The sequence below is a fragment of the Methylorubrum sp. Q1 genome (assembly GCF_004683995.1).
GTDB lineage: Bacteria > Pseudomonadota > Alphaproteobacteria > Rhizobiales > Beijerinckiaceae > Methylobacterium.
This window is the reverse complement of the sequence record NZ_SRHQ01000008.1, coordinates 1-57,063: the sequence shown is the minus strand read 5'-3', so window position 1 is coordinate 57,063 and position 57,063 is coordinate 1. Positions and strand designations below refer to the sequence as shown.

Genomic DNA, 57,063 nt, shown 5'->3' with positions numbered 1-57,063 from the left:
CGATTTCATGAGGGCGCTGAAGCGCGACTACCGTAACAATGGGCAGGATCGACGCCGCATCAAATCACAGGCTGCTCTTTCGCTGCCTGGAGTTCATCGGCCGTCGCAAGAAAACGGGATGAAAGGCAGCGTATCGCCTCGACGCGACGGCTGGTTTCTTCATGCTTTCCGTCGTCAAGCGTCGATAGGGCCTCCATGAAAGTGGCGTCAGCTGCTTCGTTATCTAAGCGCTCAGCAAGCCGCCGCAACGATTGAGGACCCGTATAACAGGATTTAGCATCATTTTTTATCGCAAGAACGACATCGGCGACAGCTGGATCAAGTTCCATGTTTCGGTAATGCGAGAAAGCCGATATAATCGATTGGCTCTTTCCGAACCAGTAATACTCTAAGCCAGTTAGTCTGGGGAGTGTCATTGCCTACTCCATGACCTTATAGTTTTTCATTTATGACCTTAGCAGAAAATCAATGGATGTAACTACTGGCCCAGCACATACTGCGCTATTGTTTCGTGCGGAAATTCCGACCGAGGTCTTCTTGGACAGCCGCATCATGATACCAAGCGGAACTGGAAATGTCCGGCCGATGCGATTCGAGCTTGGATCTTTCCTCTGGCCTTCCGCTGATGCAGCGGGAAATCATCTTATTCTGATTTGCCGGCTTAACCATACCGGTGAAGCCTGGGAGGTTGAACAAGTTCATGACCATAGATCGATCCTCAAATTTTATGGTATGGATCTTTCTCAATGCGATACTTGGTAATGAAAATACGGATTTCAAGCTCAAAAAAAATATATTCATCGATATTCATCGGATTTTTTGGCTAGAAGTCTCAAGTTTTCACATCAAACTTGAGGCAGAAAACTTACGTAAAAATCGCTTCATTCTATCGAATTGTATATTTATAGCATTCAACGCGACGAATCGTAGATATTTTGCAGTCAATTTAGCCAATAAATTCAAATATTAATTCCGTGTATAATGAAATTTACGCATCCATCTGACCAACATTGAGGCTTTGCGCAAGTATTTGTCACATATGCATCCCTACTGGCCACCTTCGACGTTAGACCCCGTTTCCTAACGGGCGTCGGAAGGTCGTTTGGGGCGAGCGGCGAGCACCGTCAGCGTTGAGGAAGTATCTGACGCTCGCCCCGGATCGTCGATGTGGACACCCGCCGCCCGTGCCGAGCTTGCGCGCGAGAATCTGCCCTGTGCAAGCAGCCCGACAAACGCGGAGTGGGCGCTCATCGCCCCGCTGCTGCCCACCCCCTCCCGCACCGGTCGTCCCTGGCGCTGGCCGCTTCGGTCGATCGTGGACGGCATCCGTTCCGTCCTGCGCACCGGCTGCGCTTGGCGGCATCTGCCGCTGGATTTCCCGCCCTGGCCCACCGTTCACCGCTGGTTCCTGCGCCTGTCGAGGGCGGCCGTGTTCGAGCGTCTGGCCCATGCCCCGACCCTGGCCGACCGCGAGCGCGCTGGGCGCGAGGCCAGCCCGACCGGCGGCATCCTCGAGGCGCAGGCGGCGCGCTCGGGCGGCGTCGGCGTCAAGGACGAGCGCGGCTACGATCCGGCCCGGCGCGTCGTCGGCCGCAAGCGCCACGCGCTCACCGATACGGACGGCCGTCTGCTCCTCGCGACCCTCTCGACGGCTGGCCGGCACGACAGCCACAGTGGGGTTGCGCTGCTGCGGGCGTCCTGTCGGCTCTGGCCGTTCCTGGCCCACGGCTTTGCCGATCAATCAGGGCGAGCGCGTCGGCGCGGCTACAGCCATCACTGTCGAGATCGTCAGGCCCGACAAAGGCCAAAAGGGCGTCGCCGGGCAGCCCCGCCGCTGGGTGATCGAACCAACCTTCGGCTGGATCGCTCGATGCCGCAGGCTCGCCCGTGACGACGAGGCAACCCCGTCCTCCGCTCTCGCCTTCTTCGTCTTGGCCGCCGCCATGATCCTCGTCAGACGCCTCGCTCAAAACTTATGAAACGGGGGCATGCCAGAACGTCTCCGGCTCGTCGTTGATTTTCTGCGCGGCGCCCCGGGCGCGGACCTTCCGGGGGGCGTCGACAACCCGGATCTTGGTCGATTGCCGGATGACGCCGCGCGGGTGACCTCAGCGAACGCGGCCGGCACATGCCGGGAGGAGTGCCACACGCCCTGCCGGGCGGTGAGGAGGTCGGGGGAGGGGGCGCCGGGTGATGTCGCCCACGAAGGCGTCCTGTGTTGGACGATTTAGTACCCAAATAGGGCACGATCGGTCAATGAATGACCTCTAAGTGCTTGTGACTGTTGAGAAAGGGGAAAAGGCAGGTGGCGGAGACGGAGGGATTTTCCGCCACCGAGCGTCTTTCCATTGATTACAGGGACTTAGCTGAGGGTGCTAAGTCCTTGTAGGGGCGAGTTTTGTGTGGATTGTAGGGGAGGCCCGACACATCGTCGGCGCTGCCTCGTGTCGCCTCGCCCAGTGGTTATGGCTGTCGATTACCGCCTAAGTCGGCCATAGCCGAGGGCGTCCGCAACTCCCACATTCCGATCGATCTCAGAGATAAGAGACCGAACCCGCGACCGTAGTTGGGGCGACAAAAATATAGCAACCTGACATAGCCGATCGCTGAGGAACGCAACTATAGATTTAGGAACACGAAAGCAGTCTCTGCACCTTTGCTGCACGTCACGCAGGTAGGTCCAGTGACGGCCGAGGTATGAACGTGAAAAGTGCCGCTTCGATTTTACAAGTCCGAGGTCTAGCAGACGCTCGTAGACGCGACTGAGGTGAAGTCCCAGCAAGATTGTTCTCCTTGATAAATAATAGCAGGCGGAACGTCACAGCCGCCTATGCACACCAAGGAAGAGCAGCAATGACAACATCAAATAACATTAACGAAGCAAACAGCCTGATGCTACAGCAGTTTGCGCTCCACTATTTACTGTCGGCGGCGGACGAAGCACCATTGTTGGTCGAGGGTGCATCCGTCGAACCGCGGCGCGTATCGAACAGAACCAATGTTCCAGCAGCCTCTGTCTCTATGACCTATATCATTGAGCATCCCGAGCTTGGCTTCGGGTTTCGCTTCCGTGCCGTTTGGTTCGACGGGGCGCTCCTGCCGCCTTCAGCAACACACGTCGTCATTGAGCGCGAGTGGGATAATACCGATAGCCGGACGCCCGCCTCGACCTCAGAGGCGATCAATGACTGGCTTCAGGCTGTCACACCATGACCTTCCAAGGCGTGGCACTCGACAGCAATCCTGTCGATACGATCAACTCGCTCGAAGCGAAAGCTAAGGCTCTCAGATCGAACTGGCTGCCGCCTGATGCTCTGGCTCGCAAGGACGCTTGGAGCGATTTGATCGTGCGTACTGCTCCTACGCACGCGGTTTCACTGGTCTGGAACGCCGACCACGGCCGACTTACTGCCGATCGTGTCCAAGCCGACGTAGCGAAACTGCATTGCAGAGTAGATCGAAGGTTGATTAAGAAATTCAACAAAGTCCGCCCGGAAGACCGCACCGGGTACATAGGTTTTATCGAGCACCCAGATACAAATACCCACGTGCACTTGGCGTGGCGAGTGCCTGAAATTTACCATGGCCGTTTTGATGCGGCTCTAGTTCACTGGTGGGACCGCCTGCATCCGTACGGAAGCGTTGACGTAAAACTGATTTACGATACTCCGGGTTGGGCTCGATATATATCAAAGGACCAGTGGTATTTCGCCGATGCCGGCGAAGCAGAACATTTCTTGGTAGATCGCGCGATCTCCTTATAGCTGAATTGTTGCAAGACCGGTTGAAGCCAGCCGCATCACTGAGGTTGATCCCTTTGATGGTGCTACAGGACCACTGTAGGAGCCTTGTATGCCAGCGTTGAAATCACCGACGTGATCCCAGTTGCTGCTGCCCCTACGAGGCAGAATGGCTTTGGGATCGCAATAGCGAAGCTATGAGTAAATCAACGAAGCTGATTGCTCTGAGAGGTTGAGGCGAGGGAACGAGCCCTACAACCGCTCAGAGCAGGTGGAGGGGCGGAATACGCCCCAACACCTCCCACAACAAGCGCATTGACCAGCGATAACGGTTGATTAACTAGCAATCCGAGATGCGCTTGATGACTAGATCAGATCGACGTATCTTCGAAGTGTAAAGACGGGTCCTCTGCGATCACGGTTACCCTAATGAGCTTACTCATGAAGGCAACCTGTGCACGTGGAGATATACGCATGTCCAACACCCAGCGTTCGGCGAAGCGGTCCGTCAAGCTCAAGGATAAGCAGCACGCCGAGATCATCCCGCTTCCTCAGTCTGCCATCGAGAACGAGACGGGCCAGGGTCAGTTGGAGTTCGTGACCGAGGTCACGAATAGCCAGGACGGAGCGGACAGGCAGTCGGCGCTTCCCCAGTCTGAGGATTTCGTGACCGAGGTCACGAATGGTGCTGACGACGCGAAGAAGGTTGAAGCGTTCAACCGCGCCAAGGATGCCGGCCGGCAACTCAGCGAACTTGATGCGCAGCACAAGCAAGCTGGCATCACGTACCGGCAAACGTCCGAGGCCGCGGGTCGCACGGCCATCTACGAGATGCTGCGGATGGCCGAGTGCTTTCTCGACGATGACGGGAATCCCGATCTCAAGGCCACGATGGCGTACATTGCCAGTCAGTCGCCCGGCTACAAACCGCATGGGGGCGTTGATAACGAATGGCAGCCCCTCGCGCGCTTCTTTCTGCCCAATAAGGCGGGTGGAACGGTGACGAAGCTTGGTTACGTCCTCTCCGCTCTCGCCAAGCGGAAAATCCGTTCGATGGATGTTATGGCGAAGTTCGAGGAGCCGGAAAGGGTGGATAATAACTCGGGGGTGAAAACCGGAATGCGGAAGTACATTCTGTTTTACCATGCCGATGCTGCCAAGAAAGCCGGCTCGAAGCCTAATCCGTTCGAAAAGTGGTCGGAGGAACGTCTCAAGGAAAACGCTATTTTCTTCCTCGAAAAGCTCTACGACAATGGCTTGCTTTCGAATGAAGTCGCCAGCGTCCGCAATCTTCTTTCTGAGAAAGCCAAGGCGTAACAGCACTCAGAGGTCGTCGCGCAAATCACGAATCTTCTGCGCCGACCTCTGCCTTTCGTCACGGATTTTCTTCTGTGTTTTACATCGTTGTTTTGCTCTACGATTGGATTGAGCCGGGGTCATCGGTCCTTCAGGCTTGATGATGCCGGCTCCAGTCGTTCCTTCAACAACGATTATTTCGAAAATCCTCATCCTGTATTTAGTGCTTACACAATCAACGCCCTAAGAGAGAGGTAAGAAGATTTCCCTGACCCACGGTCCGAAAATGACGATCCTTAGTACTGCCGTACTTTCCGCCGTTTGGATCGAAGTAACCTATGCGCCGGAAATGCGGGTCGAGTAGAATTTGTCGTCCGTCGCTTTCCGTCTCGACGTACCCAATGGTGTGATGCAGCGCGTTTTTAAGAGGCTGACGGTGGGACATACGTTGGACCTCAGGCTGCCGCGCCGTGACCGAGGATACGGTACACCTGCATGCGGGAGCAGCCGAGCGCCCGAGCGATAGCGGCAGGCCCCTTCCCAGTTTGGTGCAAGGCAAAGACCTGATCCCGGTCAACTCGGCGCTTCCCGCCCTTGTAGACGCCCTCCAACTTCGCCTTCGCTATCCCCTCTCGTTGGCGCTCTCGAATGAACCGTCGCTCCATCTGAGCGACCATTCCAAGAACCGTCAGCACAATGCGCCCTGGCTCGCCGCGAGTTGAAATGTGAGGGTCAAGGACCGTCAGATACGCACCTCGTTGATCTAGCTCGTGCACGATGTTGAGAACGTCGCGTGTGTCCCGCCCAAGCCGATCGGCACGTAGCACAACAAGTTCGTCACCCTCGCGGATAAAGTCGAGGATTGCTGCCAATTCTGTGCGACCATCCCTACTGACACCAGAGATTTTCTCCGAGCGGATTGGCTGGCATCCTTCGCTCCTGAGGCGGTCAACCTGGACCTCAAGGCTCTGATCTTCGGATGAGCAACGCGCGTAACCGATCCGGGCCATCCGTCACCTCAGGCTCTAAGAACCTTCAAGATAGATGTAACCTTTGGTCTTAGCCATTCTGATGTGACGCAATCCACTGTCACATCGTACCGTCACGCCAGGGCGTACCTCAAAGTGTCGCAGCTTTGCATTGCCCGGCTGTATCCTCAGGCAGCTTGAGAAGATCAAGGCCCTGAGTTCCAGCACTCTGAACCGCCGTGCCTCGTTATATGATTAAACAATATCCGATCAATCGCAGATACGAGCCTCACTTGGTCGTCAAGTCTTTCCCTCACATCTTTTAAGGTAATTCTAGGCGGAGCAGCATGGGCCAGTGCAGTCCTTATATCCTGAAAGGCAACTATCAGCGCTTCAACATCTCGCCGCATGGTTCTCCCCAATCGGGCATCGAAGTCTGGTATCCCAAGCCTGGCGAAAAGACGCCGCATGTTTTTATGTGAGGGATACGCACAGGCTTCGTGTAATCCTCGGCCATCGAAAAAGTCAGGTAAGTTTTGACCACCTTTAAGGAATGACCATAGATCGGCCTCCGCATTAATAGCTTGATGAAGCAACGTCTCCTCTTCCGAATAGGCAAATCTCTTAAAATATGGTGTAAGTCTGCGCCGAGCAAAGGAAGCGCGCACTTCGGCAGGCAGGTGTTCGCCCTTAGAGTGCCTGCGAAGAGCTTGGACCCAACTCTCAATTATCAGCTTCAGGTATGTTTCCAAGGCGGCGCTAGTTTGAAAGATGGCGCACTGAAAAACCATATCTCTGACCTCAGCCAGATTTTGATCTCCTAATTCTTTTGGCAACGAGTTCGCTTTTCGAGATTGCTCACGCAACTCGGCGACCCTTCGCTCGAATTCGACCCTGAAAACGCTACGCCTATACGGCATCCGTGAACTCGTTTAGAAACGAGAGATACATTTCTATACGCGTTTTCACGGATTGTTCATCGCTCGTTGCACGGCCGATGCTATTTTCGAAGCGTTCGGAAGCGAATAATCGAGCAGCCGACCTTTGCAGTCGCTCAGGTTCGAAGTTTCTCTTATGAATTAGTGCGTTGGTCGTCTCGGAGAAAGCGACCATTTGAGCGTCGTATAGAGCCGAGTTGAAACTTGTGTTTGGACGAAGATTTTCGTCATATATGCGAAATGCAAGAGGACCAAGCGCAAAATCGACCAATGATAGCGTCGCGGCGAAGTCGTCCGCCCATTGGTCGATCTGTCGCTCAGGTGTATTCCGGTTGCTGCTTGTAAACTGATCGAGGAAAACAGAGAGAGGCTTCGCATATTCGTCGCGCGCGTAGCGGAATGCAAAGAAGCGCAGAACGAGTTCAGCGCCTCTCATTCGATTGTCACGTTTGATACCCGTCAACCGCTTCCAAGTTTCGTTTCTAGTGAGTTCGTCAAGCTCACGCATTAGAGGGCCGTGGTTGATACCATGCCGAAGCTCTTGAGCATTCAGCTTCACGGAACCCGTGTTCAATCGCTCGAACACATCGAATTTGATCTGCGGATGCGTATCTTTAAGGATTGTGATGCACCGGATAGTGCGGTTCAGAATATGATCCCGAAAGCGCGGGTCCAAGTTGCTCCAGTTTAAGTCATTCAACTCAGGATACGTCGTCAGTCCCTGTAGCTCGTACCCGTCATCCATAAACAGCTTAATACTGAGTAGCCGCTGATTGCCGTCGATCACAATAAGCTTATAATCGTGAGCTTGACTGAAATAAACGACAGGGATTGGGCACTGAATAATGAGTGACTCAATTAGGCGCGACGCTTGCGTCCTATTCCAAACGTAGCCTCTTTGAAATTCTGGAATTTCGATTTTACCGTTCGACATATATCCGTATAAGGACGACACCGTGAGGTCTGAAGTTTCTGTGTGTAGCCTTCTTTGCTCTGGTGGAATATGCCTAAGCTCTAACTCATCGCTTTTCTGCGCACTGGGGAAGAGCCGGTCCGCTAGGGCTTTATGGTTCAGAGACATGCAACCCTCATATCATGAAAACGCACCGATTTGCTCTCTGCGTAATGGGCGATCACTGTTTGTCGGCTGATATCGGTGTTATTGTTCAGTTCGCTGCGAAAACTTTTTATGCTGCAATCCATAGTCAATCTTTTTAACCGCAGCGGCGAGCAGCGATAATGGAATTTTAGAGCCATAGGAGCGTCCAACATTCCTTAAGTTCGAGTGGCCGGTCAGAGCATCATGAACCTCTTCCTCTATTCCCGCTTTCCGGCAGGCGTCCTTGAATGTATGGCGTAAGGAGTGGAAGACCTTCCCCTTGCTAACAATGCCTATGCTGCGAAGATGCCGGCCAAACCACTGTGAGTAAGCTTTTGTGGGCTCGTAGATACCGTCGTGCGGTAGTTTGGGAAAAAGACGGTAGCTGCTTTCTCCGCGTACGTAGTCAAGGAAGCCCAGTGTTATCAAATTTGGATGAATAGGTACAATTCGGCGCGATGAGGCGTTTTTCAAACGTTTTGTGGCCCCGGCGATGTCTGTTTGGTCTGTAATCCGCAGATGTGGTATGACGCCGATATCGATGTCAGACCTCATCAATTGGCCGATTTCATTGAGACGAGCGCCGGTATACAGCCCGATCAAAGGTATCCAGTACTTTTCTGGCTCATGGGGGCCGCAACTTTTTTCAGAAGAAAATAAGGATATCAAATCGTCGTGGTTAAAGGCTTCGCGCAAGCGAATAGTAAGCGGATTAGATTTCGGCTTGATGCCAGTAGTCGGATTACGTTCCAGCAAGTCAGTCGCTACGGCCCAGTTAAAGCACCCGCCGAGCAGATTAAACCATGACCGGATCGCTTGAGGTGTTAGCCTGCTACGCCGCTCATCGATGCATTTTGCCCGTTCAACAATTTCAGGGAAGGTCAGACTGCGCTCTTCACGGCTAAGCCTGGCTGGAACTGTGAAGGCTTTTGTCTGAAGTTCTACCAGCAAATTTTTGTTAATGGAGTTTATTTCAGTCCTACCTCCGTGCAGTTCCTGAATGTACCTTGCAACCATTCTCAGTTTTGATACTGTTTTGATCGGCTTGCGCGTAGCGGCTGCATATCTTTGGACGAGTTCATCAAGCGTAACGAACGGCTGTCCGTTCGGCGCTAACGTTACATTCCCTGCGATCGCGGGTGCTGTCGAGGGCATGTCGCTGAAGTCGTACATTCTCCATCGTTCTTCGGCCTCAAGGACCGACCGGAGTTCGGCTTCGACCATGCGCTCCACTGAGAACAGCGTCGCATGCCAAGCTGGCACGGAAAGCCCAGCATCGCTGAGGATGTCAGACGTTAGAGCTTGAAGCTGTGGGCTGTGAATGAGCCAGGCACGCGGCCTGCCACAAGCGCCAACGAGATCGCATTCGGCCCTGAAGTTTGCGTCGTCGTCCCGCATCGAGGGATCGTTCAGAAGGCGTTGCGCCCGCTCATAACGTTGCCGTGTGCCCGAGTTGGCTACGGCCTCTCTCACGCGTTCGATTTGCAGAGCCAAAGGGAGCTTCGTCGATTCGAGATTTCCGTCCCATCTCGGAACCTCCCAAAGCTCATTGAGCAGAGGACGGGAACGACGAGACGGTGAGGCGTCGATAGCTCCCGGTGAGAGTGCGGCCTTTGCGACTATCGTTTCGAATTCGCAGTGCGCCGCGTTCCAAGGCTCGAAGAGCCTACGTTTATCTGCGGTCCGCAGCGATCTCTCGAAAAAAGTTTGGCCGGTCGTTGCCTGCGCCGCGACAGGGAAGCGTCGAAAATACACCCAGTTCCCGGACCGGTGATTTCGCTTCAGGTGCGGGAACTGCCGCATCGTTGTAGGGCTCGATGTAGGGGCGGATGTGGTATCCTACCCCTTGAGCCGTATAAATTTTTTGAATGCCGAAGCCCATATGGGCGGGTGGCGGAGACGGAGGGATTCGAACCCTCGATACCCTTATTAGGGGTATGCTCATTTAGCAAACGAGTGCCTTCAGCCTCTCGGCCACGTCTCCACTGCGCTTGGCTGTAGAAGCTCCGGCGGGACGGGTCAACCCGGTCGGCGCGGGGTTGTGACACGGCGCTCGTAATGCTTGGCGACGCGCAGGTGGCGCGAGATCGCGTAGTTCATGGCCGTGAGGAAGCCGTAGGCGCCGCGCACGAAGTGGCGTCGGCCGAAATAGGCCTTCAGGAAGTTGCCGGGCAGCTCGACGTAGAGGCGCCAGGCCGGGATCGTGACGCCGCGGGCGTCGAGGTCGTCGGCCTGCTGGTCCGAATAGCGGTTCAGTTTGGCGAGCTGGTCGCCCAGCGAGCGCACCGAGAAATGGTGGATGCGTCCTTTGATCCGCCCGGTGGTGACGCCGGGGCCGAGCACGACCCGGTCGTGGACCGGTGAAGTGGAGTAGGTGCTCAGGTCGCGCCGGTAGAGCCGCACCGGGGTCAGCACGTAGGCCCAGGGGTGGGGGCGTGTCTCGCCCGGGAAAACCTCGGCGATGGCGATGGTCCATGCGGCGTGCGTCGGCGCGCCTTGGGCGAAGACGGCGCGGATCGCCTCGGCGAGGTCGGGCGGCACCACTTCGTCGGCATCGAGGTTGAGCACCCAGTCGTGGCGGCACTGCTCTTCCGCGAAGCGCTTCTGCCGGCCGTAGCCCGGCCAGTCGTTGTGAATCACGCGGGCGCCGAGCGAGGCGGCGAGCGCCTGGGTGCCGTCGGTCGAGCCGGAATCGACCACCACGATGTCGTCGGCCAATGCGCGCACCGCCGCGAGGGTCGCACCGAGGCGGTCGGCCTCGTTCTTGACGATGATGAAGACGGAGATCGGGAGCGGGGCCATGGGTCTCGAAGCGCGCGGGGCCTTCGCTGTACCGGCGCGATTCGGCGCGAACAAGCGCGGCTATGCGACAGCCTCCGCCAGCCGCTTGCGTTGAACCTTGCCGTTGGCGGTGCGGGGCAGCGCCTCGACGAAGCGGACCGCGCGCGGTGCCTTGTAGGCAGCCAGACGTTCGCCGCACCACGCCATCAGTCCCTCCGCGTCGGGCTCGGCGCCGGGGCGCAGAACCACGAAGGCGGCAATGACCCGGAGGTCCACGCGGACGGAAAGCTCCGTCACGCCGACCTCGGCGATGTCGGGATGGCCCGCCAGCACGCCTTCCACCTCGACGGGCGAGACGCGGTAGCCCATGGCGTTCAACAAGTCGTCGTTGCGCCCGTGGAACCAGAGATAGCCGTCGGTGTCGAGGCTCGCGAGGTCGCCGCCGGCAAACCACGCGCCGTGCATCACTGCCGCCTCTTCCTCCGGTCGCTGCCAGTAGCCGAGCATCAGGCCGGGGTCGGAACGGTGGATCGCCAGCAGGCCGGTCTCGCCCGGCGGCAACGGTTCGGGCGGTCCATCGGCGGGCAGGATCGCGACGCGGCGTCCCGGTTGTGGCCGGCCGGGCGAACCGGGGCGAACGGGGATGGTCGGGCCGCTCGACACGTAGGTCGAGATCTCGCTCATGCCGAGCGCCTCGTAGAGCGGCTTGCCCGTGGCCTCCGTCCAGGCGTCGAGGAGGTCGGCCGACAGGGCCTCGCCCGCGGTGACGCCGTGGCGCAGGCGGGACAGGTCATGCTGGGAGAGGTCGGCGTATTTCAGGATCTGGCGGTAGACGCTCGGCACCGCCGCGAAGATCGTCGCGCCCTGCTCGGCGATCAGGCGGGGCCAGATCCCACGGTCGCGTGGGCCGTGATAGAGCACCGTCGTGGCGCCGCAGGCCCAGGGGTCGGTGATGCCGACGCCGAGCGTGTAGGTCCAGTTCATGGTGCCGGCATGCAGCATCACGTCGGCTTCGGTGAGGCCGAGCCAATGCGCGTGCATCGGCCGGCGGCCCCAGATGGCGCGGTGAGCGTGGAGCACGCCCTTGGGACGGCTCGTGGTGCCGGAGGTGTAGACGAGGGTCGCCGGATCGTCGGCGGCGGTATCGGCATAGTCGGCGAGCGGCTCGCCGGCCTTCATCGCCGCGATCGTCTCGGTGTCGAGCCGGAGACAGTCCGCGGCACCGCTGGAATCCGAAAGGCCTTGACCGGTCACCACGGCGGCGACGCCGGCATTCTCCATCAGGAAGGCGGCTTCGTCGGCCGTCAGTTGCGGCGAGGAGGGGAGGGCGACGAGGCCGGCGGCGAGCGCACCGAAATAGACCAGCACGTAGTCGGCCTCGTTGCCCATGCGGATCATCACCCGGTCGCCAGCCTTCAGCCCGAGGCCGAGCAGCCCCGCCGCAATGCCGCGCACCGCCCGGTCGGCTTGCGCATAGGTGAGGCGGCTGACCGTGCCGCCGTCGCCCACCATGACGAGCGCCGTCTTGCTGCCGCGCAGCCGGGCATTCTCCGCGAGGCAAGAGCGGGCCGCGTTGAAGCGGGGCGGCGGCTGGCGGTCGTCGGTGCTCGGCACGGCGGGCGTTTCCCGTTATCTCGGCGTTTGCCCCGGTGTCCGATCCTGATCTCTCACGGTCAAGCGGTGCCTCGACCGTGGAACGCTGCGCGGAGGCGCCCGCATGAAGCCCGCTATCGGCGTTTCGGCCGGATTGGGCCGGAGAGGCCGGCGCTCGCCCCGTCCTTGAGTTCCAGCCAGAGGAAGCGCCCGGGATCGACCGGCCCCGGCAGAGCGAGCCGGCCCGCGGGCACCGGCAGGAAGCCGAAGCGGCGGTAATAGGGTGCGTCGCCGACGAGGACGACGAGGCCGTGTCCGGCGGCGCGGGCGGCATCAAGGCTCGCCTGCATCAGGCTCGTGCCGATGCCGCGATCGGAAAAGCTCGGATCGACGGTGAGCGGCCCGAGCACGAGGAGCGATCCGCCTTGCGCCTCGGCCGGGCCGATCCGCACCGAGCCGACGAGATAGGTGCCGACGAGCGCCGTCAGGCAGAGATCGGGCAGGGGCGCGACGCCCTCGCGCAGGCGGTAGGCGGTGCGGGCGAAGCGGCCGGGGCCGAAGGCGCGGGCATGCAGCCGCTCGATCGCCGCGGCGTCGTCCGGATGCTCGGGGCGGATGACGAGGGGGAGGGCGGTCACGGGCGGCGTCCGGCGGCGAATGCGCGCCGATAGCAGCCGGCTGCGCAGTCGGCAAACAGAGGTGAGCGTCAGGCGCCCCGAGCCGAGAAGTCGATGCGCGGATCGATCCAGGTGTATGTGAGGTCGGAGAGTAGATTCACTGCCAGACCGAGCAGGGAGAAGATGTAGAGCGTGGCGAACACCACCGGATAGTCGCGGCCGACGATGGAGGAGAAGGACAGGAGCCCAAGGCCGTCCAGCGAAAAGATCGTCTCGATCAGCAGCGAGCCGGTGAAGAAAGCGGTGATGAAGGCACCGGGAAAGCCCGCGATGACGATCAGCATCGCGTTGCGGAAGACGTGGCCGTAGAGGACGCGCCGCTCGCTCACGCCTTTCATGCGGGCGGTGACGACGTATTGCTTGCGGATCTCGTCGAGGAACGAGTTCTTGGTCAGCAGGGTCGAGGTGGCGAAGGCGCCGAGAACCAGGGCGGAGAGCGGCAGCACGAGGTGCCACGCATAGTCCAGAGCCTTGCCCCAGAGGCTCAGGGACTCGAAATTCTCGGAGGTGAGGCCGCGCAGCGGGAAGATCTGGAGGAACGAGCCGCCCGCGAACAGGATCACGAGGAGGATGCCGAACAGGAAGCTCGGGATCGCGTAGCCGACGATGACGACCGCCGAGGTCCAGACATCGAAGCGCGAGCCGTCGGCCACCGCCTTGCGGATGCCGAGCGGAATCGAGATCGCGTAGGAGATCAGCGTCATCCACAGACCGAGGGAGATCGAGACCGGGAGCTTCTCCTTGATCAGATCCAGCACCGAGACGTCACGGAAGTAGCTGCGGCCGAAATCGAAACGGAGATAGTCCCAGAGCATCTTACCGAAGCGTTCGTAGGCCGGCTTGTCGAAGCCGAACTGCGCCTCGAGCTTCTTGATGAAGGCCGGGTCGAGCCCCTGCGCGCCGCGGTACTTCGAACTCTCGCCGCCGCTGCGGGCTGCGCCGCCGCCGAGGTCACCCTGGCCGCCGGTGATGCGCGAGAGCGAGCCTTCCTGCTGGCCCTGGAGCTGCGCCAGCACCCGCTCCACCGGGCCGCCGGGGGCGAACTGGATGATGGCGAAGGTGATGAGCATGATCCCGAAGATCGTCGGGATCATCAGCGCGATGCGGCGCAGGATGTAGGCGAGCATGGAAAATCCTCAGCGTCTCTCACGAAACTCCCGCCGCGCTTTCGTCGCCAGGGCGAAAGCCGACGGTGACCGGGCGTTTCGTGAGGCACTCTCAGCCCCGGCCGATCCGGCGCGCCCTGGCCTCGTCGTACCACCACAGGCCCGGCACGCCGAGCCCGTAGGTCGGTAGCTTCGCCGGGCGGCCGAACATGTCCCACAGGGCGAGGCGGTACTCGGGCGAGTACCACATCGGAATCCAGTAGCGCCCTGCCCGCAGCACGCGGTCGAGCGCGCGGCAGGCCACGGTGAGGCTCGCGCGCGAATCCGCGTTGGCGATCCGGTCGAGCAGTGCGTCGATCACCGGATCGGTGATGCCGGCGAGGTTGTTGGAGCCGGGGATCGCCGCCGCGCGCGAGCCGTAGGCCTCGCGCAGCTCCGGTCCCGGCGTCGCGTCGCCCGAGGCCGCGCGAGAGGTGATGTCGAAGTCGAAGTCGCGCACCCGCGCCTGATACTGCGCGGCATCGACCGCGCGCTGGCGTGCCTTGATGCCGATCAGCCCGAGATTGCGGATGAAGGGCTGGACGATCGGCTCCCAGACGGAATCCGAATCGAGGAATTCGAACTCGATCGGCGTGCCGCTCGGCAGCCGCAAGGCGCCGCCCTCGCGGGTGCAGCCCGCCTCCTTCAGCAAGGCCACCGCGCGGGCGAGCAACGCCCGGTCCTGGCCCGAACCGTCCGGAACCGGCGGCGTCCAGGCTTCGCCGAAGACCTCGGCCGGCACCTGCCCGCTGAAGGGTTCGAGCAGGGCCAGCTCCTCCGCGGCGGGCTTGCCCGTCGCCATCAGGTCGGTCTTCTGGAAGAACGAGACCGTGCGCTCGTAGGAGCCGAACATCGCCGTGCGGTTCGTCCAGGGGAAGTCGAAGCACAGGCCGACCGCCTCGCGCACGCGCGGATCCTTGAACACCTCGCGGCGGGTGTTGAAGAACCAGCCCTGGATGTTGGCCGGCGCGGTGTCGGGCAGGGTTTCGCGCTTCACGCGGCCCTCGCGCGCGGCGGGGAAGTCGTAGCCCGTCGCCCAGATCCGCGAGGTGAATTCCTGGCGGTAGGTGTAGGCGCCGCCCTTGAACGCCTCGAACGCGACCTGCCGATCGCGAAAATACTCGTAGCGGAGCTGGTCGAAGTTGTTCTGCCCGACCATCACCGGAAGGTCCGCTGCCCAGTAATCGGTCACCCGCTCCAGCTCGATGAAGCGGCCGATATCGATCCGCCCGACCTGATACGGGCCGGAGCCGAGCAGCGGCTTGAGGGTCTGGGCCTCGAAGTCGCGGCCCTCAAAGAACTTGGCCGAGAAGATCGGCAGCCCGGCGACGATCAGCGGCAGGTCGCGGCTGCGGCTAGGTGCGAAGCGGACGACCAGGGTCTCGTCGCCCTCGGCGATCGCCTCCGCGACATCGCGGATCACCTGCGCGATCGTCGGGTGGCCCTTTTCCTTGAGGATGGTGAGGGAGAAGGCCGCGTCCCGCGCGGTCAGGGGCGAGCCGTCGTGAAAATGCACCTGCGGGCGAAGCGCGAAGCGGTAGGTCAGGCCGTCGGGGCTGATCTCGACCGAGCGGGCGACGAGGCCGTAGAGCGCATCCGGCTCGTCGAGCGCGCGCACCATCAGGCTGTCGAAGGTGAAATTGATTCCGGCCGCGCCGTTGCCGCGGAAGACGTAGGGGTTGAGCGTGTCGAAGGTGTCGAACGCCTGATTGCCGAAGGTCTGGACGAGATGGGTCGCGAAGCGCCCGCCGCGCGGCGCCATCGGGTTCACGTAGTCGAAGTTCGGGAAGTCGGGCGCGTATTTCAGCTCGCCGAAGCTCGAAAGGCCGTGAGTTCCACCGTGAGCCTTGCGGACATCCTCGGCGCGGGTCGGGCGGGGCAGGGCGCCCGCGAGCGCCAGCACTCCCGTGCCGAGGACGACGCTCCGGCGGGTCGCGCCCGCGCTCATCGCGGGGCCCCCGTCTTGGCGGCGAGCGCCTCGTCGTACCACCACGTCGTCGGGAAGCCCGAGGCGCCGTATTTCGGCAGCACCGCCGGGCGGCCGAAGCGGTTCCAGCGCAGCGTCCGCGTCGCGGCAGAGGACCATTGCGGCACGACGAAGTTTTGGGAGAGGAGCGCCCGGTCGAGGGCATGCGTGGCGGCGACCAGCGTCTCGCGATCCTGGGCGAAGATCACCTTCTCGATCAGCGCGTCGATGCCGGCATCCTTGATGCCCGCGATGTTGCGCGAGCCCGGCTTGTCGGCCGCTGCCGAACCCCAGAACTCGCGCTGCTCGTTGCCGGGCGAGAGCGATTCCGGCCAGTTCGAAGTGGTGATGTCGAAATCGAAGCTGCGCAGGCGGTTCTGGTACTGCGCCTGATCGATCACGCGGATCGAGGACTCGATGCCGATGAGCTTGAGCTGCGCGGCGTAGGGCAGGATCACCCGCTCGAACACGTTCTGGAATTCGAGGAACTCGACCGTCAGTGGCTCGCCGGTCGCCTTGGCGACCATCCGGCCGCCCTTCAGCTCGTAGCCGGCCTCGCGCAGCAAGCCCACCGCCTTGCGCAGGTTGGCCCGCGCGGCCTCGGGCGTATCGTTGACGGGGTTGGCGTAGGTCTCGGTGAAGACGCTGCCCGGCAGCTTGTCCCTCACGCTCTCAAGGATCGCCTTCTCCGTCCCGTCGGGCAGGCCGGACGAGGCGAGGTCCGAGCCGTAGAAGTAGGAATCGATCCGGCTGTACAGGCCGTAGAAGAGCTGCCGATTCATCTCCTCGAAGTTCAGGGCGAGGTTGAAGGCGCGGCGCACGCGCTCGTCCTTGAACTTGTCCCGGCGCAGGTTGAACACGAAGGCCTGCATGATGCCGGTGCCGCGGCCGGGGAACTCCTCCTTGATGAGGCGGCCTTCCTTCACGGCGGGGAAGTCGTCGTAGGCCGTCGCCCAGTTGCGCGCGATGTTCTCGCTGCGGAAGTCGTAGAGGTCGCCCTTCAGCGCCTCCAGCAGTACGGAGCCGTCGCGAAAGTACTCAAAGCGGACCGTGCCGAAATTGTTGCGGCCGCGGTTCACCGGCAGATCCTTGCCCCAGTAATCGGCCACGCGCTCGTAGACGGCCGAGCGGCCGGCATCGATCTTGGTCAGCCGATAGGGGCCGGAGCCCAGCGGGATCTCCAGGGTCGTCTCGGTGGCGCTGCGTGGCTTGCCGTTCTTGTCGGTGCCCGTCCACCAGTGCTTGGGCAGCACCTGCATCTGGCCCAGCACCTGGGGGAGTTCGCGGTTGCCGGCCTCGCTGAAGCGGAAGACGATTTCGCGCTCGGCCCCCGGCTCGGCCTTGGCCACCGTGTGGTAGTAGGCGGCGTAGAACGGGCTGTTGGCCTTCAGCGTGTCGAAGGACCAGATCACGTCCTCGACGGTGACCGGCTTGCCGTCGTGCCAGCGTGCGTTCGGCCGCAAGCGATAAGTCACCGACTGGCCGTCCTCCGCGATCCGCACGCCCTCGGCGAGGAGGCCGTAGGAGGAGAACGGCTCGTCGCCGGAATCCTCCATCAGCGTGTCGTAGATCTGGGTGATCCCGCCTTCGAGATCGCCCTTCAGGCCGTTGACGATGAAGTTGAGGTTGTCGAAGCCGCCCTGCGAGCCGAGCCGCACCATGCCGCCGACCGGCGCCTTCGGGTCGGCATAATCGAAATGCTGGAAGTCCGGGCCGTATTTCGGTTCGCCGAGCAGGGTCAGCGCGTGGCGCCAACGACCGGATTCCTTGCCGGGTGCCTCCCGCGCCGAGACCTTCGAGGCGGATTCGGCGGGCTCCTGAGCGGAGGCGGGCCCCCGCAGTCCCAGGAGGACGAGCGCTCCGGCGAGGAAGCTGCGGCGGGCAATTACGGCGTTTTCCGTCACGTTGGCGCGGTCTCCCGATCCCGTGAGAGGTCAGTCGGGCGTCGTTCTAGGACGAGCCTGGGGCCGGCGCCACCCGCCGCGAGCGCGCAGCCGGCGCGGCCACGGGCCCGGACATGAAAAAGGCCGGGCTTGGCGGGCCCGGCCTTCTCGAAAACGGGTCCGCCGCTCCGCCTTACGGCTTGGGAGCGTCGGGGTCGGGCTTGGCCGGCGGCTCGGTGGCCGGCGTGGACTCGGAGCCGGGTTCCGCGTTGGTCGGGATGTCCCCCGAAGGCTTGGCCTCGGGTGCCTGCGTCGGGGCGACCTCGTTGCGCTGAGGCTGGACCTGCGGCGCCGGGACCGGGCGGGCGGTGTCCTTGCCGTCGCCCGATTGCGTGTTGCCCTGTGGCGCGTTGGTCTCGGGCGTCTTGCTCTTGTCGCCCGTCGCACTGTCCACCGGCTTGGTCTCGGCCGGCTTCTCGGCTTCGGCCTTCTTGTCACCCGCCGGCGCCGCTTCAGCCTTCTTCTCGGCGGCCGGCAGCGGTTTCGGGCTGTCGGCGAGCGTGCGCAGATAGGCGATGACGTTGGCGCGGTCCGTCGGCGAGCCGATACCGGCAAACGCCATCTTGGTGCCCTTCACGTAGCCCTTCGGGCTCTCGAGGAAGTGGTCGAGATCCTCGTAGGTCCAGGTGCCGCCCTTCTCCTTGAGCGCGGCGGAGTACTCGAAGCCGGCGGCATGCGCCTTCTCGCGCTCAACGATCTCCCAGAGGTCGGGACCGACCTTGTTGGGGCCGCCCTTCTCGAAGCTGTGGCAGGCCTGGCAGGCTTTGGTGCCGCCCTTGCCCTTCTCGGCATCGGCGCTTGCGAGCCGCACGGCGATGGGCTCGGCCTTCGGCGCTTCCGCTGCGGCGCCGCCGCTCTTCGGCTCCGGCTCGGGCAGGGGATAGCCGGCGCTTCCGGCGGGCTTTGGATGATAGATCAGCTCCGCAACGAAGCCCGACCCGACCGCGAACAGGAGGGCACCCAGGACCGCGCCCGCAACCTTGTTCAGCTCGAAGGAATCCATGCTCGACAGCTCCGGCGCGCGGGATCAGGACCCGGCGGATGAGGGCCCGACGGGCAGACGCCGGACTTTGGAGGATTTCAAGGGTGATTAGCCGCTCGGGCCCGATCTTGACAATGGGCCATGCGCGCTGCGCGCTGTCGCACACCGTTATTCGTCACACGCTTCGAGCGAGCGGGCATCTTCGTTGCAGCTCTGCCGCACCGCGGGGGCGGAACGCCCGGTCATGACAAGCCGGGCCGCCGCTGCTAGAGCGCTCCCGCGCGCCTGAACCCCTTCCGCCGAAGTTCGTCCGACCCGCCCGAGGCCATGTCCGATCCCCTGATCCTGATTCCGGCCCGCCTCGCCGCGACCCGGCTGCCGTCGAAGCCGCTCGCCGACATCGCGGGCGTGCCGATGATCGTGCATGTCTGGCGCCGTGCCGTGGAAGCCGGCATCGGCCCCGTGGTGGTTGCCACCGACACCGACGCGGTCGCCGAGGTGATCGAGGCGCAGGGCGGGCTGGCGGTGATGACCCGGCCCGACCACCCCTCCGGCTCGGATCGTCTCGCGGAGGCGCTGGAGATCGTCGATCCCGACGGCAACCACGACGTCGTCGTCAACGTCCAGGGCGACCTGCCGACCATCGACCCGGCGATCATCGCCACATCCGTGATGCCGCTCGCCGACCCGCGGGTCGACATCGCCACCCTCTGCGCGGTGATCCACCGGCCCGAGGAGAGGGACGACCCCAACGTGGTCAAGATCATCGGCCACACGGTGGGACCCAACCGCCTGCGCGCGCTCGCCTTCACCCGTGCCCGTGCCCCCTGGGGCGATGGACCGCTGTTCCACCATATCGGCCTCTACGCCTATCGCCGGAAGGCGCTCGCGCGCTTCGTCGCGCTGCCGCAGGGCGAGTTGGAGCAACGCGAGAAGCTGGAGCAGTTGCGCGCGCTGGAGGCCGGCATGCGCATCGACGCAATGATCGTCGAAGACCTTCCGCTCGGCGTCGATACCCCCGCCGACCTCGAGCGCGCCCGTACGCTGCTCGCCATCCGCCGCCTGAACTGAGCCTGCTGAAGCACCGATGACCGACCGCACCATTGCCTACCAGGGCGAGCCCGGGGCCAACTCGCACATCATCTGCTCGCAGGCCTATCCCGGCTGGACCGCTCTGCCCTGCGCCACCTTCGAGGACGCCTTCGCCGCGGTGAACGAGGGCAAGGCGAACCTCGCGATGATCCCGATCGAGAATTCGATCGCCGGCCGGGTCGCCGACATCCATCACCTGATTCCGACCTCGCGGCTGCACATCATCGCAGAGCACTTCCTGCCGATCCACTTCCAGCTCATGGCCCTGCCGGGCGTGGGCGCAGAGCGGCTGACGAGCGTACACAGCCACATCCACGCGCTCGGGCAGTGCCGCCGGATCATCCGGCGGCTCGGCCTCAAGGCGGTGGTGGCCGGCGACACGGCGGGCGCGGCCCGCGAGGTGGCGGAAGCGCGCGATCCCAGCCGCGCGGCCCTCGCCCCGGCCATGGCGGCCGAGGTCTACGGCCTCGACATCCTGGAGCGCGACGTCGAGGACGAGGCGCACAACACCACGCGTTTCGTCGTGTTCTCGCCCGAGCCCGCCGAGTGCGAGCCCGGCAACGGCCCGACGGTGACGAGCTTCATCTTCCGGGTCCGCAACATCCCGGCGGCGCTCTACAAGGCGCTCGGCGGGTTCGCGACCAACGGCGTGAACATGTCGAAGCTCGAGAGCTACATGGTCGAGGGCCAGTTCACCGCGACCCAGTTCTACGCCGAGGTCGATGGCCACCCCGAGGATGACGGCTTGCGCCGGGCCCTCGAAGAGCTGCGCTACTTCTCGAAGGAGTTGCGCATCATCGGCACCTATCCGGCCCACCCGTTCCGCGAGACGACGCGGCAAGCGGCGGAATAGCCAAGGCGCACGACGAAAAAGGCCGGTACAGGGGTGCCGGCCTTTTTTCTTCGACGGAAGGAGAAGCGTTACGCCGCGTCGGCGGGCTTGTCCCTGTTGGCCTCGGGCTTCGGGCCGCCCTTGGAGACGCCGACCAGAGCCGGGCGCAGGGTCCGGTCGCCGATGACGTAGCCGGTCTGCACCACCTGGACGACGGTGCCGTTGGGAACCTCGGTGTTGGGCACCTCGAACATCGCCTGGTGGCGGTTCGGGTCGAAGCGCTGGCCCTTGGGATCGACCACCTTCACGCCGTGGCGTTCCAGCGTCTTGGCGAGATCCCGATCCGTCAGGTCGATGCCCTCGATCAGCCCCTTGAAGGGGCCGTCGGCACCCGCGCGCGCCTCCTCCGGCACGCTTTCGAGCGCGCGGCGGATGTTGTCGGCGGTGTTGAGCATGTCGCGGGCGAAATTCGTCACCGCGTAGGTGCGGGCATCCGCGACCTCGCGCTCGGTCCTGCGGCGCAGGTTCTCCATCTCGGCCAGCGTGCGCAGCAGGCGATCCTTGAACTCGTCGCGCTCTGCGATCGCGGCGGCGAGCGCTTCGGCATCCGCGCCCGCATGCGAGGCACCGGATTGCGGCCGAACCTCCGCCTCCGCGCCGTCTTGCCGCTCCTGCTTCTCCATGTCGTCAGCCATCATCGTGCGATCGATCAGGTCTCGAAGTGTTCCGGGATGAGGCTGATATCATTCGGGCAAACCGCGAAATCAAGCGCACTGCGCGACGGATGGGTCAGAGTTCCCGCGGCGGCGGCGAATCGACCAGGGCGTCGAGCCCTTCCGCGCGGAGCGCGGCGACGTCGCTGGCGAACACCTCCATCACCGCGGCGCGGATCAGGGAGAGGCGGTCGGGCTGCATCACGCGGGTGCCGGTGAGGTCGGTCACGTAGAACACGTCCACCGCCCGCTCGCCGAAGGTCGCCACATGCGCCGAGGTGATGTTGAGGCTCAGGCGGTTGAGCCCCGTCGTCAGCTCGTAGAGCAGGCCCGGCCGGTCGAGGCCGGTAATCTCCACCACCGTCTCGCGGCTCGACAGGGCGTTGTCGATCGACACGTCCGGCGGGACGAGGAAGGTCTTGGGCGGCTGCTTCGGGTGCTTGTCGGCCACGAGTTCGGCGATCTTGATCTCGCCCTTCAGCGCCCGCTCGATCGCCGTGGCGATGCGGCCGGCGCGGCGCAGCTCGTCCTCGTCCCGCTCGAAGGCGCGGGAGATGAAGATCGAGTCGAGGGCGAAGCCGTCGGTCGTCGTGAAGATCTGCGCATCGACGATGTTGCCGCCCATGGTCGCGCAGGCGCCCGTGATGATGGCGAGCAGCCGCGGATGATCGGGGGAATAGACCGTCAGCTCGGTCACGCCCCGAACCGGATCGGTCTCGTAGGTCGTGGCGCTGGTGCGGCCCTCCTCCATCACCGTGCGCAGGAAGCGGGCGTTCTTGAAGTGGCGCGTCGAGTCCACCTTGAGCCAGTAGGCTTGGTTGTGGCGCGCGGCATAGGCGTCGAACAGCTCGGAGTTCCAGTCGGAGAGCTGCTCGCGCAGGGCCATCTGGATCAGCCGCACCCGGTCGGTGCGAGCGATCTCCGAGTGGCCGCCGGACAGGACGACTTCGGTCTCGTCGTAGAGGGTACGCAGCAGCGTGCCTTTCCAGGCCGTCCACACGCCGGGGCCGACCGCCTTGATGTCGGCGACGGTGAGGATCGCGAGCAGCTTCAGCCGCTCCAGGCTCTGCACCTCGCTTGCGAACTTCTCGATCGTCCTGCGGTCGGAGAGGTCGCGGCTCTGCGCCGTCATCGACATGAGCAGGTGGTGCTCGACCAGCCACGAGACCGTCTCGGTCTCCGCCTGGCTCAATCCGAAGCGCGGCCCGAGCTTGCGGGCGATGGCCGCGCCGGCGATCGAATGGTCCTCGGGCCGGCCCTTGGCGATGTCGTGGAGCAAGATCGCGACATAGAGGGCGCGGCGGTTGTGGATCGTATCGATGAGCCGCGAGGCGAGCGGATGCTCGTCGCGCACCCGTCCCGAATCGATCGCCGCGAGCACGCCGAGCGAGCGCAGCAGATGCTCGTCCACCGTGTAGTGGTGGTACATGTTGAACTGCATCATCGCGACGATGCGGCCGAATTCCGGGATGAACCGACCGAGGACGCCCGCCTCGTTCATCGATCGCAGGATCGTCTCCGGAGCGTTCTTCGATGTCAGGATGTCGAGGAAGAGCCGGTTGGCCTCCGGGTCGATGCGCACCGCGTGGGTGATGAGCTTGAGCGAGCGGTTGGCCAGCCGCGCCGCGTCCGGATGGATCGGGAGGTTGTGCCGGTCGGCGAGCCAGAACAGACGGATCAGGTTGACCGGATCGCGCTCGAACGTGTCCTCGCCGCGGATGTTGACCCGGCCGTTGTCGATCCAGAAATCCTCCGCCTCGATCGAGGTCGCGCGGAAGCGGTCGCGGAAGCGGCCGATCCAGCGGTCGAGCACCGGCGTGCGCTTGGCGTGACGCGCCTCCAGCTCGGCGCAGACGATGGCGGTGAGGTCGCCGACATCCTTGGCGATGAGGAAATACGCCTTCATGAAGCGCTCGACGCCCGAGAGGCCGCCGCGGGAGCCGAAGCCGAGCCGTTCGGCGATCTTGGGCTGCAGCCCGAACGACAGACGCTCCTCCGGCCGCCCGGTCACGAAGTGGATGTGGCAACGCACCCGCCACAGGAATTCCTCGCAGCGCTCGAACAGACGGTACTCGTCCGGCGTGAACAGCCCGGCATGGACCAGCTCGGCCTGATCCCGCACCCGGTACGTGTACTTCGCGATCCAGAACAGGGTGTTGAGGTCGCGCAGGCCGCCCTTGCCGTCCTTGACGTTGGGCTCGACGAGATAGCGCGAGGCGCCTGCCTTGGCGACGCGGGCGTCGCGCTCGCGCAGCTTGGCGTCCACGAACTCGGAGGCCGACCCGATCACCAGTTCGGTATCGAAGCGGGTGACCATCTCCTCGAACAGCGCGCGCGAGCCGAACAGGAAGCGGGATTCCAGCAGCGCGGTGCGGATCGTCATGTCGGCGCGGCCCTCGCGCAGGCATTCCTCCACGGAGCGCGTCGCATGGCCGACCTTCAGCTTGAGGTCCCACAGCACGTAGAGCATCGCCTCGACGACGCTCTCGGACCATGCGGTCTGCTTGTAGGGCAGCAGGAACAGCAGATCGATGTCCGAGCCCGGCGCCATCGTACCCCGGCCATAGCCGCCGGTGGCGACGATCGCGAGTTGCTCGCCGGTGGACGGGTTGTCGTTGGGATAGAGGCGCCAGACCACGGCGTCGTAGATCGCCCGCACCACCGCGTCGGTGAGGCGGCTCAGACGTTGCGCGCAGGCGAGGCCGTCGCGCTCTCTCAGGAGAAGCCGCTCGGCATCCGCGTGCCCGGTCTCGATCACCTTGCGCAGCTCGGGCACGAGGAGCCCTCGCAGCTTGGTCGGTTCGCGGGCGTCGCGGTCCAGGGAGGCGACGATCTTTTCCAGGACGGGAACGGGGTCGAACATGGCCGTCCCGTTAGCATGTAAAGCCGGCGGCGGCATCGGTCGGTTGCGTGCAACTCAGCCGTTCTGTTTTGCGGATTTTTCGTTTGACGAAACGAACGTGACTGTTCTAGCCATCAGGCGGATCCGGCAACAAGCCGGGCCGACATGGGAGACAGCCGCATGATTCGACGCCGCACCGTCCTCTCCGCATGCGCCGGATTGTTCGGCCTCCTCACGATGGGTTCGAACCTGCGGGCTGCCGAAGTGTCCGAGATCCGGCTCGACTGGGCGACCTACAATCCGGTCAGCCTCGTCCTGAAGGAGAAGGGCTTTCTGGAAGAGGCGCTGAAGGCCCGCGGCATCAAGGTGCGCTGGGTCCAGTCGCTCGGCTCCAACAAGGCGCTGGAATTCCTGAACGGCGGCGCCATCGATTTCGGCTCCTCGGCCGGGGCGGCCGCACTCCTGGCACGCATCAACGGCAACCCGATCAAGGTCGTCTACGCCTATTCCCGGCCGGAATGGACCGCGCTCGTCACCCGCAAGGACACGGGGATTGCAGGGCCCGCCGACCTCAAGGGCAAGCGCATCGCCGTCACCCGCGGCACCGATCCGCACATCTTCCTGATCCGCGCGCTCCAGGGTGCCGGGCTCACCGAGAAGGACGCCCGGCTCGTCCTGCTCCAGCACGCCGACGGCCGCACGGCGCTCGACCGCGGCGACGTCGATGCCTGGGCCGGTCTCGACCCGATGATGGCCGCCGCCGAGATCGAGAGCGGCGACGTGCTGTTCCACCGCGACGCCGCCGCCAACACCTGGGGCGTGCTCGACGTGCGCGAGGATTTCGCCAAGGCGCATCCTGATCTCGTGCGGGTCGTCATCGCCGCCTACGAGCAGGCCCGTGCCTACGCCCTCGCCAACCCGGATGCCTTGAAGAGCGCGCTCGTCTCGGCCACCAAGCTGCCCGAAGCGGTCATCGCCAAGCAGATCGAGCGCACGGATCTGAGCCAGCCGGCCGTCGGTTCGGCCCAGGCCGACAGCATCCGCGCCGCCGGCCTTGCCCTGCAGCAGGCGGGCGTCATCCCCGCCTCCACCGACGTGGCGGCGGCGGTGGACGGTCTGATCGATCCGCAGTTCAACCCGGCCCCGGCCCCGGCCCCGGCCCGCTGAGCCTGCCGATGCCGGACGCCGCGCCCCTCGCCGCCTTTGCTCTCGTCAGCCTCGGGATGGTGCTGACGCCCGGCCCGAACATGGCCTACCTCATCTCGCGCACCGTTGTGCAGGGACGAGCGGCCGGGCTGGTGTCGCTGACGGGTGTCGCGGCGGGCTTCGTCGTCTACCTGCTCTGCGCGGCCTTCGGCATCACCGCCCTCCTCATGGCGGTGCCCTTCGCCTACGATGCCCTGCGCCTGGCCGGCGCGGCCTATCTGTTCTTTCTCGCGTGGCAGGCCGTTCGGCCCGGCGGACGCTCGCCCTTCGACACGCGCCCGCTGCCGCCGGACGGGGCGGGGCGGCTTTTCGCCATGGGCTTTCTGACGAATGTGCTGAACCCCAAGATCGCGGTGATGTACCTGTCGTTGCTGCCGCAATTCATCGATCCGGTAGCGGGTGGGGTGCTGACGCAAACCCTTGCGCTCGGCCTCGTCCAGATCGCCGTGAGTCTCACGGTGAACGCGGCGATCGTCCTGTTCGCCGGGTCCGTCGCTGCGTTCCTGAAGGGGCAGCCCCTCTGGCTCCTCGCGCAACGCTGGTTCATGGGGACGGTGCTGGCGGGGCTCGCGCTGCACGCGGCGACCGATGCGCGGCGCTGAACGGCCGACCCAGCCGAGTATTTTCGAGACCACGATGCAGATCCGGCGCGGCACCCTGGCATGAGCGTCACCACCGTTCTTTCCGACGACACGGAGCCGAAGGCGGTTCCTGCGCGGCGCTCCGCTCTTCTGGGGAGCGGAGCGCGGCTGGCGCTCGGCCTGCTGCTGCCGCTCGTCCTGGCGCTCGGCTGGGAGGCGGCCGTCGCCGCCGGGCTCGCTTCCGGGCGCCTGCTCCCGCCGCCGAGCCGGGTCGGTGCCGCGCTCTGGACGCTCGCCGCCTCGGGCGAACTCTGGACCCATGTCGAGGCGACCCTGATCCGTGTCGGTCTCGGCTTCGCCTTCGGGGCGGGCGCCGGCATCCTCGCGGGCACGCTCACCGCGACGCTGCCGACCTTGCGCTGGCTGGTCGATCCGAGCCTTCAGGCCCTGCGCGCCGTACCCTCGCTCGCCTGGGTGCCGCTGTTCATCCTGTGGTTCGGCATTCTCGAGACGCCGAAGGTCGCCCTGATCGCGGTCGGCGTTTTTTTTCCCGTCTACATCGGTGTGGCCGGCGCCATCGCCTCGGTCGATCGCAAACTGATCGAGGTGGGCCGCATCTTCCGCCTCTCGCGGGTCGCGCTCGCCCGGCGCATCCTCCTGCCGGCCGTGCTGCCGGCGACGTTGACGGCGCTCCGCACCGGGCTCGGCCTCGGCTTCCTGTTCGTGGTCGCCGCCGAACTGATGGGCGCCTCCGAGGGGCTCGGCTACCTGCTTCTCGACGGCCAGCAATTCAGCAAGCCCGACCAGATCCTGGCCGCGATCATCAGCTTCGCCGTGGTCGGCAAGGCCGCCGATGCCGGGCTCGTCGCCCTGACCAGCCCGCTGGTGCGCTGGCAGGATACGGCGCGGGAGACGCTGTGAGGCCGCCATGCTGAGCATTCAGAGCCTGTCCAAGACCTACGCTGACGGCACCCGCGCCCTCGACGGCATCGACCTTCAGATGCCCAAAGCGGAGATCGTCGCGCTGATCGGCGGCTCCGGCTGCGGGAAGACGACGCTGCTGCGCCTCATCGCCGGGCTCGACCGGCCGAGCGCGGGCCACATCGCCCTCGACGGTGAGCCGATCACTGGGCCCCATCCCGGCGTCGGTCTCGTGTTCCAGGAGCCGCGCCTGCTGCCGTGGCTGACGGTCGCTGAGAATGTCGGCTTCGGCATCGAGCATCGGCCGAGGCGCGAGCGGCGGGAGCGCGTCGCCCACGCCCTGGAGCGGGTCGGCCTCGCCGAACAGGCCGGGCGCTGGCCCCGCGAATTGTCGGGCGGGCAGCAGCAGCGCGTCTCGATCGCTCGCGCCTTCGTGGCCAACCCGCGGGTGCTGCTTCTCGACGAGCCGTTCTCGGCGCTCGATGCCTTCACCCGCAAGGATCTTCACCGCCATCTCCTCGCCCTGTGGGAGGAGGTGCGGCCGACGGTGCTGATCGTTACCCACGACGTCGCCGAGGCGGTGGCGCTCGCCGACCGCGCCATCGTCATGCGCCCACGCCCCGGCCGCCTCGACGACACGGTGGCCCTGCCGATGCGCCGGCCGCGCGACCCGGCGTCGCCGACGAGCGAGGCGGCGACCCGCACGATCCTCTCCGCCCTCGATCATTCGCTGCGCCCGCGCGACGCCTCCCGTGCACCGGAACTCGCCGGCGGAAGCTCGTTCTGAGGTGTCGCGGCGGTGCGAAAGCCGCTAAATCCGCGACACCAAGAAAACACGCCACCAAGAAAACAGGAGGAAATCCATGGACGCCGACGCCCTGCGCGCTCTTCAGGCCCCGCTCAAGAACAAGTACCGTGAGACGCCGGATTCCGCCGTCATCACCCTCAAGGCGAAGGGCTCGCTGGACGACACCAGCATCGCCTGCAAGGTCGAGACCGGCCGCGCGCTGGCAGTGGCCGGCCTGCACCCCGCCACCGGCGGTTCGGGCGCCGAACTCTGCTCCGGCGACATGCTGCTCGAAGCGCTCGTCGCCTGCGCGGGCGTGACGGTGAAGGCGGTGGCGACCGCACTCGAAATCCCGCTCAAGGCCGGTACGGTCAGCGCCGAGGGTGACCTCGACTTCCGCGGCACGCTGGGCGTCGACAAGGAAGCGCCGGTGGGCTTCCGCGCGATCCGCCTCAAGTTCGACCTCGACACCGACGCTCCCCAGGAGAAGCTCGACCAGCTCCTGAAGCTGACCGAGCGCTACTGCGTCGTGTTCCAAACCCTCAACCACAAGCCGGAATTGTCGGTGAACGCCTCGCGCTCCTGAGCGGCGAAGCGTATCTGACAGGCGTCATGCGCCTGCTCATCATCGAGGACGACCGCGAGGCCGCCGCCTATCTGGTCAAAGCGTTCCGGGAAGCCGGGCACGCGGTGGACCATGCGGGCGACGGCCTCGACGGCTATGCGCTCGCCCGCGAGGGCGATTACGACGTGCTGATCGTCGATCGCATGTTGCCGAAGCTCGATGGGCTCTCGCTGGTGCGCTCCCTGCGCGAGCAGGAGATCGCCACGCCCGTCCTCATCCTCTCGGCGCTGGGCCAAGTGGACGACCGGGTGAAGGGCCTGCGGGCCGGGGGCGACGACTATCTCCCGAAACCCTACGCCTTCTCCGAGCTTCTGGCCCGCACCGAGGTGCTGGCCCGCCGCCGCACGGCCGCGACCGGCCAGAGCGAGGCCACCGCCTACCGGGTCGGCGACCTCGAACTCGACCGGCTCTCGCATCGGGTGACGCGGGCGGGCCGCGAGATCGTGCTGCAGCCCCGCGAGTTCCGGCTGCTGGAGTACCTCATGCGCCATGCCGGGCAGGTGGTGACGCGGACGATGCTGCTGGAGCATGTCTGGGACTACCATTTCGACCCCCAGACCAACGTCATCGATGTCCACGTCTCGCGCCTGCGCGCCAAGATCGACCGCGGCTTCGAGCATCCGATGATCCACACGGTGCGCGGCGCGGGCTATGTCATCCGGGCGGACGAGCCGCTTCTCCCGTGACGCCGTCCGCCGCATCGCCGCCGCCGGATGGCCTCATCGCGCGCCTCGGGAAGATCTTCCGCACGACGGCGTTCAAGCTGTCGCTCGCCTATCTCGTGCTGTTCGCGGTGTTGGCCTCGCTCGGGCTCGGCTACGTCGCCTGGAACGCGCGGCGGGTGCTCGATGACCAGATCCTCTCGACCATCGATGCCGAGATCAACGGGCTGTCCGAGCAATACACCGCGGGCGGGCTGCGCCGCCTCATCGCCGTGGTGGAACGGCGCGCCAAGGAGCCCGGCGCCTCGCTCTACCTCGTGACCACGCCCGCGGGCGAGCACATCGTTGGCAACGTGAGCCGCCTGCCGGCCGACATCCTCGCCCGGTCCGGCCAGTACGAGAGCTATTACGGGCGCGGCTCCGATGCGGACCCGAGCGAGCATCGCGCGATCATGCGGGTCTTCAACCTCGCCGGAGGCTTCCGCCTCGTCGTCGGCCGCGACACCGAGGAGCGCGACCGCCTACGCGCGGCGATCGGCAACACCTTCGGCTCCTCGCTGGCCCTCGTCGTGCTGCTCGGCGTGCTCGGCGGCTGGTTCGTCGCGAGCCGCGTGCTGAAGCGCGTCGACGACATGACCGAGACGACCCGCACCATCATGGCGGGCGATCTCGACGGGCGCCTGCGGGTCGGCGGCGCCGGGGACGAACTGGACCGCCTCGCCCAGAACCTCAACCTGATGCTGGAGCGCATCGGCGAGCTGATGCGCGGCATGCGGGAAGTCTCCGACAACATCGCCCACGACCTCAAGACGCCGCTGACCCGATTGCGCAACCGCGCCGACGAGGCCCTGCGCACCGCCGAGACGCCGGAGGCCCTGCGCACGGCGATGGAGGGCGTGATCGAGGACAGCGACGGGCTGATCCGGGTGTTCAACGCGCTTCTGACCATCGCCCGCCTGGAGGCCGGCAACGCACCCGAGAGCGTGAGCCGCTTCGATGCCGGGGCGGTCGCGCGGGAGGTGGCCGAACTCTACGAGCCGCTGGCCGAGGACAGGGGCCTGAGCCTGACCGTTGATATCGAGCCGGACCTGATCCTCGACGGCAACCGCGAGTTGGTCGGGCAGGCAATCGCCAACCTCCTCGACAACGCCATCAAGTACGGTGCCCGCTCCGATGCATCCGGCCCGCAGGAGATCACGGTCAGCGCCGTGCGTGCCGACGGCGTCGTCCGACTCCGGGTGGCGGATCGCGGCCCCGGCATCCCGGAAGCTGAGCGCGAGCGGGTGCTCGACCGCTTCGTGCGCCTGGACGCCGCCCGCACACGCCCTGGCTTCGGCCTCGGTCTCAGCCTCGTCGCCGCCGTTGCCCGGCTGCATGGCGGAAGCCTTGAGCTTGCCGACAATGCTCCAGGGCTCGCCGTGACCCTGAGCCTGCCGGCGGGCGCGGCCTGACGTGAACTCAGTTCAGGAAATTGCGGACGCCGTCGGGGTCGGCGAGCGTCGCCTGCGGGCTGCCGGGGAGCGCCAGGACGACCAGCAGCACCGCCAGAGTGATGGTGGCGAGCCCCAGCACTGCACCGACCCGCTGCGGTTCGAACCGGCGGCTCGCGATCAGTGCGCAGCCGAGTGTGAAGACGGCGGCTTCGGCGAAGGGAACGAGGGTGGTGCTGCTCATCGATTCACTTTCGTCCTCGGTCGCCGTGTCGTCCGCCGGAGGTACCGCGAGAGAATGCCGCTCCGGCCCGGCTGGGATCAACTGAAGAAAGCGCGTGCCTGCTCCCCGAGCCCTTCATGACAGGACGGCCGGGCCGCGGAAAAAGTCCCGCGACGCAGGGCGCCGGGGCTGGGGGACGGCGCCGACAAGCTGCCTTCCTTCGCGCGATCGTCAGAGTGGCTTCCAGGGCCATCGCTTCGACCCGTTCGCTCTGACCAGCGAGGCGGCGCCGGCCGATCTGATCGAGCGTGAGATCGCGCAAGGGTTGCTCGTGCCGATCCGGGGCGAATGCCCGCCACCGAGACCGACACGGCCGACGACATCCTCATCGTGTGCCCGACGGGCGCGCCTCGGAGCCGATCGTCCAGGCCTTCGTCGGCTGGATCAGGGCGCAGGTGCGGCGCGACCCGGCCTGACGGGGAGCGGGACGACGCCTCGCGCGGTGGAGGTCGCGAGCTTCGGGTGCTATCTGCCCCGCGCGTGTCGCCCGATGATCCATCCGTTCCGCCCCATCCGCACGGCCTCCCGCGCTTGCCGGTCGCCGCGGCCATGAGCGCGTCCGCCCGCCCGCCGGAAACGGCGCTCTACGCGCCGGTGAAGGGCTTCCTCGAAACCCTCGGCTTTGCCGTGAAGGGCGAGATCGGCGGCTGCGACCTCCTGGGCGTGCGCGAGGGCGAGCCGCCGGTGCTGGTGGTGTGCGAGCTGAAGCAGAGCTTCAACCTGGAACTCGTGCTGCAGGCCGTGGACCGGGCCGGTGCCTGCGACGAGGTGTGGCTGGCGGCGCGCCTGTCGGTGCGCGGCAAGGGGCGGGAGGCCGATGCGCGCTTCCGCAACCTGTGCCGGCGCCTCGGCTTCGGCCTTCTCGGCGTCGGTGCCGACGACGGCGTCCACGTGCTTCTCGGCCCCGGAGCGCCGATGCCCCGGCGTGACCCCAAGCGGCGCTCGCGCCTTCTGGACGAGCATCGCCGCCGACAGGGCGACCCCGTGGCCGGCGGTGGTTCGCGCGCGCCGGTGATGACCGCCTATCGCCAGCAGGCCCTCCTTTGCGCCCGCGCCCTGGCGCCCGGGCCGCTGCGCCCGCGCGACCTGACGAGCGCCGTCCCGACGGCCGCCGCCATCCTCCGCCGCAACGTCTACGGCTGGTTCGAGCGCACCGGCCACGGCGTCTACGCGCTGACGCCGTCCGGGCACGAGGCGATCGAGCGATGGCCGTCGATGCCGCCCTGACCCTCGCCCTCTCGTGCTCGGGGCGTCTCAAGCCAGAACCCGGACGCACGGAACGGAGAGCCTTCGCTTGAACGACCGGATCACCATCGCCGCCCCCGGCGTCTCAAGCGTCATCCCGAGGGGTGCTTGCCGGCTTTCGCAAAGACGATGCTTTAGGCTGCGATCGGGCCGCTCGGGCGGAACTGTCGAGCCTGACCGGTGCGGTCAGTAGAGCGTTAGAGTGCCGCACAAAACTCCCGGCCTCTGACCGTTCTCGTTCTGACGATGACGGCGCGGCGGAAGTTTTGTGAAAGACACTTGCGCCCGTTCGAGCGTCCGCCGCCGCGGGCGTAATCCGAACTTAACATTCATCAACAATGTTGGGTTGTCGATCGTTCGAATTTGTACCGTGGCGCCAAGTCGATGGCAGTGGAAGGGATCCGAACTCAGCCGTCTACATCGGGCTCCGCTCGAAGCTGGCTGCCGCCCGTCGCCCTCTTGCTGGCGAGCCTGATCGGCTCCGCGTGGCTCGGAGCGCCGATGGCGGAGCCGGGCCGGCCGGTCGCCGCCCTGTTTCCGCCTTGGTGGGATCCGAGCCGCAGCCTCGGCGCCGCGGTGGCGGCGGGTGGCGCCGTGCTGGGCCTCGGTCGCCTGCCGGGACTCGTCGTCACCCGGTCCTCCGCGCCGGGCTTCGCCGAGCGCCTGCGGGCGGCCGGGGCCCTCATCCTGTTCGACCCGCGAGGCTTCGGCCTCTGCACCCATCCCGAAACGCCGCGCTTCCAAGAACCAACACCCAGAGATCCACGACCATGACCGAATCCCGCCCGCGTGATCTCGACAGCCTGCGCCGCGCCGCGAGCCGCGGCCTCGTCGCCCTGCTCTGGCTGCACGTGCCGTTTAACGTCGCCGTGGCCGCCGCCCTCGGAAACCCGATCGCGGCCCAGGGGCTGATGGCGTTCGGCCTTGCTGCGGCGGCGACCGCTACATGGCGGTTGAACGGCAACGGGCTCGCCACGCGTCTCACCGTGTCGGTGGCGATGGTCGGCATGGTGGCGCTGTTGCTCGGTGCGGCGGCGGGCCATTCCTGGCAGCTCGACCTTCATATGTACTTCTTCGCCGTCCTGGCGGTGCTGTCGGCCTATTGCGACTGGCGCGTGCTGCTCACCGCGGCCGGGGCAACGGCCTTGCATCATCTCGGACTGAATCTCCTCCTACCGGCGGCGGTCTATCCGGGCGGTGCCGATTTCGGCCGGGTGGTGCTCCACGCGGTGATCGTCGTGCTCGAGACCGCCGTCCTCGTCTGGCTCAGCGTGCAACTCGCATCCCTGTTCTCGGTCTCGGCGCGCTCGCTCGCCGCCGCCGACGCCGCACGTGCCGCCGAGACGGAAGCCCATAACCGCCAGGGCGTGGCCGAAGCGGAGGCCCGCGCCGAGCGCCGCCGCACGGCCGGCGAACTGGCAGAGCGTTTCGAGAGCAGCGTGAACCGCCTCGTCCGGGAAGCGGCCGAATCCGCCAACCGGGTGCGGCACGCTTCGCAGGATCTTTCGGCCGCGGCGGGCGATGCCGCCCGCCGCACGACGGATTTGTCCACCGCCTCGCAGGAGACCGCTGCCGACGTGCAGGGCGTCGCGGCTGCAGCCGGTGCGCTTTCGGCCACCGTGCGCGAGATCGGGAGCCACATGACGCACGCTGCCGAGGTGGCAGGCCGGGCGACACGGGAAGCGGGACAGACCGACGAGACCGTGCGTGCGTTGGCCGAGGCGGCGCAGCGCATCAACCAGATCGTGCTTCTCATCGGCACCATCGCCGAGCAGACCAACCTGCTCGCGCTCAACGCGACCATCGAAGCCTCGCGCGCCGGCGCGGCCGGGCGGGGGTTCGGTGTGGTGGCGGGCGAAGTGAAGGCGCTCGCCGCCCGCACCGCCCGCGCGACGCAGGAGATCGAGGCGCAGGTCCTCGCGATCCAGGACCAGACGGGGCAGGCGGTCGCGGCGATCGGCCGGATCGGAGGAACGATCGAGGAGCTCGGCACCATCACCCGCTCGGTCGCCGCGGCGGTGGAAGGGCAGGGGGCGGCGACCAGCGCCATCGCCGGCAACGCCGAACGGACGGCCCGGCGGACGGGCGCGGTCTCCGAGAACCTCGACGGCCTCGCCCGTTCCGCCGACCTCACCGGCGCGGCTGCGGCCGCCGGCCTCGACGCCTCCGAGCGTCTGGCGGGGGAATGCGACGCCCTTGCCGAGACCGTCCGCGACTTCGTCGGAACGCTCCGGGCGGCCTGAACCCCAGGGCGTCGTCGCGCCCGTGCCATGTCGTGCCGTCCCGAAAGTCCCTTGGCAGATCCCGATTTGCGCGTTTGATGGGCAGAGCCGCAGCGCGACGGCGATGCGGACGCTTCGAAGCGAAGAAGGGACGGCATGGGCAGGCGACACGACGGGCAGATCGCCCGCGACGACGGCACGGCGCCCCTGATCGCGCGGCTGGGTCAGGCTCCGCCGCTCTCGAACCCCGAGGCGGCGCAGGCACGCCTCGACGAGATCGCCGACGCGCTTCCCGCCGCCCTGCGCGAGGGCCCGGCCCGCCACCTGCTCGCGGCGCTCGCCGACCACTCGACCTTCCTGTGGTCGCTCGCCTCGCGCGATCCCGCCCGCCTCGTCCGCCTGTTCGAAGAGGCGCCGGAAGCGGCCGACGCCCGCATCGTTGCGGCGCAGCGCGCCGCCGGCCGGGCGGGGGAGGGCGCTGCGCCCGATCTCGATGCGGTCGGCAAGATCCTGCGGCGGAACCGGGCCGAGCACGCGCTCCTCGTCGCGCTCGCCGATATCGGCGGTCTCTGGCCGCTGGAGCGGGTGACCGCCGCGCTCTCCGATTTCGCGGATGCCTCGGTGTCGGCGGCGGTCGATGCGATGCTGCTGCAAGCGGCGGCATCCGGCCGCTTCCTGCCGGAGGATGCGAGCGCGCCGCAGGCCGGCTCGGGCCTCGTCGTGCTGGGCTTGGGCAAGCTCGGCGGACGCGAGCTGAACTATTCGAGCGACATCGACCTGATCGTCTTTTTCGATCCGGAGACGGCGCCGCTGAAGCCGGGGCTGGAGCCGACGCCGTTCTTCACCAAGCTGGCGCAGGGCGTCTCGAAGCTGCTGCAGGAGCGCACCCGCGACGGCTACGTCCACCGGGTCGATTACCGCCTGCGGCCCGATCCCGGCTCGACGCCGACCGCGATGAGCCTCGCCTCGGCCTACGTCTATTACGAGACCACGGGCCAGAACTGGGAGCGGGCGGCCTTCATCAAGGCCCGCGCCCTCGCCGGCGACATCCCGGCGGGTGAGCGGTTCCTGGCCGACCTCACCCCCTTCGTCTGGCGGAAGTATTTCGATTTCGCGGCGATCGCCGACGTGCATGCCATGAAGCGGCAGATCCACGCCGTGCGCGGGCACGAGGCACTGGCGGTGGCCGGCCACGACATCAAGCTCGGCCGTGGCGGCATCCGCGAGATCGAGTTCTTCGTCCAGACCCAGCAACTCGTCTTCGGCGGCCGGCGCCCAATGCTGCGCGGGCGCTCCACCGTGCCGATGCTGGGGAAGCTGCACGAGGATGGCTGGATCTCCGCGCAAGCGCGCGATGAACTCGGCGCGGCCTACGCCTTCCTGCGCACGGTCGAGCACCGCCTGCAGATGGTGCGCGACGAGCAGACCCAGCGCCTGCCGACCGACCGGACCGAACTCGAGAACTTCGCCCGGTTCGCCGGATTTGCCGACCTCGCCGGTTTCGAGGCGGCCCTTCTCGCCCATGCCCGCCGGGTGCAGGCGCATTACGCCCTGCTGTTCGAGGCCGGGCCCGATCTCTCCTCCGAGGTGGGTGACCTCGTCTTCAGCGGCGCCGCCGACGATCCGGCGACGCTGGCCACCCTGCGCAGTCTCGGCTTCCGCGATCCGGAACGCGTCACCGACACCGTGCGCGGCTGGCATTTCGGGCGGCGTGCGGCGGTGCGCAGCCCCCGCGCCCGCGAGGTGCTGACCGAACTGGTCCCGGCCCTGCTCAAGGCGCTCTCGGGCACGCCCGATCCGGACGCGGCGCTGGCCAATCTCGACCGTGCCTTCGGCCGGATGCCGGCGGCGGTGGAGCTGCTGACCATCCTGCGCGAGCACGAGCGCCTGCGGCTGCTCTTTGCCGACCTGCTCGGCAGCGCCCCGCGCTTGGCGGGCACCGTCGCCTTCTCGCCACACGTGCTCGACGCGGTGATCGACCCCGATTTCGGCGAACCGTCGGTCGATGCCGGAGCCATCGCCGCGCATTACCGTGCCCTGCTGGGCCGGCCCGACAGCCACGAGGTGTTTCTCGACCGCAGCCGCGACGCGGCCCGGCAGCTCCGGTTCCTCACCGGGGCGCGGCTCCTCTCCGGCATTCTCACGCCGCAGGCGGCCGGCCGCGCCTTCTCGGCGATCGCCGACGCCGCGGTGGCGACCGCGCTGGAAGCCGTCTCGAAAACCTTCTTCGCCGAGCACGGCCCGATTCCGAACGGCCGCATCGTCGTGCTCGGCTATGGCCGCCTCGGCTCGCACCAACTCACGGCAGAGTCGGACCTCGACCTCGTGGTGCTCTACGATTTCGATCCGGAGAACCGCACCAGCACCGGCCCCAAGCCCCTCGACGCGGCGGTGGCCTATAACCGGCTGACTCAGCGCCTCGTCGCGGCGCTCACCGCCCCGACCCGCCGAGGCCTGCTCTACGAGGTGGATCTGCGCCTGCGTCCCGGCGGGGGCCAGGGTGCGGTGGCAGCGCAGTTCCGCAGCTTCCGCGCCTACCAGCGCGAGGAGGCCGAACTCTGGGAGCACATGGCGCTGACCCGGGCCCGTGTCATTGCCGGTGACGCGTGCCTCGCCGAGGAGGCGAAAGCGACGATCCGTGACGCGCTGATGCAGCCGCGTGACGCCGACACGGTGAACCGCTCCGTGCGCAGCATGCGCGCCAGGGTCGAGGACGAGAAGGGCGATCACGGCCCCCTCGACCTCAAGCTCAGCCCCGGCGGCCTCCTCGACCTCGATTTCCTGGCGCAGGCCCTGGTTCTTGGCCATGCCCACGCCGATCCCGATCTGATCGGCCTCGATGCGCCCGAGGTGTTTTCCCGCGCGGCCGAGGGCGGGATCATCGCGGCGGACGAGGCGGCGCAACTCGCCGACGCCTACCGGCTCCTCGACGACGTGCACCAGTGGCAGCGCCTGATGGTCGAGGGCGACCCGACGCAGGCCTCCGACGTGGCGCTCGCCCGCCTCGCCCGCGCCGCCAACCTGCCCGATGCCAAGGCGCTCAGTGCCCGGCTCGACGAGGAACGGCGAACGGTGCGGACTATCTTCGACCGCCGGCTCGGGCAGCCGAGCGGAGGTTAGAGCCATCCGCGCCTTGCGGGATGAGTCCGTGACCCCTTACTCTCAACCCCATGAGCGTCGTCGCGATCGATTTCGAGACCGCCAACGAGCGGCGCGACAGCGCCTGCGCGGTCGGGCTTGCCTGGATCGAGGGGGGCCGCGTGGTGCGGCGCGAATCCCGGCTGATCCGCCCGCCGCAGTTGCGGTTCTCGCCCGGAAATATCCGCGTCCACGGCATTCTGCCGGCGGACGTGCGTGATGCGCCGACCTTTCCCGAGGTGATTGCCGAGTTCCTGCCCGACCTGTCGGGCGGGTTGATGCTCGCGCACAATGCCGGCTTCGACATGGGCGTGCTCGCCGCCTCGCTCGCCGCCTGGGGCGAGCCGGTTCCGGACATGGCCGGCCATTGCACGCTCCAGATCGCCCGGCGCGTCTTCCCCGATCCCGCCGGCCACGGCCTCGCCAAGGTGGCGGGCCGCCTCGGCATCCGCTTCGAGCACCACGATGCGGGCGAGGATGCCTTTGCCTGCGCCGAGATCGCACTCGCGGCCCTGCGCGAGACGGGTGCGACCGACATCGCCGACCTCGCTCGCGGCCTCGGTCTCATCCCGATCCGCGCCCTCACCACGCCGCGCCGGGACATGACCCGCTCGACCTCGGCGAAGGCTCTGCGCGCCTCGGGCATCGTCGATCTCCGGCCCTCGAACGCGCTGCGCTTCGCCATGCGCGGCAGCACCGGCAATCGCTACCTGCTCGAATTCGAGGAGCGGACGGACGGGCCGTATCTGCGCTGCTCCTGCCCGGCGGGCACCCACCGCCGCCGCTGCCGCCATGTCGATGCGCTGGTCGAGGGCGACATCACCGAGCTGACGTCGAACAACTTCGACGATGTCGAGCGGCTGCGCCGTTTGCTCGACGGCAAGAGCGTCGGACCGGTGCGGATCAAGGGCGTCGCCGCTGCCTGAAATGACGGCGGTGCGTGGCTCGTCGAGCGGCATCTTGCTGCCGTTCGTGCCTCCTCTTCCGGGCGCGGGCGGGACGCCGTGGACGCCTACGGGGAAGGCACTCCCGAAGCGATGACCCTCCGCACGGCGTGGTCATCATCGAGGCCGTGACAGCGCAGAATCGCCCGTCAGGATGCGTCGGACACGTCGGTGGTACGACTCTTTCGTGCCGGTCGACCTGTACGCCGATCATTGTCGGCGCAATCCGCGCGTGAAATCTTCGCGCGATGCGTCCCGGCGGATGCCGACGCTAACGGCCTCGGTCTCGCGGTGCCCTGACCTTCGACACGACCGATCGGTGCGCGCCGCGCGACCCTCTCAGCAAGAGGTGTCGCCATGGATCACGATACGATGCGTCGGACGACCGCCGAATTCTTCGGCACCTTCTGGTTGACCTTCGGCGGCTGCGGTGCCGCCGTCCTTTCTGCGGCCTTTCCCGAACTCGGGATCGGGTTCCTGGGCGTCGCCTTCGCCTTCGGCTTCACCGTGCTGACGATGGCGTACGCCGTCGGCCACATCTCGGGCGGCCACTTCAATCCGGCCGTCACACTCGGATTATGGACGGCCGGACGCTGCGCGAGCCGGCACGTCCTGCCCTACGTCATCGCCCAGGTCATCGGTGCAACGGTGGCGGCCTTCGCCCTCTATACCATCGCCTCCGGCAAGGCGGGCTGGGTGCCGAACGGGTTCGCCTCGAACGGCTACGGCGAACTCAGCCCCGGCAAGTATGGCCTGGCCGCCTGCCTGATCACCGAAGTCCTGACGACGTTCATCTTCATGTTCATCATCGTCGGCACGACATCGAAGGGCGCGGCGGCGGGTTTTGCCGGCATCCCCATCGGTCTTGCCCTCGTGCTCATCCACCTGATCTCGATTCCCGTGACCAACACATCGGTCAACCCGGCGCGCAGCACCGGGCCGGCACTGTTTGCCGGGTCGGAATATATCGCGCAGCTCTGGTTGTTCTGGCTTGCGCCGATCGCTGGAGCGATCGCGGCCGGCGTTGTCGGGCGATGGCTCTACGAACCCGCCGACATGGTCGAGACAAGGGTCATGGAAAGGGGCGCCGAGATCTGACGGCCGCACGGGTGATGACGAGGCAATCCCGTGCCCCGTCATCACGCATTATCGGGTCTTCGCGTCGACTCTAGCTTATTGTTTCCAGATCGTCGTCTCCCGAAAGCCGGTGCCCACCTTTCGGGACGATGCTCTAAATCTTTTCTTCCTCGAACGCCCTCACCCACTCCGCGCAGATGCCGGAGCGGACGATGTCGTCGAGGGTGAACTCCACGATCGGGATCGTCATCATCCGGCTCTTCACGAGGTGGATGACGGTGCGAAGCCCCGAGGTCTCGCGCAGGTCGGTCTGGGACACGTCGCCGTTGATGATGACCTGGCAATCGTCGCCGATGCGGGTCAGGAACATCTTGATCTCGGCGGTGGTGGTGTTCTGCGCTTCGTCGAGGATCACGAGGCAGTTCTTGAACGTGCGCCCGCGCATCACTTCGAACGGCACCACTTCGATGTCGCCGGCCTTCACCGCGATGTCGAAGGCGGCCGCACCCATGCGCTCTTTCATGGTTTCGGTGAGCGGCGCGACCCAGGGCGCGATCTTCTCTTCGAGCGTGCCGGGGAAGAACCCGAGCGAACGGCCGGAGGGCACGTTGGGGCGGGTGATGACGACCTTCGCGATCCGGCGCTGGCGGAGAAGGTCGGCGGCGCGGGTGCCGGCGATGTAAGTCTTTCCGGTACCGGCCGGGCCTAAGACGATGACTTGTGAAGATGACGCGAGGGCGTCGAGGTACTGACCTTGTCGATCGGTCAGTGGTTGGATCGGTGCGGGGTTACGTTCCTCGTCGAAGCGGGTGCGATGCATCCGGATCGGTCGGTCTTCAACCAGTTCAAGCCGTGCGCGTCGTCTCTTCATGGATCGATACTCCACCTTGACTCGTGCGTGACTCTCGCAAACTCGCTATTTCAACCCGTCTCGACTTTCGCGACTCTCCTTCGATTCGGCGAAGACATCGCCGATCTTCGTTCAACTGTACGCAAGAGCAAAGCCAAACCCCATGAGTCGGTTCCACCGCGCGCCATGAAGGCTGTGGAGAGCGGCTTTACGGCAACGCTTCGCCGACGCCGCGAAGGTTGCAGGCGGGGGCGACGGGGGCGTGACGGCTTTGCGAAGAAGCGATGACCCCAGCACCTGTCGGTGCCGCCTGCGGATCGGGACGATCCTTGCCTGGGCCATCGCGGGCATCGCCCTCCTCGGGCGAGGGGCGGCCGGCGGAGAACCGCCGACGGGACGCTTCAACCGGGTTGGAGGAAACTGTCGAGCACCATTTTCCGGCCGGCCTTGTCGAAGTCAACGGTGAGCTTGTTGCCGTCGATGCCGGCGACCGTGCCGGGGCCGAACTTGGTGTGGAAGACCCGTTGGCCGTGCTCGAAGGTGGAGGGCGCGCCCGTGGATTTGGCGACCAGCTCGCCCTCGATCTCCCGTGGTCCCCCCGAGCGGCCGCCCCGGCCTTGCCCGAGTCCCCCGCCGAAATTGCCCGACGTATTGGCCTGGGCCCGCTGCCAGCCCGGCGTGCCGTAGGACGAGCCGAACGGCGTCGGGTTGCGGTCGAAGCGCGAGGCGCCGGCCGAGAAATGTGCGGGCGCCTCGACCACGTCCACGGCCTGCGGCGGCAGTTCGTCGATGAAGCGGGAGGGGATGGTCGAGGACCACAGCCCATGGATGCGCCGGTTGACGGCAAACGACAGCTTGGCGCGCTTGCGGGCGCGGGTGAGCCCGACATGGGCGAGACGCCGCTCCTCCTCCAGGCCCGCCCGCCCGCTCTCGTCGATGGCGCGCTGGTTCGGGAAAAGGCCGTCCTCCCAGCCCGGCAGGAACACGGTATCGAATTCGAGCCCCTTGGCGGCGTGCAGCGTCATCAGCGAGACGCGGTCGGCCCCTTCCGCCTCGGAGGCTTCCATCACGAGCGAGACGTGTTCGAGGAAGGCGGCCATGTCCGGGAACTCCTCCATCGAGCGGACGAATTCCTTGAGGTTTTCGAGCCGCCCTGCGGCGTCGGCCGAACGGTCCTTCTGCCACATCTCGGTGTAGCCGGACTCCTCCAGGATGGTCTGCGCCACCTCCGGATGCGGCTTGGCCTCCACCAGCCGCACCCAGCGCGAAAAGCTCTCCACGAGGCCGCGCAGCATCGAGCGGGCCCGCGGCTTCAGCTCGTCGGTCTCGATCAGCTTCCTGGCCGCGGCCAGGAGCGGGATCCGGTCGGCGCGGGCGAAGGCGTGCAGGGTCTGGAGGGTCGCGTCGCCGAGTCCGCGCTTGGGCGTGTTGAAGATGCGCTCGAAGGCGAGGTCGTCGGCGCCGTTCATGGTGACGCGCAGATAGGCCAGCGCGTCGCGGATCTCGGCCCGCTCGTAGAAGCGCGGGCCGCCGATGACGCGATAGGGCAGGCCGACCTGAACGAACCGATCCTCGATCTCGCGCATCTGCGCCGAGATCCGCACCAGCACCGCGATCTCCGAGAGCGCGTGCCCTTTGCGCTGGAGCGACTCGATCGATTCGGCGACCTGACGTGCCTCCTCCTCGGAATCCCACGAGCCCGTGACCGTGACGGGCTCGCCCGCCTCGTCCTCGGTGCGCAGCGTCTTGCCGAGCCGCCCTTCGTTCTTGGCGATGAGCCCGGAGGCCGCGGCGAGGATGTGGCCGGTCGAGCGGTAATTGCGTTCCAGCCGCACCACGGTGGCGCCGGGAAAATCGTGCTCGAAGCGTAGGATGTTGTCGACCTCGGCGCCGCGCCAGCCGTAGATCGACTGGTCGTCGTCGCCGACGCAGGCGACGTTTTTCCGCGCCTGGGCCAGCAGCCTGAGCCAGAGATATTGGGCGACGTTGGTGTCCTGGTACTCGTCCACGAGAATGTAGCGGAAGCGGTCCTGGTAATTGGCCAGGATGTCCGGATTCTCGCGCCACAGCTTGAGGCAGAGCAGCAGGAGGTCGCCGAAATCGACGGCGTTGAGGGTTGCGAGCCGGGCCTGATACGCCGCGTAGAGCTGCCCGCCCTTGCCGAAGGCGAAGGACTGCGCCTCGCCCGGCGGCACCTGTTCGGGGCTCAAGCCCCGGTTCTTCCAGCCGTCGATGGTGTGGGCGAGCGAGCGGGCTGGCCAGCGCTTCTCGTCGATGTTCTGGTCACTGATGACCTGCTTCATCAGGCGGAGCTGATCGTCGGTGCCGAGAATCGTGAAGTCGGATTTGAGCCCGACGAGTTCGGCGTGGCGGCGCAGGATCTTGGTGCCGATGGCGTGGAAGGTGCCGAGCCAGGGCATGCCCTCGCCCGCCGGCCCGATGAGTGCACCGATGCGGTGCTTCATCTCGCGGGCGGCCTTGTTGGTGAAGGTCACCGAGAGGATGTCGTAGGGCCGCGCCTTGCCGGTGGCGATGAGGTGGGCGATGCGCGTCGTCAGAACCCGCGTCTTGCCGGTGCCCGCGCCCGCGAGCACGAGCACGGGTCCCTCCGTCGCCTCCACGGCGCGGCGCTGCTCCGGATTGAGGCCGGTGAGGTAGGACGCGCCCTCGGGGCGCAGGGCGGCCATGGCGCGGGCGGCGATGGAGGTCGGGGCCGACGGCGCTTCGTCGTCGGACGGGCGCGGCCGGAACGCGCCGTGCGCGTCGTTGGGCTCTTGCATCATGCGCGCATCCCTGGACCAAAAGGCGAACGCCGTCGAGACCCGATCCGGAACCGGCGGCCCCCCTCACGCGTCACTCGGGAAACCCGAAACCGACACCGATGAAGGATGCGAGGCCATGCGCGCCCCGTCTCTCGCTCTCCTGGCCCTGCTCACCGCGCTCACGCCCGCTTCGGCGCAGAGCCCCGGCAATCGCGGCGCGACCAGCCGGCAGAACCAGTCGTTCGAGTACCGGAACCAGAACCGCAACTTCGAACAGCGGCAGACTTTGGAGAACAGCGCCATCCGCAACCAGATCCAGCGGGCGCCGCTCAACGTTCCGCCGCCGGCCGGGCCATCCTTCGGCATCCGCCGCTGACGATCGGTGAAAGCTTGAGCGTGAGGTGCGGGCCGGCCGCAGCCTGTGCTATGGCCGCAGGAACGCGGGTTTCGCACAGTTCAAGAGGCTTCGGCCTTCGAACGCGTGTGAAACGCGAACGAAGTCCTGCGGTCCGCAGGCCAGGCGGAAGCGATAACGGTGCGTGATATCCTGACCGCGCTCGCGGGCGCCGTCGTGCTGGTTCTCGTGGCGGCCCTCGCCGTGCCGCCGTTCATCGACTGGTCGGCCCATCGCGCGCTGATCGACCGCATGGTGAGCGACTCCCTCGGAGCCGGTGCCCGCAGCGAGGGCGCCATCGATCTGCGCCTGCTGCCGTCGCCGCATCTTCGCCTCGCGCGCCTCCGGCTCGGCGCCGAGGACGGGCCGGCCCTCGACGCGCAGGCGGTCGATGCGGAGATCGCTCTGGCCCCCCTGCTCAAGGGCGAAGTCCGCTTCGTTCAGACCTCGGTCGAGCGCGCCGGGCTTACCCTGCCGGTCTCCGACGAGGCGCTGCTTCTGCCGCGCGAACCGCAGACGCTGCGCCGTGACATCGTCATCGACGACCTGCGCATCCGGCGCCTCACGGTCGCCACCGCGCGGACGGGCGAGACGCCGCAGGAGCAGTTCGCGGCCGAGAACCTTCGCCTCAGGGCGCCCGCGCTGGCCGGGCCATGGCTCGCGGAGGGGACGGCGAAGGGAAGCCCGTTCCATCTCGCCACCAGCGTGGCCGGCAGCGACGGCAGCGACGGCAGCCTCTCGCTGAAGCTGACGGGCGGCGGCGACACCATGCCCCGCCTGGAACTCGATGCGCGCATCACCCTCAAGCCCGAGGACGCATCGGATACCGATCGGGCGCGCCGCGGCCTCGTGCCGGAGGCGGAGGGCACCGCGCGGCTGACCGTCGGGCCGCCGGTGCAGCCGGCGGGCGCCGTCCTGCCCCTCACCCTGGCGGCCAAGTTCGCGTCGCGCGGCCCCCTGGTGCAGGCCAAGACCGTCGAGCTCGAACTCGATCCCGGCGGCAAGGCGGCCCGCCTGTCGGGTAGCGGCCGCCTCGACCTGCGCGAGGCCCGGCTCGGCCTGACGCTTCGTACACGCCGCCTCGACCTCGACGGGCTGCTGCTCTCCGGCGCTGCCCGCGGGCTGCTGGCGCAGGGGCTGACATCGGGTGCCCTGACGCCGCCGCTTCTGCTCGACTTGGATGTTGCCGCCGAGAGCGTCGCGCTCGGTCTCGACGACTGGGCCGATGTCGGGTTCCGCGGAACCTTCGATCGCACCGGCGGGCTCGTGCTGCGCCGCTTCGAGGGCAGGGCGCCGGGGGTCGCGACCGTTGCGGCGACCGGCGAGGCCGAGCTTTCGGGCTCGCCGCGCTTCACCGGGCATATCGACCTCGCGACACGCAACTCGGAGGCACTCGGGCGCTATCTCGGCCGCATCGGCGCCGAGGAGAGCGTCACGGCGATTCTCGATGGGCGCGCTTTCGAGATCGGCACGGACCTCTCGGCGGCCGGCAGCGACCTCTCCCTGCGCAATCTGCGCCTCGCCCTGGGCGAAGCCCGCGTCACCGGTAATGCCCGTTACCTGCGAGCCGATGCGAACGGGCGCGGGCGGCTCGACGCGCAGCTCTCCGCCAACGGCATCGACATCGCCGAGTTGCCCCCGCTCGGTGAACTCATGTCCGGCCTGCACCGGCACGATCTCGGCTTGACGCTGAAGGCGCGCGACGTGCGCTACGGACCTGCCGGTGCCCATTCCGGCAAAGGTACCATCGCGGTCAGCCTGCAATCGGACGGCGCCAGCCTCGTCGTCGATACGCTCGACATCGCCGACCTCGCGGGCGCGAGCGCCCAGCTCGCCGGACGGATCGCTCCGGACGGCTCGGGCCGGATCGAGGGTCGCGTGACGGCGGGCAGGGCGGCGCCGCTGCTGGCCCTGCTGGAACGCGGCTTCCTGCCCGAGGCCCGTTTCGTGCCGCAGAGTGTCCGCCAGAGCGGATTGGCGCTCGATCTGACCCTGGAACGGGAATCGGGTGAGGCGGATGCCTTGCGCGCATCCGCGAAAGGAAAGGCGGGCGAAGGCGATCTCGATCTTGGCCTTCTGACCCGCTCCGGCCGGATCGACCGCCTCGACGCCACGCTGACGACGCAGAAGACCGGCCGCTGGTTCGGCCGCGACGACATCGCCGCCCTGCGCCAGCCGGGGCGCCTGCGGCTGACCGGCACCCGGCCCGCCGCCGAGGCCGGCCAGCCGGGCACGCCGCCGCTCGCACTGGGCATCGAGGGCGATCTGGCTGGCCTCACGGTCTCGACGCCGCGCCCGATCCTGCTCGACGCCCTCGACCGACCTCCGACCGGTGGTACGCTGCGGCTGGCAGCCCCCGACCTCGCCCCCTTCCTGATCCTCGCCGGAAGTGCCGCCCCGGCGGCCGGGCCGTTGCCCGCGTCGCTCACCCTGGCCCTGTCGCGCCGGAACGCCGCGCTGCACGCCGATGTCACGGGGCAGGTGGCGGGGACCGACCTCACCGCCGCCCTCGACCGCGGCCCGGATGGCGCGCTCACGGGCACCGCGACGCTCGCCCGCCTGTCCGTGCCGGCGCTGGTTGCGGCGACGGTGTTGCCCACCGACACCAGCGGGCGCTTCGCCGCGGTGCCGGCGCAGCCGCAGGTCGACCTCGGCCTCAAGATCGGACAGCTCGATCTCGGCCGGGGACTCGTGGCCGACAGCGCGAGCCTGACGCTGGTGCGCGAGGGCGACGTGCTGAGTCTGCGCGACCTCTCGGCTGGTCTCGCCGCAGGGCGGCTCGGCGGCAGCATCACCCTGGCCCGGCCGACGGGGGCCGCCGCGGTGTCGGGCGAGGGCAGTATCGAGGGCGCCGATCTCACCGGCCTGATCGGGGCGGGACCGATCACGGGCCGGCTTTCGGCGGCCCTGCGGTTCGGCGCCACGGGCGTGAGCCTGAGCGCCCTGGCGAACGAGCTTTCCGGCAATGGCGAGATCCGGCTCGCCGACCTCGCGCTCCCCGGCGCCGACGCGGGCGCCGTGGACCGGGCGCTCGGCAAGGCGCTCGCCGAGGACGATCCCTTGCGCGAGGGACGGCTCCAGGCGCTCGTGTCGGACGAGCTGTCCGCCGGTCCGCTCCGGGCCAAGGGACCGGTTTCGGCCGCCTTCACCCTCTCCAGCGGTACGCTGCGCACGGCGCCGCTCGGCATCGATCTCGGCCCGGCGCGCTGGAACGGCACGCTTCAGGTCGATCTGCGCAACCGCACGCTCGACGCCCGCGGCGCGCTGACGGCGGCGGCCGGGCCGAAGGGTTGGAGCGGCGCGGCGCCTTCGATCCAGCTCGGGTTCGGCGGTCCGCTGGGCGCGCCGGATCGGCGGCTCGACGCGGCGCCTCTGACCACCGGCCTCGCCGCCCTCGTGCTCCAGCGCGAACTCGAGAAGATCGAGCTGTTCGATGCCGACCAGAGCGAGCGCCAGCGCCGCCGCGCCCGCATCGAGATGGACCGCGCCCGCGTTGCGGCCGAGGAGGCGGCCCGGCAGGCCCGGCTCAAGGCGCAGCAGGCGGCCGAGGAGGCGGCGCGGCAAGCCCGCCAGCGGGAGGCGGAGGAGATCGCCCGCCGCGCCCGGATCGAAGCCGAACCCGCGCCTGCCCCGGCGACGCAGCCGCTCGACATCAGCCCGCCCGGCGCGCGGCCGTAACGGCGCGCGCGGGGCGATCACGGACCACCGTTTTCGTAAATGACGGAATCGGCCTGTCGGACGACAGAGAGAGTGCTAGTCTCTCATATGACCGATGGCCCGATGTCTGCGCCGCGTTTTCAGGCCTCCTATGCCCCGGATGATGCCGCTTTGGCGGAGGCGCTGCTGCATGAGGCGCCCCTGCCGGCGGCCGCGGAGGCGGCGGTCGATCGGCTCGCTTCCGACCTGATCGGCGCGATCCGCGCCGATGCCGGCCATGGCGCCGTCGAGGCGCTGCTGCGGGAATATGCGCTGACGACCCGCGAGGGGCTCGCCCTCATGAGCCTCGCCGAGGCGCTGCTGCGGGTACCCGATGCGGCCACCGCCGACCGGCTGATCGCCGACAAGCTGCGCGAGGGCGACTTTGTCCATCACGCGGTGCGTTCGGAGAGCGGCCTTGCCCATGCCGCATCCTGGGCGCTCGGCCTCGGCGCCCGCCTCGTCGGCCCGCAGGACACGCCCGAGGCGACCTTGGGGAGCATGGTCCGCCGCCTCGGCCGCCCGGCCGTGCGCGCGGCGGCCCACCGGGCGATGCGGGTGATGGGCGGGCAATTCGTATTGGCCGAGGAGATCGGCGCGGCGCTCAAGCGGGCCGGCTCGGGGGCTGCCCGCCGTTCCCGCTTCTCCTTCGACATGCTCGGCGAGGGCGCCCGCACGGCGGACGACGCCGAGAGCTACCGCCAAGCCTATGCCCGCGCCATCGACCGGATCGGGCGGGAAGCCGGCAACGCGCCGCTTCCGGCCCGGCCGGGCATCTCGGTCAAGCTGTCGGCGCTGCATCCGCGCTACACCCCGACGCAAGGGGCGCGGGTGATGGCCGAACTGGTGCCAGTGGTGCGCGACCTCGCCCGCGACGCCCGCGCCCACGACCTCAACTTCACCCTCGACGCCGAGGAGGCGGAGCGGCTCGAACTCTCCCTCGACGTGTTCGAGGCCGTGCTGGCCGATCCGGCGCTGGCGGGCTGGGACGGATTCGGCCTCGCGATCCAGGCCTATTCGAAGCGCTGCCTTCCGGTGATCGAGCATGTCGCCACGCTCGCCGAGCGGCACGACCGGCGGCTGATGGTGCGCCTCGTCAAGGGCGCCTACTGGGACACCGAGGTGAAGCTCGCCCAGACGCAAGGGACGGCGGACTACCCCGTCTTCACCCGCAAGGCGATGACGGACCTGAATTACCTCGCCGCTGCCAAGCGGCTGCTGGCGCTGCGCCCGCGCCTCTACCCGCAATTTGCGACGCATAATGCCCAGACCGTGGCGAGCGTGCTCGGTCTGGCCGGGCTGCTCGATCGTCCCGCGGACGAGGAGGCCGGCTTCGAGTTCCAGCGCCTGCACGGCATGGGCGAGGCGCTCTACCAGCGCCTCGCCGAGCGGGCGCCGGGCGTCGGCCAGCGGGTCTACGCGCCCGTCGGCGGCCACCGCGAGCTGCTCGCCTATCTCGTCCGCCGGCTGCTGGAGAACGGGGCGAACTCCTCTTTCGTCGCCCGCGCCGCCGATCCCTCGGTGCCGGTGGCCGAACTTCTGGCACGGCCTCAGGCCCTGGTGGAGACGCCTTCGCAGGCCCGTCATCCCAAGATCCCGCTGCCGCGCGACCTGTTCGGGCGTGAGCGCCGCAATTCTCCGGGGCTCGCCTTCGGCGACGGCGCGTCGCTGCGACGTTGGACCGATGCCGTCGCGCGGGCCGCAGGCCCCGCCGAGGCCGCGCCGATCATCGACGGGGCCATCCAGCCCGGCCGCGTCCGGCAGGTGGTCAGCCCCATCGACGGCGCGGCCCTCGGCGACGTCATCGAGGCGGACTCCGCCACCGCCGCGCTCGCCATGGAGTCAGCCGCGCGCGGCTTCCCTGCCTGGGCCGCGACGCCCGCCCGCGAGCGCGCCGCCTGCCTGGAACGGGCGGCCGACGCCTTCGTGAGGGAGCAGGGCCGGCTCCTGCACCTGCTGCAAGCCGAGGCCGGCAAGACCCTCGACGACGCCGTGGCCGAGTGGCGCGAGGCGATCGACTTCCTGCGCTACTACGCGGCGCAGGGCCGGGATCTGTTCCGCGCGCCGCAGGACCTGCCCGGCCCTGCCGGAGAGGCCAACAGCCTGCGCCTCGTCGGCCGGGGCGTGTTCGTCGCCGTCTCACCCTGGAATTTCCCGCTCGCGATCTTCACGGGGCAGGTCGCGGCGGCGCTGATGGCCGGCAACGCCGTCGTCGCCAAGCCCGCGCCGCAGACGCCTCTGGTGGCGGATCTCGCCGTGCGCCTGCTCCACGCGGCCGGCATTCCGGGCAGCGCCCTTCACCTCGTCCCCGGCGGTCCTGAGACCGGCGCCGCGCTGATCGAACATCCGGCGCTGTCCGGCGTGGTCTTCACCGGATCCACGGCGACGGCGCGGCGGATCAACCGGGCGCTCGCCGCCCGAGACGGCGCGATCCTGCCGCTGATCGCCGAGACCGGCGGCATCAACGCGATGATCGTCGATGCCACGGCACTCCCCGAGCAGGTGGCCGACGACGTGGTGGTCTCGGCCTTCCGCTCCGCCGGCCAGCGCTGCTCGGCCCTGCGCCTGCTCCTCGTGCAGGAGGACGTCGCCGACAGGATGGTCGCGGCAGTGGTCGGCGCGGCGCGGGAACTGACGGTCGGCGACCCCCGCGAGTTGGCGACCGATCTCGGTCCGGTGATCGACGCGGGCGCCAAGCAACGGCTCGACGCGCATATCGCGGCCATGACCGCCTCGGCGCGGCTGCACTTCGCCGGTACGGCGTCGGGCGGCCTCACCGTAGCGCCCCACATTTTCGAGATCGACAGGGTTACCGACCTGCGGGAGGAGGTCTTCGGACCCATCCTCCATGTCGTCCGCTACCCGGCGGACGGGCTCGGCTCGGTCATCGAGGCGATCCGGGCCGGCGGCTACGGGCTCACTCTCGGTATCCATTCGCGGATCGAGGAAACCGCCGAGCGCATCGCCGAGGCGCTGCCGCACGGCAACGTCTACGTGAACCGCAACATGATCGGCGCCGTCGTCGGCAGCCAACCCTTCGGCGGCTCCGGCCTGTCGGGGACCGGCCCGAAGGCCGGCGGTCCCCATTATCTCGTCCGCTTCGCCACGGAGCGGACGCTGACCGTCAATACCGCTGCGGCGGGCGGCAGCGTCGGCCTCATCACCCTGGAAGGCTGAGGCGATTCAGTCCTCCGCGACCTTGGCTACGGGCCGGTCGTTGCCCTGCGCGGTCTCGTCGTGCCACTGGCCGCTCCCGTCTTGGTAGCGGATGCCTTCGGTCGAGCCCGGCACCTGCTGCTCGGCAGCTGCAGCCTGCGCCGCCTGCAACGCCTCCGCCCGGCTCGGGAAGGTCTCCGAGAACACGTCTCCGACCTTGTAGGCGAAGCCGCCGTCGTGCTCGACGATATGGTAGGTCACCTCGGTCATCGCAAAATCCCGTTCGTTTCCAACGTGCTTCGTTTCACCTGCTGGAGCCCGAACCGGTCGGGACGCCGGAGGTTCCGTTTCACCCCTCTCAATGCCGTGTCGGCGCACGGCGCGGGAGGCGGGCCACTGCGGCTTCGCAGCCGGCGATCAGGGACCCGCGCACGTCGTCCCGATCGAAGCCGACGCCTTCGGGAAAGGCGACGACGTGGGCCTCGGTCCAGCCTTCGGGCCGGATATGCGCGATCCAACCCTCCGGCGTCCGCTCGAAGCGAACCTCGTAGACGGTGCCGTCCTGCTCGAAACTGTGCGGTTCCATGGCTCGATCTTTCCGGCCGCAATGATGACGTGACCGGCTGGCATGTGGGGAGGCGCCCCGTGCCGGCGCGAGGCCCTGCCGACCGGAAAATCCACTGCCGATGCGCCCGAGCACCGTCTTCGCCGCCGCGAGCCTCTGCCTCGCTGCCCTGCCATGCCGGGCCCAGGGCGTGCCGCCGAACCCCTTCGCCTCGAACTATCCCTCCAGCTATCCGTCCGCGCCGCCGCGCATGGTCGAGCGGGAGGGGCGCCTCCAGGCCCCACGCGCCCGGCGTCCCCTGCCGCCGGGGCGGATCGAGCGCGGGTTGCTGCCGCCGGCCGACGTTCCGGGCCGCTAACCGAGCAGTCCTCCGTTCAGGCCTGTCCCAGTTCCGCGACGATGGCGCTGACGATGCGCGGATCGCTCGGATCGACCTGGGTCGCGAAGGCAGCGCGCAGGGTGCCGTCACGGCCGACGAGATATTTGTGGAAGTTCCATTGCGGGCTCTGCCCCGGCTTCTGCTCGGCCGCCCAGCGGTAGAACGGATGGGCGGCGGGCCCCCGCACATGAGTCTTGTCCGTGACCGGGAAGGTGACACCGTGGTTCTTTCGCGCGGCATCGGCGATGGCGGCGCCGTCGAGCGGCTCCTGATTGCCGAAATCGGGCGAGGGCACCGCGATCACCGTCAGGCCCCGCCCGCCGAAACGGGTCCAGAGGCCTTGAAGTCCGACGAATTGCGGAGCGTAACCGCAGGCGGTGGCGGTGTTGACCACGAGGATGGGTTTGCCGGCATAGGCCGAGAGCGGAAGGCCGCCGCCCTCCGGCTTGTCGAAGGCGAAGGCGCCCGCCGGCCCGGCTTCCGCGGCATGGGCGCGGCTCGCCGCGAGAACGGCGAGCATCGCGAGGCAGTCCCGGCGGCGAATCGTCATGGCGTTATGTCCTCCGGCGCGGAGGCTGCCATACCCGGCCGGCCTTCGGGTACGGGCCGGATCGTCGCGGATGCGGCGATGGGGAGGCGGAATCAGCCGGCGCGGGCGGCCATCGCCTCGCGGACCGAAGAGGCGACGGCTTCCTCCTGACCCAGGGAGGACACCAGCAGCGCGTCCGCCGGTACGAGGTCGGCACAGTCGTTGACCGCCGAGTCGCAGGCGACGACGATGCCGAGATTCGGTCTCAACGCACGCGCCTCCGCGGCGAGTTCGCTGAGGCCGAGCGCGCCGTGCAGTTCGGCATCGGTCACGAGAACATCGACGGGCAGGCCGAGCACCAGCACGGTGAGGGCATCGACGGCCGAATCGACGGAGATGGCGCTGTAGCCGGCGCGGCGGATCTGCCCGTTGATCTCATCGCGCCACTGTTTGCGGCGCCCGGCGACCAGCACCTGAACCCCGTAGCAACTGCGCGGCGCCGCGATGCCGCCCACCTGTCCGTCCGCGCGGACGGGATCGAGGTCGATGGTCGCTTCCTCACGATCTTGGGTGCGCTGCATCATTCTAGGTTAAGCAGGTTATGATAGGCATTCAAGCGTCAACGTTCGACGGTAGCGATGGTGCACTTTTTCGAGACGCAGTTTGCGACCTAGACTTCGAGGCGGAATTCGAGAGGCCTTTGTCTTCTGCGTCGCAGAGTTGCATCGCTGACGGACGGGCTATCCTGACCAATCCGAGCCGGAGCCCTCACACGACGGGCAGCGCCCGGGACACGCCCCGCGTGTTGACGTGAGGCGCGGCGGGCGCAAGACAGCGACCCGCGACCCACGACTTTCATGCCCGTGTCGCCTGCGCATGCGAGGCCGCCCCTCCCGACGCGGCCGAATTGGCGGGAGCGGGCACGAGACGGAGCCGACGACTGATGTCATCCACCGAGATCTCCCCCTTGGCACCCGCCACCTCACCGTCGCTGCCGGAGATCGCGGGCGTGCGCATCGCCACGGCGCAGGCCGGCATCCGCTACAAGAACCGCACGGACGTCCTCTACGTCGCCCTGGCCGAGCGCACGGAAGTGGCGGGAGTGTTCACCCGCTCGCGCTGCCCCTCCGCGCCGGTGGATTGGTGCCGGGACGCCCTGAAGTCTGGCAAGGGTGCGCGGGCGCTCGTGGTCAACTCGGGGAACGCCAACGCCTTCACCGGGCTCAAAGGGCGTGAGGCCGTGGCGCTGACCGCCGACATCGCCGGCCGGGCCGCCGCTTGCGCCCCGGAGGCGGTGATGATCGCCTCCACCGGTGTGATCGGCGAGCCGCTCGACGCGCGCAAGTTCGAGGGCGTGCTGGCCGAGTGCGCCGCGCGCGCCGAGGGCGGTGCCGAGGCCTGGGCGCAGGCGGCGCAGGCGATCATGACGACCGACACCTTCCCGAAGCTCGCCACCCGCCGCGCCGAGATCGACGGGGTGCCGGTGACGATCAACGGCATCGCCAAGGGCGCGGGCATGATCGCCCCCGACATGGCGACGATGCTCTCCTTTGCCTTCACCGACGCGGCTCTGCCGCAGGCCGTGCTCCAGGAACTCTTGAGCGCGGGCACCAAGACCTCGTTCAACTGCGTGACGGTGGACGGCGACACCTCCACCTCCGACACGCTGCTGCTCTTCGCCACGGGTGCCGCCGGCAACGCGGCGGTGACACGGGCGGACGATCCGCGGCTCGCCGGCTTCCGGGCCGCTCTGGACGACCTGCTGATCGAACTCGCGCAGCTCGTCGCCCGCGACGGGGAGGGCGCCAACAAGCTCGTGACCGTCGAGGTCGAGGGCGCCGAGAGCGATCCATCCGCCCACCGCATCGCCATGTCGATCGCCAACTCGCCGCTGGTGAAGACCGCGGTGGCCGGCGAGGACGCCAATTGGGGCCGCGTGGTGATGGCGGTCGGCAAGGCCGGCGAGCCCGCCGACCGCGACCGCCTCGCGATCTGGTTCGGCGACGTGCGCGTCGCGGTGCTGGGCGCCCGCGATCCCGATTACAGCGAGGAGGCGGCCAGCGCCGTGATGCGGCGGCCCGAGATCACCGTGCGGGTCGATCTCGGCCTCGGCCAGGGCCGGGCGCGCGTCTGGACCTGCGACCTCACCAAGGCCTACGTCGCCATCAACGGGGACTATCGCTCGTGAAGTTCTTTTCCGCGCTTGCCGTTCCCCTCCTGCTTCTCACCGTGGCGGCACCCGCCATGGCCGACGACGAGACCGGCCGCATCCGGGTGATCGGCCGGGCCTCCCAGGAGGTCGCGCCGGATTTCGCCTCCGTCGAGATCGGCGTCGAGACCCGCGGCGCCACGCCGGCCGCCGCCCTCGATGCCGCGAGCCAGGCGGCGAAAGGCATCGTCGCGAGCGCAAAGGAGATGGGCGTGGCGGAGGCCGATATCGGCACTTCCTCGATCACCCTCCAGCCGCGGACCAAGACCGTCCGCCAGCCCGACGGAACGATGGGCGAGCGGGACGACGGTTACACGGCGGGCAACCGCGTGCGGGTGCGCTTGGCCGAGATGGGCAAGCTCGGCGAATTGATGCGGCGCACCCTCGAATCCGGCGCCAACCGGATCCAGGGGATCAGCTTCGGCCTGCGCGACCCGGCCGCGGCGGAAGCCGCCGTGCAGGTCGCCGCGGTCAAGGATGCGCACGCCCAGGCCGAGCGCATCGCCGAGGCGACCGGTGTGAAACTCGGTACCGTCGTCTCGATCGAATCGCCGCCGCGGGCCGAATCGCCCCGCCCCATGCCCTACGGCATGGCGATGAAGGCGGCGGCCCCCCGTGGCCGCACCGCCGTGCCGGTCGTGGCAGGGTCGATCGAAACCTCGGCCGAGGTCGATGCCGTGTTCGCGATCGGCCGATGAGCACGCCGCTCAAGCTCCTGCTCGTCGTCGCGGCGGCCCTGGTCGATGCCGACGGGCGGGTGCTGATGGCCCAGCGCCCCGAGGGCAAGGCGCTGGCCGGCCTGTGGGAGTTTCCCGGCGGCAAGGTCGAGCCCGGCGAGCGGCCGGAGGAGACGCTGATCCGCGAACTCGCCGAGGAACTCGGCATCACGGTGAAGGAGCCCTGCCTTGCGCCGCTGACCTTCGCGAGCCACGCCTACCCGGATTTCCACCTTCTGATGCCGCTCTACATCTGTCGGCGCTGGGAGGGGCTTCCGCAGTCGCGCGAGGCGCAGGCACTCCGCTGGGTGCGGCCGGGGGCTTTGCGCGATCTGCCGATGCCCCCGGCCGATCTGCCGCTGATCCCCTTCCTGATCGATCTGCTCGGACCCTGAACGGGCTCGAGGCCTTGAGGGGGTAAGCGATGGCGCGGCGGGCGAAGGTGGCGGTTGAGAGCGGGGCGTCGGCGAAAGCGCCTACCCAGTCGAAGCCGCCCAAAAAATCCCGTAGCACCACGCCGACGGCTGAAACTCTCGCGGCGCTCAGCCAGGAGCGGCTCATCGCCCTGATCCTCGAAGAGGTCGGCCAGAGCGCGCCGTTCAAGAAGCGGGTGAGTGCCGCGATTGCCGCTCTCCAAGGGCCCGACAGGGTGGCGGCCTTGATCGACCGCCGCCTCTCGGCGCTGGAAAAGGCCCGCGGCTACATCGATTGGCAGAAGCGCCGGGCTTTCGCCTCCGACCTCGACGCCACGCTCGCGACCATCCTCTCCGACCTGAAGCCGCTCGATGCCGGCATGGCCCTCGACCGGCTGCTGCGCTTCCTCCGGAGCGCCGGCGTCACGCTGGAGCGGGTCGATGACTCCAGCGGGCAGGTGCACGGCATCTTCGAGGCCGCCGCCGAAGCCGCCGCAGGCCTCGCGGCGGGGCTCTCGGCGGATGCCGCGCTGGGCTTCGCGACCCGCGCACTCGACGGTCTCGACGACGATGGCTTCGGCCTCGTCGGTGCCCTGCTGGTCGATCTCCTGCCAAAGCTGCCGAAGGCCGCGCTCCAACCGCTCGACGCACATCTGGTCGACGCCCTCGCCAAGCTTCCGGCGTCGGCCAAGAAGAAGACCGGACCGGCGGTCTTCGAGATGGCCGGGCAGGAATGGGAGCGGCGCTACCACCGCTTGAGCCTCACCCGCCTGCGTCAGGTCATCGCCGACGCCCGCGGCGATGCCGACGCATTCATCGCCCTCGAACTGGAGATGTCGCCCGAGCGGCCCGATCTCCCGGCGGTGGCCGAGCGGCTGCTTGCGGCAGGCCGCGCCAGCGAGGCCCTCGAGTGGATTCGCCGCAAGCAGAAGCGCGGCACGGTCGTGATGACGCGCGAGGATCTGATCGTCGGCGGATTCGATCCCGAAGGCCCCGAACGCGAGCGTGAGGCCGTCGAGATCCGCATCCTCGACGCGCTCGGCCGCAAGGACGAGGCGCAAGATTTACGCTGGTCGCGGTTCGAGAAGAGCCTCGATCCGCAGGCGCTGCGCGATTACCTCGCCCGCCTGCCGGATTTCGAGGACGAGGAGGCGCTGGAGCGTGCCTTCGTTCACGCCGCGAACCGCAAGGACCCGCATGGCGGCCTCTACTTCCTGATCCGCTGGCCGAATCTGGACCGCGCCGCCCGCCTCGTGCTCGACCGGCGCGACGCATGGTCGGGCCGGATCTGGGAGTTGCTCGCCCCGGCCGCCGAGGCGCTGGAGCCGGACCATCCGCTGGCGGCGAGCGTGCTCTATCGCGCGCTCATCGACGACATCCTCGAACGCGGCCGCTCGCCCGCCTACGGCCACGGCGCCCGCCATCTGATGCGTCTGGGCGAACTCGCGCGGGAACTTGCGTCGGGCGACCTGACGCCGAGCCACGCCGAGTACGTGGCGCAGCTTCGCAAGGCACACGGGCGCAAGTCGGGGTTCTGGTCGCAGGTGGAAGGGTAGAGCATCGGCCCGAAAGGTGGTTGCCGGCTTTCGAAAAAAGATGATGCGAAAACAGGAGGCTAGAGCTTCACGTCTCAATGGCATCCTCGATGGCATCGACCCGGTCGGGA

47 protein-coding genes, 1 tRNA gene and 1 pseudogene are annotated in these 57,063 nt (G+C 67.3%); 27 read left to right on the top strand and 22 right to left on the bottom strand.

Going from position 1 to position 57,063, the window contains the following annotated elements; translation table 11 throughout:
- Nucleotides 1-59 precede the first annotated feature (59 nt).
- Nucleotides 60-416, bottom strand: a complete 357-nt coding sequence (locus tag E4V01_RS09680; RefSeq protein WP_135298212.1) for a hypothetical protein — start codon at nt 414-416, stop codon at nt 60-62.
- Between the two features lie 749 nt (nt 417-1,165).
- On the opposite strand from E4V01_RS09680, the pseudogene E4V01_RS09675 reads away from it, so the two are divergent.
- The 4 genes and pseudogenes from E4V01_RS09675 (at nt 1,166) to E4V01_RS09660 (ending at nt 5,057) form a co-directional block, all read left to right on the top strand.
- Nucleotides 1,166-1,979 (top strand): annotated as a pseudogene (locus tag E4V01_RS09675) (IS5 family transposase).
- An 874-nt stretch (nt 1,980-2,853) separates the two neighbouring features.
- Nucleotides 2,854-3,213 carry a hypothetical protein gene (locus E4V01_RS09670; RefSeq protein WP_135298211.1) on the top strand — a complete coding sequence of 120 codons (360 nt, stop codon included), beginning with the start codon at nt 2,854-2,856 and terminating at the stop codon, nt 3,211-3,213.
- Nucleotides 3,210-3,764 carry a hypothetical protein gene (locus E4V01_RS09665; protein ID WP_135298210.1) on the top strand — a complete coding sequence of 185 codons (555 nt, stop codon included), beginning with the start codon at nt 3,210-3,212 and terminating at the stop codon, nt 3,762-3,764. The genes E4V01_RS09670 and E4V01_RS09665 overlap by 4 nt, the downstream gene beginning before the upstream one ends.
- A gap of 450 nt (nt 3,765-4,214) precedes the next feature.
- The gene (locus E4V01_RS09660) at nt 4,215-5,057 is read left to right on the top strand and encodes a hypothetical protein (protein WP_135298209.1); all 843 of its coding nucleotides are present in this window, start codon (nt 4,215-4,217) and stop codon (nt 5,055-5,057) included.
- A 434-nt stretch (nt 5,058-5,491) separates the two neighbouring features.
- Here E4V01_RS09660 and E4V01_RS09650 read toward each other — a convergent pair whose 3' ends face one another.
- From E4V01_RS09650 to E4V01_RS09595, 12 genes are all read right to left on the bottom strand, one after another.
- Entirely contained in the window at nt 5,492-6,046 is a 555-nt protein-coding gene (locus E4V01_RS09650; RefSeq protein ID WP_135298207.1) for a recombinase family protein, read from the bottom strand.
- 164 nt (nt 6,047-6,210) lie between these two features.
- The gene (locus E4V01_RS09645; protein ID WP_135298206.1) at nt 6,211-6,870 is read right to left on the bottom strand and encodes a hypothetical protein; all 660 of its coding nucleotides are present in this window, start codon (nt 6,868-6,870) and stop codon (nt 6,211-6,213) included.
- 43 nt (nt 6,871-6,913) lie between these two features.
- A complete protein-coding gene (locus tag E4V01_RS09640) occupies nt 6,914-8,023 on the bottom strand; it encodes a DUF262 domain-containing protein (protein WP_135298205.1) in 1,110 nt (369 codons plus the stop codon).
- A 78-nt stretch (nt 8,024-8,101) separates the two neighbouring features.
- A complete protein-coding gene (locus E4V01_RS09635) occupies nt 8,102-9,439 on the bottom strand; it encodes a site-specific integrase (protein WP_193763180.1) in 1,338 nt (445 codons plus the stop codon).
- 493 nt (nt 9,440-9,932) lie between these two features.
- Nucleotides 9,933-10,025 (bottom strand) — tRNA-Ser (locus E4V01_RS09630).
- 35 nt (nt 10,026-10,060) lie between these two features.
- Nucleotides 10,061-10,843, bottom strand: coding sequence for a glycosyltransferase family 2 protein (locus E4V01_RS09625; RefSeq protein WP_135298203.1), 783 nt, complete (start codon nt 10,841-10,843; stop codon nt 10,061-10,063).
- Nucleotides 10,844-10,903: 60 nt separating this feature from the next.
- The gene (locus E4V01_RS09620; protein ID WP_135298202.1) at nt 10,904-12,436 is read right to left on the bottom strand and encodes a class I adenylate-forming enzyme family protein; all 1,533 of its coding nucleotides are present in this window, start codon (nt 12,434-12,436) and stop codon (nt 10,904-10,906) included.
- 113 nt (nt 12,437-12,549) lie between these two features.
- Nucleotides 12,550-13,053, bottom strand: coding sequence for a GNAT family N-acetyltransferase (locus E4V01_RS09615; RefSeq protein ID WP_135298201.1), 504 nt, complete (start codon nt 13,051-13,053; stop codon nt 12,550-12,552).
- 68 nt (nt 13,054-13,121) lie between these two features.
- Nucleotides 13,122-14,219: a microcin C ABC transporter permease YejB gene (locus tag E4V01_RS09610; protein WP_060768283.1), complete on the bottom strand. Its 1,098-nt coding sequence runs from the start codon at nt 14,217-14,219 to the stop codon at nt 13,122-13,124.
- 91 nt (nt 14,220-14,310) lie between these two features.
- Nucleotides 14,311-16,185 (bottom strand): extracellular solute-binding protein, encoded by a 1,875-nt coding sequence (locus E4V01_RS09605; RefSeq protein WP_135298200.1) that lies wholly within the window; start codon nt 16,183-16,185, stop codon nt 14,311-14,313.
- The gene (locus E4V01_RS09600; RefSeq protein ID WP_135298199.1) at nt 16,182-18,107 is read right to left on the bottom strand and encodes an extracellular solute-binding protein; all 1,926 of its coding nucleotides are present in this window, start codon (nt 18,105-18,107) and stop codon (nt 16,182-16,184) included. The genes E4V01_RS09605 and E4V01_RS09600 overlap by 4 nt, the downstream gene beginning before the upstream one ends.
- Before the next feature lie 172 nt (nt 18,108-18,279).
- Nucleotides 18,280-19,149, bottom strand: coding sequence for a cytochrome c family protein (locus tag E4V01_RS09595; protein WP_135298198.1), 870 nt, complete (start codon nt 19,147-19,149; stop codon nt 18,280-18,282).
- A gap of 306 nt (nt 19,150-19,455) precedes the next feature.
- Here E4V01_RS09595 and E4V01_RS09590 point away from each other — a divergent pair, with 306 nt between their 5' ends.
- Nucleotides 19,456-20,199 (top strand): 3-deoxy-manno-octulosonate cytidylyltransferase, encoded by a 744-nt coding sequence (locus tag E4V01_RS09590; RefSeq protein WP_135298197.1) that lies wholly within the window; start codon nt 19,456-19,458, stop codon nt 20,197-20,199.
- 16 nt (nt 20,200-20,215) lie between these two features.
- Nucleotides 20,216-21,073, top strand: coding sequence for a prephenate dehydratase (locus E4V01_RS09585; protein WP_056202167.1), 858 nt, complete (start codon nt 20,216-20,218; stop codon nt 21,071-21,073).
- Between the two features lie 68 nt (nt 21,074-21,141).
- Here E4V01_RS09585 and grpE read toward each other — a convergent pair whose 3' ends face one another.
- Together grpE and E4V01_RS09575 are read right to left on the bottom strand one after the other, a co-directional pair.
- Nucleotides 21,142-21,750 carry a nucleotide exchange factor GrpE gene (grpE, locus tag E4V01_RS09580; protein ID WP_135298196.1) on the bottom strand — a complete coding sequence of 203 codons (609 nt, stop codon included), beginning with the start codon at nt 21,748-21,750 and terminating at the stop codon, nt 21,142-21,144.
- Between the two features lie 91 nt (nt 21,751-21,841).
- Nucleotides 21,842-24,628, bottom strand: a complete 2,787-nt coding sequence (locus tag E4V01_RS09575) for a [protein-PII] uridylyltransferase (RefSeq protein ID WP_135298195.1) — start codon at nt 24,626-24,628, stop codon at nt 21,842-21,844.
- Nucleotides 24,629-24,787: 159 nt separating this feature from the next.
- Between E4V01_RS09575 and E4V01_RS09570 the strand changes: the two genes are divergently transcribed.
- From E4V01_RS09570 to E4V01_RS09540, 7 genes are all read left to right on the top strand, one after another.
- A complete protein-coding gene (locus E4V01_RS09570) occupies nt 24,788-25,774 on the top strand; it encodes an aliphatic sulfonate ABC transporter substrate-binding protein (RefSeq protein WP_135298194.1) in 987 nt (328 codons plus the stop codon).
- 8 nt (nt 25,775-25,782) lie between these two features.
- Nucleotides 25,783-26,415: a LysE family translocator gene (locus E4V01_RS09565; RefSeq protein WP_135298193.1), complete on the top strand. Its 633-nt coding sequence runs from the start codon at nt 25,783-25,785 to the stop codon at nt 26,413-26,415.
- A gap of 60 nt (nt 26,416-26,475) precedes the next feature.
- On the top strand, nt 26,476-27,315 hold the full coding sequence (locus tag E4V01_RS09560) for an ABC transporter permease (protein WP_135298192.1): 840 nt from the start codon (nt 26,476-26,478) through the stop codon (nt 27,313-27,315).
- 7 nt (nt 27,316-27,322) lie between these two features.
- Nucleotides 27,323-28,102, top strand: a complete 780-nt coding sequence (locus tag E4V01_RS09555) for an ABC transporter ATP-binding protein (RefSeq protein ID WP_135298191.1) — start codon at nt 27,323-27,325, stop codon at nt 28,100-28,102.
- Nucleotides 28,103-28,178: 76 nt separating this feature from the next.
- Nucleotides 28,179-28,688, top strand: coding sequence for an OsmC family protein (locus tag E4V01_RS09550; protein ID WP_056458380.1), 510 nt, complete (start codon nt 28,179-28,181; stop codon nt 28,686-28,688).
- Nucleotides 28,689-28,714: 26 nt separating this feature from the next.
- Complete coding sequence (locus tag E4V01_RS09545; protein ID WP_060768273.1) at nt 28,715-29,413, top strand: response regulator transcription factor; 699 nt, start codon at nt 28,715-28,717, stop codon at nt 29,411-29,413.
- Nucleotides 29,410-30,840 carry a HAMP domain-containing sensor histidine kinase gene (locus E4V01_RS09540; RefSeq protein WP_135298190.1) on the top strand — a complete coding sequence of 477 codons (1,431 nt, stop codon included), beginning with the start codon at nt 29,410-29,412 and terminating at the stop codon, nt 30,838-30,840. Before E4V01_RS09545 ends, E4V01_RS09540 begins: the two co-directional genes overlap by 4 nt.
- Nucleotides 30,841-30,847: 7 nt before the next feature.
- Here E4V01_RS09540 and E4V01_RS09535 read toward each other — a convergent pair whose 3' ends face one another.
- Nucleotides 30,848-31,063: a hypothetical protein gene (locus E4V01_RS09535; RefSeq protein ID WP_060768271.1), complete on the bottom strand. Its 216-nt coding sequence runs from the start codon at nt 31,061-31,063 to the stop codon at nt 30,848-30,850.
- 588 nt (nt 31,064-31,651) lie between these two features.
- On the opposite strand from E4V01_RS09535, the gene E4V01_RS09530 reads away from it, so the two are divergent.
- From E4V01_RS09530 to aqpZ, 6 genes are all read left to right on the top strand, one after another.
- Nucleotides 31,652-32,329 (top strand): DUF2161 domain-containing phosphodiesterase, encoded by a 678-nt coding sequence (locus E4V01_RS09530; RefSeq protein WP_193763179.1) that lies wholly within the window; start codon nt 31,652-31,654, stop codon nt 32,327-32,329.
- Nucleotides 32,330-32,848: 519 nt separating this feature from the next.
- Nucleotides 32,849-33,121, top strand: a complete 273-nt coding sequence (locus E4V01_RS25650) for a hypothetical protein (protein WP_193763178.1) — start codon at nt 32,849-32,851, stop codon at nt 33,119-33,121.
- Nucleotides 33,118-34,590 carry a methyl-accepting chemotaxis protein gene (locus E4V01_RS09525; RefSeq protein ID WP_060768269.1) on the top strand — a complete coding sequence of 491 codons (1,473 nt, stop codon included), beginning with the start codon at nt 33,118-33,120 and terminating at the stop codon, nt 34,588-34,590. Before E4V01_RS25650 ends, E4V01_RS09525 begins: the two co-directional genes overlap by 4 nt.
- Before the next feature lie 135 nt (nt 34,591-34,725).
- On the top strand, nt 34,726-37,689 hold the full coding sequence (locus E4V01_RS09520; RefSeq protein ID WP_135298187.1) for a bifunctional [glutamine synthetase] adenylyltransferase/[glutamine synthetase]-adenylyl-L-tyrosine phosphorylase: 2,964 nt from the start codon (nt 34,726-34,728) through the stop codon (nt 37,687-37,689).
- Nucleotides 37,690-37,739: 50 nt separating this feature from the next.
- Entirely contained in the window at nt 37,740-38,633 is an 894-nt protein-coding gene (locus tag E4V01_RS09515) for a 3'-5' exonuclease (protein ID WP_135298186.1), read from the top strand.
- Nucleotides 38,634-39,008: 375 nt separating this feature from the next.
- Nucleotides 39,009-39,749 carry an aquaporin Z gene (aqpZ, locus tag E4V01_RS09510; RefSeq protein ID WP_060768266.1) on the top strand — a complete coding sequence of 247 codons (741 nt, stop codon included), beginning with the start codon at nt 39,009-39,011 and terminating at the stop codon, nt 39,747-39,749.
- 133 nt (nt 39,750-39,882) lie between these two features.
- Here the strand turns inward: aqpZ and E4V01_RS09505 are convergent, their stop codons facing one another.
- Complete coding sequence (locus tag E4V01_RS09505; RefSeq protein WP_060768265.1) at nt 39,883-40,599, bottom strand: PhoH family protein; 717 nt, start codon at nt 40,597-40,599, stop codon at nt 39,883-39,885.
- A gap of 380 nt (nt 40,600-40,979) precedes the next feature.
- On the bottom strand, nt 40,980-43,361 hold the full coding sequence (locus E4V01_RS09500) for an ATP-dependent helicase (RefSeq protein WP_135298185.1): 2,382 nt from the start codon (nt 43,359-43,361) through the stop codon (nt 40,980-40,982).
- Between the two features lie 115 nt (nt 43,362-43,476).
- On the opposite strand from E4V01_RS09500, the gene E4V01_RS09495 reads away from it, so the two are divergent.
- The 3 genes from E4V01_RS09495 (at nt 43,477) to putA (ending at nt 50,607) form a co-directional block, all read left to right on the top strand.
- On the top strand, nt 43,477-43,716 hold the full coding sequence (locus E4V01_RS09495) for a hypothetical protein (protein WP_060768263.1): 240 nt from the start codon (nt 43,477-43,479) through the stop codon (nt 43,714-43,716).
- A gap of 159 nt (nt 43,717-43,875) precedes the next feature.
- Nucleotides 43,876-47,412 (top strand): AsmA family protein, encoded by a 3,537-nt coding sequence (locus E4V01_RS09490; protein ID WP_135298184.1) that lies wholly within the window; start codon nt 43,876-43,878, stop codon nt 47,410-47,412.
- An 87-nt stretch (nt 47,413-47,499) separates the two neighbouring features.
- Nucleotides 47,500-50,607 carry a bifunctional proline dehydrogenase/L-glutamate gamma-semialdehyde dehydrogenase PutA gene (gene putA / locus E4V01_RS09485; protein ID WP_135298183.1) on the top strand — a complete coding sequence of 1,036 codons (3,108 nt, stop codon included), beginning with the start codon at nt 47,500-47,502 and terminating at the stop codon, nt 50,605-50,607.
- Between the two features lie 6 nt (nt 50,608-50,613).
- Here putA and E4V01_RS09480 read toward each other — a convergent pair whose 3' ends face one another.
- Together E4V01_RS09480 and E4V01_RS09475 are read right to left on the bottom strand one after the other, a co-directional pair.
- Nucleotides 50,614-50,856 (bottom strand): DUF2188 domain-containing protein, encoded by a 243-nt coding sequence (locus tag E4V01_RS09480; protein ID WP_135298182.1) that lies wholly within the window; start codon nt 50,854-50,856, stop codon nt 50,614-50,616.
- 88 nt (nt 50,857-50,944) lie between these two features.
- Nucleotides 50,945-51,172, bottom strand: coding sequence for a hypothetical protein (locus tag E4V01_RS09475; protein ID WP_060768259.1), 228 nt, complete (start codon nt 51,170-51,172; stop codon nt 50,945-50,947).
- 100 nt (nt 51,173-51,272) lie between these two features.
- Here E4V01_RS09475 and E4V01_RS09470 point away from each other — a divergent pair, with 100 nt between their 5' ends.
- Nucleotides 51,273-51,509 carry a hypothetical protein gene (locus E4V01_RS09470; RefSeq protein ID WP_245517487.1) on the top strand — a complete coding sequence of 79 codons (237 nt, stop codon included), beginning with the start codon at nt 51,273-51,275 and terminating at the stop codon, nt 51,507-51,509.
- Nucleotides 51,510-51,525: 16 nt separating this feature from the next.
- Here the strand turns inward: E4V01_RS09470 and E4V01_RS09465 are convergent, their stop codons facing one another.
- Nucleotides 51,526-52,080, bottom strand: a complete 555-nt coding sequence (locus tag E4V01_RS09465; RefSeq protein ID WP_056153773.1) for a glutathione peroxidase — start codon at nt 52,078-52,080, stop codon at nt 51,526-51,528.
- 92 nt (nt 52,081-52,172) lie between these two features.
- Nucleotides 52,173-52,643, bottom strand: a complete 471-nt coding sequence (locus E4V01_RS09460) for a histidine kinase (RefSeq protein WP_135298181.1) — start codon at nt 52,641-52,643, stop codon at nt 52,173-52,175.
- 359 nt (nt 52,644-53,002) lie between these two features.
- Between E4V01_RS09460 and argJ the strand changes: the two genes are divergently transcribed.
- The 4 genes from argJ to E4V01_RS09440 are packed head-to-tail and all read left to right on the top strand — an operon-like array spanning nt 53,003 to nt 56,953.
- Nucleotides 53,003-54,247, top strand: a complete 1,245-nt coding sequence (gene argJ, locus E4V01_RS09455; RefSeq protein ID WP_135298180.1) for a bifunctional glutamate N-acetyltransferase/amino-acid acetyltransferase ArgJ — start codon at nt 53,003-53,005, stop codon at nt 54,245-54,247.
- On the top strand, nt 54,244-54,966 hold the full coding sequence (locus E4V01_RS09450; RefSeq protein ID WP_135298179.1) for an SIMPL domain-containing protein: 723 nt from the start codon (nt 54,244-54,246) through the stop codon (nt 54,964-54,966). Before argJ ends, E4V01_RS09450 begins: the two co-directional genes overlap by 4 nt.
- A complete protein-coding gene (locus E4V01_RS09445; protein WP_060768254.1) occupies nt 54,963-55,379 on the top strand; it encodes a (deoxy)nucleoside triphosphate pyrophosphohydrolase in 417 nt (138 codons plus the stop codon). The genes E4V01_RS09450 and E4V01_RS09445 overlap by 4 nt, the downstream gene beginning before the upstream one ends.
- 29 nt (nt 55,380-55,408) lie before the next feature.
- Nucleotides 55,409-56,953, top strand: coding sequence for a DUF6880 family protein (locus E4V01_RS09440; RefSeq protein ID WP_135298178.1), 1,545 nt, complete (start codon nt 55,409-55,411; stop codon nt 56,951-56,953).
- Nucleotides 56,954-57,063 lie beyond the last annotated feature (110 nt).

Excerpts from the sequence above, each read along its gene's own strand:
- E4V01_RS09570 (WP_135298194.1), top strand. The coding sequence starts at position 24,788 with ATGATTCGACGCCGCACCGTCCTCTCCGCATGCGCCGGATTGTTCGGC.
- E4V01_RS09505 (WP_060768265.1), bottom strand. The coding sequence starts at position 40,599 with ATGAAGAGACGACGCGCACGGCTTGAACTGGTTGAAGACCGACCGATC.
- E4V01_RS09555 (WP_135298191.1), top strand. The coding sequence starts at position 27,323 with ATGCTGAGCATTCAGAGCCTGTCCAAGACCTACGCTGACGGCACCCGC.
- E4V01_RS09670 (WP_135298211.1), top strand. The coding sequence starts at position 2,854 with ATGACAACATCAAATAACATTAACGAAGCAAACAGCCTGATGCTACAG.
- E4V01_RS09635 (WP_193763180.1), bottom strand. The coding sequence starts at position 9,439 with ATGCGGGACGACGACGCAAACTTCAGGGCCGAATGCGATCTCGTTGGC.
- E4V01_RS09550 (WP_056458380.1), top strand. The coding sequence starts at position 28,179 with ATGGACGCCGACGCCCTGCGCGCTCTTCAGGCCCCGCTCAAGAACAAG.
- E4V01_RS09565 (WP_135298193.1), top strand. The coding sequence starts at position 25,783 with ATGCCGGACGCCGCGCCCCTCGCCGCCTTTGCTCTCGTCAGCCTCGGG.
- E4V01_RS09480 (WP_135298182.1), bottom strand. The coding sequence starts at position 50,856 with ATGACCGAGGTGACCTACCATATCGTCGAGCACGACGGCGGCTTCGCC.
- E4V01_RS09515 (WP_135298186.1), top strand. The coding sequence starts at position 37,740 with ATGAGCGTCGTCGCGATCGATTTCGAGACCGCCAACGAGCGGCGCGAC.
- E4V01_RS09575 (WP_135298195.1), bottom strand. The coding sequence starts at position 24,628 with ATGTTCGACCCCGTTCCCGTCCTGGAAAAGATCGTCGCCTCCCTGGAC.
- grpE (WP_135298196.1), bottom strand. The coding sequence starts at position 21,750 with ATGATGGCTGACGACATGGAGAAGCAGGAGCGGCAAGACGGCGCGGAG.
- E4V01_RS09605 (WP_135298200.1), bottom strand. The coding sequence starts at position 16,185 with ATGAGCGCGGGCGCGACCCGCCGGAGCGTCGTCCTCGGCACGGGAGTG.
- E4V01_RS09590 (WP_135298197.1), top strand. The coding sequence starts at position 19,456 with ATGTCCGATCCCCTGATCCTGATTCCGGCCCGCCTCGCCGCGACCCGG.
- E4V01_RS09535 (WP_060768271.1), bottom strand. The coding sequence starts at position 31,063 with ATGAGCAGCACCACCCTCGTTCCCTTCGCCGAAGCCGCCGTCTTCACA.
- argJ (WP_135298180.1), top strand. The coding sequence starts at position 53,003 with ATGTCATCCACCGAGATCTCCCCCTTGGCACCCGCCACCTCACCGTCG.
- E4V01_RS09660 (WP_135298209.1), top strand. The coding sequence starts at position 4,215 with ATGTCCAACACCCAGCGTTCGGCGAAGCGGTCCGTCAAGCTCAAGGAT.
- E4V01_RS09560 (WP_135298192.1), top strand. The coding sequence starts at position 26,476 with ATGAGCGTCACCACCGTTCTTTCCGACGACACGGAGCCGAAGGCGGTT.
- aqpZ (WP_060768266.1), top strand. The coding sequence starts at position 39,009 with ATGGATCACGATACGATGCGTCGGACGACCGCCGAATTCTTCGGCACC.
- E4V01_RS09640 (WP_135298205.1), bottom strand. The coding sequence starts at position 8,023 with ATGTCTCTGAACCATAAAGCCCTAGCGGACCGGCTCTTCCCCAGTGCG.
- E4V01_RS09495 (WP_060768263.1), top strand. The coding sequence starts at position 43,477 with ATGCGCGCCCCGTCTCTCGCTCTCCTGGCCCTGCTCACCGCGCTCACG.
- E4V01_RS09445 (WP_060768254.1), top strand. The coding sequence starts at position 54,963 with ATGAGCACGCCGCTCAAGCTCCTGCTCGTCGTCGCGGCGGCCCTGGTC.
- E4V01_RS09470 (WP_245517487.1), top strand. The coding sequence starts at position 51,273 with ATGCGCCCGAGCACCGTCTTCGCCGCCGCGAGCCTCTGCCTCGCTGCC.
- E4V01_RS09500 (WP_135298185.1), bottom strand. The coding sequence starts at position 43,361 with ATGATGCAAGAGCCCAACGACGCGCACGGCGCGTTCCGGCCGCGCCCG.
- E4V01_RS09440 (WP_135298178.1), top strand. The coding sequence starts at position 55,409 with ATGGCGCGGCGGGCGAAGGTGGCGGTTGAGAGCGGGGCGTCGGCGAAA.
- E4V01_RS09650 (WP_135298207.1), bottom strand. The coding sequence starts at position 6,046 with ATGGCCCGGATCGGTTACGCGCGTTGCTCATCCGAAGATCAGAGCCTT.
- E4V01_RS09525 (WP_060768269.1), top strand. The coding sequence starts at position 33,118 with ATGACCGAATCCCGCCCGCGTGATCTCGACAGCCTGCGCCGCGCCGCG.
- E4V01_RS09665 (WP_135298210.1), top strand. The coding sequence starts at position 3,210 with ATGACCTTCCAAGGCGTGGCACTCGACAGCAATCCTGTCGATACGATC.
- E4V01_RS09610 (WP_060768283.1), bottom strand. The coding sequence starts at position 14,219 with ATGCTCGCCTACATCCTGCGCCGCATCGCGCTGATGATCCCGACGATC.
- E4V01_RS09475 (WP_060768259.1), bottom strand. The coding sequence starts at position 51,172 with ATGGAACCGCACAGTTTCGAGCAGGACGGCACCGTCTACGAGGTTCGC.
- E4V01_RS09585 (WP_056202167.1), top strand. The coding sequence starts at position 20,216 with ATGACCGACCGCACCATTGCCTACCAGGGCGAGCCCGGGGCCAACTCG.
- E4V01_RS09625 (WP_135298203.1), bottom strand. The coding sequence starts at position 10,843 with ATGGCCCCGCTCCCGATCTCCGTCTTCATCATCGTCAAGAACGAGGCC.
- E4V01_RS09460 (WP_135298181.1), bottom strand. The coding sequence starts at position 52,643 with ATGATGCAGCGCACCCAAGATCGTGAGGAAGCGACCATCGACCTCGAT.
- E4V01_RS25650 (WP_193763178.1), top strand. The coding sequence starts at position 32,849 with ATGGCGGAGCCGGGCCGGCCGGTCGCCGCCCTGTTTCCGCCTTGGTGG.
- E4V01_RS09520 (WP_135298187.1), top strand. The coding sequence starts at position 34,726 with ATGGGCAGGCGACACGACGGGCAGATCGCCCGCGACGACGGCACGGCG.
- putA (WP_135298183.1), top strand. The coding sequence starts at position 47,500 with ATGACCGATGGCCCGATGTCTGCGCCGCGTTTTCAGGCCTCCTATGCC.
- E4V01_RS09680 (WP_135298212.1), bottom strand. The coding sequence starts at position 416 with ATGACACTCCCCAGACTAACTGGCTTAGAGTATTACTGGTTCGGAAAG.
- E4V01_RS09530 (WP_193763179.1), top strand. The coding sequence starts at position 31,652 with ATGAGCGCGTCCGCCCGCCCGCCGGAAACGGCGCTCTACGCGCCGGTG.
- E4V01_RS09595 (WP_135298198.1), bottom strand. The coding sequence starts at position 19,149 with ATGGATTCCTTCGAGCTGAACAAGGTTGCGGGCGCGGTCCTGGGTGCC.
- E4V01_RS09465 (WP_056153773.1), bottom strand. The coding sequence starts at position 52,080 with ATGACGATTCGCCGCCGGGACTGCCTCGCGATGCTCGCCGTTCTCGCG.
- E4V01_RS09545 (WP_060768273.1), top strand. The coding sequence starts at position 28,715 with ATGCGCCTGCTCATCATCGAGGACGACCGCGAGGCCGCCGCCTATCTG.